The organism is Peribacillus tepidiphilus (assembly GCF_009466385.1).
In the GTDB taxonomy this organism is placed as follows: domain Bacteria; phylum Bacillota; class Bacilli; order Bacillales; family DSM-1321; genus Bacillus_BN; species Bacillus_BN tepidiphilus.
In genome coordinates this window covers 1-57,671 of sequence record NZ_WIAQ01000020.1, presented here as the reverse complement: position 1 = coordinate 57,671, position 57,671 = coordinate 1, and the positions used below count along the sequence as shown (strand labels likewise).

Here is a 57,671-nt window from a genome sequence, read left to right as displayed (position 1 = left end):
CTTCTGGTATGTGCAGTATTTCTTATTACTACGATCATCGCTTTCATCTATTTTGTTTATAAAATCAGCAACACTTTATCAACCGCAGGACTTATTGGTTTGATTTTTTTTCACACGATCCTATGGTCTATTATTGTGTTGACCATCACCTATTCGTTGCTTAAGCTATATAACAGTGTGATTGCAAGCTTGCCAGTGTAATGTATTTGGTACAGCTACAAAGGATAAAATCAAAAAGGCTGTTTCATTTTCCCGACATCCCGATAGCGGGTGATGGGAAAGTGAAACAGCCTTTTTATTGCATAATTTTTTTCCATATTTTCAAATGTGGGGCTTGAGAAGCAATCTTTTCTAGACTTTTAGGTTGATCTTTTCCAATCCAAACGCCCGTTGTATATGTTTCGTCCATGCCGACAAACCAGAGGTCTTTTACGTCATTGGTTGTCCCGGTTTTCCCCCCTATATAGGAAGTTTTATAGTAAGCTTTTCGTGCTGTTCCTTCTGTTACTACGCTGTGAAGCAATTCTTTCATTTTTGCGACTGTTGCGTCTTTCCAAACACGGACCTTTTTATCTTTCCACTCATATAAAATAGTGCCGTTACGATCGGTTACTTTACGTATGGCTCTAGCTGGTTGATAACTCCCATCCTGGAAAGAGGTATAGGCGCTTGTGAGCTCGAGTGGACTGATTCCATAGGAGAATCCCCCAACGGCTGCCGACAGCACATGGTCTTGCACTGTTACCATTGAGAATTGGAACGGTTTCAAGTAGCTAAAGCTATTTTTAATGCCCGTTGCTTGTAGGAGTCGAATAGCCGGCGTGTTATATGAATGAGCAAAGGCTCTTTTCAAGGTGACTTGGCCATAAACAGCACCACCATAGTTTTGTGGGCAATATCCCTTGTGGCAAAATGCCCCAGCGTTTACGCGATCATTCAAATCCGCACCTGTTCTGTCTAAATACGGTGCATAAACAAGTAAAGGCTTGATTGCGGAACCTGGCTGGCGAAAACTTTGAAAAGACCGATTAAAAGTATATTTTTTATAATGCTTTCCCCCAATCAAAGAGACAAGCTCGTGCGTATGATGTTGTATAACGACTGCAGCTCCTTGGACATTTGGATACGTTAGCTCATTTTCAATGGTTCTTTTGACTTTATCCTGCAAGGATTTATCAAGGGCCGTATGGATCGTAACACCTGATTGTAAGAGCTTTGTAACCTTTTCGTTTAACTTAGCCTCAGCTTTTGCACGACGGACAGCGTCCTTACTTTCTAATTCAGCTGTCATCCCTTCAGACTGGGCGACAAGTTCTTTTAATTCACTTTCAACATAGGTCACATAATCAGGATAGAGGTCGATTCGTTTTCTAATCTTAAGCTGAATTTTTTCATTTTTCAGTTGGTCGAATTCAGCCTTGGAAATTTTCTTTACCTCTAACAGCTGTTCAAGGATTCGAATTTGCCGTTCCTTTGTCTGATCAAAATGCTTTAATGGGTCATATAAGCTGGGATTGTTGGGAATAGAAGCGAGAAATGCCATCTCCGCTTTTGAAAGCTTTGAAACCGGCTTTTGAAAATAGTACCGGGAAGCAGCTTGAATGCCATACGCACCATTTTGAAAATAGATGGCATTTAAGTAGAGCTCCAGAATCTCTTCTTTTGATAATTGTCTTTCCAGCTGATAGGAATAGAGCAGCTCTGATAATTTTCGGTTATAGGTTTTTTCATGATTTAAGAACAGGTTTCTCGCTAGCTGCTGTGTAATGGTACTCCCGCCTTGCTCAATCGATTGATTTTGAGAGTTCACCAAAATAGCCCGGCTAATTGCAACTGCATCGATTCCAGAATGCTCAAAAAAATGTCGATCTTCTATTGTCACAAATACATCTTTTATAAATTGTGGAATCTGTTCATATTCCAAATATTCTCGATTTTGCTCTCTCTGAATCTCCGAAATGACAGTTCCGTCTGCCGCCGTTATATAGCTGTTTTGCGGCAATCGGATTTCCTTAAGGGCTAGATGTTGATCCAAGTATGTAAGCAGTGGTTGGAAACTACTCCATTCTTTAAAGGTCAAGATGATCAGAATCGAAAAAAGAGGGACGAGTAATAAAGTTAATAGATATCCAAAAAATGTACGCAACTGTCCATCTTCCATTCTATATAGAATTATTATTTTTACAGACAAGCTTTACACATAACAGGGGTGCAATGACACGTAAAAGGTCACTGACTACAAATTAATTCTTGCAACACCAGAGTTGAATTTTTTATTACTAACCCATCATAAAATAATTGAAAAAAGGAATAAAGAGCTTTAAAGAAAAATGCTACAATTTTCCGTTATGAAAGCACGAGGTGGGAGGTTCAAGGTATTCCTTTTTAACCTATGAAACGATATTGTTCATCTAAAATTAGAATAATTTATGGCCCAATTTTGTAAAATATGAAAATATCATTTCTAAATCTGTTATAATTCTTGATTAATAGTACATTCAGGAACGTTTTTCAAATTTTTAACAGAGTGCTGTAGTAAAATCTAACTAAAAAGGAGGAAAGAGTATGGAAAAGAATCAACCTTATGTATTCATTGATTTTGAATTCACGATGCCTGAAGGGAAAATGAAGCCAAATGGTTTCTTTCCCGAAATTATCGAGGTTGGTGCTATACTTGTAGTGAATAATGAAATTCAAAAACAATTCTCTACGTTCGTAAAGCCTAATAAATATCCGATTCTATCAGAGCGGTGCAAGAACTTCTTGAAAATTTCCCAGCAAAATATAGATGAAGGCATTTCCTTTGAAGATTTTGTTCTAGCTATTTCTGAGTTTGAAGGGGATAAGCCTAGCGTTGTTGTGACTTGGGGAAACATGGATATGAAAGTATTGAGACATAATTGTCAGCAAGCAAGAGTCGAATTCCCGTTTAAAGGTAAATTTGTCGACTTATCTATGGAATATAAGCGTTTCTTTGGAGACCAGAATCAAACAGGGCTTTGGAAAGCTGTTCAGGAATATGGAAAAGAAGGGGTAGGCCGTCATCACCGAGCTCTAGACGACGCTATGACTACCTATCATATTTTTAAATTAGTAGAAAAAGATAAACAATATTTAGAAAAACATCAACCAACAACAATCGGCGATCGTATTGACCTTTCAAAGGTATTAAGTAAAATGGCCTTTTAGAAGCCAAATCATCTACATATGATTTGGCTTTGGAAGGCTATAAACAAAAGCTTATTTAAAATAATCCCTCTCAAGCTCTTCAAGCATTTCTATGCTTTTTTGACTCCAAGGTGTGTCTTCTGACAGTAAAGTTTCTTTCATTTTTTGAACGGCTGCCTTTAAGGAAGCTTTGTAATCCGGCACCTCATCTTTATACTCTCTCACCATGTTTTTCGGTACATTTGTCTGCTCCCTGAAAGCTAAAGCCCTTCGTTGATGAAACATCGCTACATCTACTTGTTTAGGATTATGCAGATCACCTTGCATTGGATGTTTTTCAACTGCTAATACACGAATTAAATAACTATTTGGGCGTACATCTGTAATTTCTCCAATATACTTTCCGGTTTTATAGATTGCTGTTACGTAGTCGCCAATTTTAAAATGATCCTGACTCAATGAATTCCTCTCCTTTTTATATCATTATCTTCATCATATCAAACGAACCTGTATCGTTAAAAGAAGGACAAGCCTGCAAATTGAACGTGATTTTTAGTTGAAAATCAGGTAAAGTTTTGAAGTGGAGGTAGATAGTATGATGAGGAAATTCTTGTTTTTCCTTCTTCTTTTCATTATGGTATTGTTAACGGCTTGCGGTAAAAGTGAAACGAGTGCAGATAAAAAAGTAAAAGAGGACAAGCCGGTAGCAGAACATCAAGAAAAAAATGAAGGAGAGAAACAAATGAGCATGTATCCGCAGTTTACAGAAGTACAAGATGATGAAAAAGTGGTAATCATGGAAACAACAATGGGAAATATTAAAATTAAATTATTTCCTAAATATGCACCCAAAGCGGTTGAGAACTTTGTGACGCATGCGAAGAACGGATATTATGAGGGTGTCATTTTTCATCGTGTTATCAAAGACTTCATGATTCAAGGCGGAGATCCAGATGGAACAGGCATGGGAGGAGAAAGTATTTGGGGTAAACCTTTCGAAGATGAATTCTCCATGAAGCTCTTCAACTTTAGAGGGGCACTTTCCATGGCGAACGCCGGTCCCGGAACAAATGGTAGCCAGTTTTTTATCGTCCAAGCTAAAGAAATCGATCCTGGTTTAAAAGAGCAAATGGTTAAAGCCGGATATCCTGAAGAAGTAGTAGAATTATACGAGAAAAATGGTGGAACGCCTTGGCTCGATCATAAACATACCGTATTTGGCCAAGTGATCGAAGGTATGGACGTTGTAGATGCCATCGCAAACGTAAAAACCGGTGCGGGTGACAAGCCGGTAGAAGATGTAGTGATCAAAAAAATTGAGGTTGTTCAGTAAAATGAAGAGTCCCATTGGGGCTCTTATTTATTATCTCACTTCACTATCATAATAGTAGGAATTCCTATTCATCCTTGTTATAATGAGCGCAAAGGGATGAGAAAGGAAGTACAAAAAATATGCATGTATTTGATGCACTTTTAGGATTGTTTCTCTATTTTCCAGAGGATAAATCAGAATATATTCCTGCTGCCATAACGTCTGTAATTTTTCTAATCGGGGCTGCATTAACAATGCGCTTAATTATTCGTATTTCTAAAAAAGAGGCGGAAAAAGCAAAGGAACTGGAAACCAGGATTTTGAAAGACGGATTTAGAGACGAAAAGTAAGGAAGCTGAACCAGATAAACTGGTTGATAAACTGGTTCAGTTTTTTTATGGAATGTGCAAACTTTTTGGTTGTCTATTACTCAGTGAAAGCTCCTATCTTTCTAAAAAGTGTAAAAAGTAACCTTTAGCGGGGTTTATTACCGAAACCGGCGGGAATATTATGAAAACTCGCGGGATAATATAGATAACCGGCGGGATTATCACGTATACCCGCGGGATTATTGTATTGTGTGGCAGCATGATTTAGTAATCCTAGAGTATCCCGTAGAATTACTACAACATTTGCTATGAATTCGTGCCTATTCTATATAGCAATGCTGCATAATCTCCGCTTGTATTGGGCATCCTAAAGTCAAAATGTGTTTTAGGGAGGACTCAGCTTGAAAAAGGCCCTATTAGTAGCAATGGTACTCCTGTTAAGTGCCTGTACGGAACAAAATCCAACGAAACTGGACGTTAAAATATTCAATCCTAATGGAGATTCACTTGGTACAATCAAGCTTGCGGAGCAGGCAAAAGGCGTGGAGTTTGATATCGATTTAGAGGGATTGAAACCAGGAGAACATGCAATCCATATACATGAGAAGGGGAAATGTAAGGCTCCAGACTTTAAATCAGCAGGTAATCATTTTGACCCAGAAAAGAAAAAGCATGGTCTCTTGCATCCAGAGGGTTCACATGCAGGAGATCTGCCAAACCTGATCGTAAAGGAAGACGGCACGGTCAAGGTGAAAATTCTTGCTCCAAGTGTCACCATGCAGGAAGGGAAAAACTCCTTACTCTCAAAGAATGGCACTGCTATTATCATTCATGAGAAAAAGGACGATGGGATGACGCAGCCTGCAGGTAACTCTGGGAAGAGGATAGCGTGTGGGGAAATCAGTAAAAACAAAAAGAGAAACTAATGTAAAATCCCGACCATGTAAGGAAGTCGGGATTTCCTATTTAAAGCTAATACATTAAGCAGGCGCTTTCCGCTTTTCTAATTGTCTAGCTGCAAGCGCCAGCTCCTCGGGTAAAATAACCTTCCCCCTGCGAAGTCTCTGGGACTTCTTCGGGTGAAGAACATTTTCCCGTCGGGCTTCGACAGGATGTCGTGACGTCGACGTTCCTTAATACAGGCGCTTTCCGCTTTTCTTATAAGAATGCTTTTTTTAGTCTGTTTAGTCCGTCCATTAGGGTGGTTCTCGTACACCCTAGGTTCATGCGGACCCAGCCTTCTCCACCAGGGCCGTATTTTGGACCAGGTTCAAGGATGAGTTTTGCTTCTTTCAATAATTTGTCTTGAATCTCTTGGTTTGTAAGCCCTAGGTCCCTGCAATCGATCCAAAGTAAATAAGATGCTTCTGGTTTCATTGGCTTTAGCTGCGGAATTTCTTTTTGAATATACTCTATGGCAAGCTTTGTATTTATATGAATATATGAAACGGCTTCATTAAGCCATGCTTCCCCGTCCCGATAAGCAGCTTCCATTGCTTCTAAAGCAAATAAGTTCAAGCCGTGAAAACCTTGTTTTTGCTGATGGGCCGTGATTTTTGCTCGTAGCTCTCGATTTTCCGTGATCATAATAGATGCTTGGATCCCGGCAATATTGAACGTTTTACTTGGCGCCATGCAGGTAATAGTACGATTCGAAAAATCACCCAAGGTTGCAAGGGGAATATGCTGGTATCCTGGTAAAGCTAAGTCTGCATGAATTTCATCAGAGATCATCGTGACGTTATACTTTGTGCAAAGCTCTCCTATTTTCGTTAATTCTTCTTTCGTCCAAATGCGTCCACCTGGATTATGGGGGCTACAGAAAAGAAACAGCTTGACCCCGGACTTAAGCTTTTCCTCAAAGTCCTCGAAATCTAATTCATATCTACCATTTATCAGTTTCAGCTGGCTGTTCACAACTTCACGATCATTCGTTTTTATTACATGGAAAAAAGGGGTATAAACCGGAGACTGCAGTAAAATTTTATCCCCCGGATTTGAAAGAGCCTGAACACAGGTGGCAAGTGCAGAAACTACTCCTGAACTAAAAGTAATCCAAGATTTATGTATATTCCAATCATGTTTCTTTCTCATCCAATGAATAATGCTTTCATATAATGGATTGGAAGGACCTGTATAGCCGTAAACAGGATGAGCGGCTCTGTTCTTAAGCGCATCAATTATACATTGAGGTGAAGCAAAATCCATATCAGCCACCCACATCGGTAACGCATCCTTCACGCCAAATCTTTCTTCTGTAAAATCCCATTTTAGAGATCTAGTATTTTCCCGATTAATAGGTTGATCAAACAAATTTTCCAAATCCTCACCCCGCAAATTTTTTCTTTCTATGATACTATAAAAGGTGATATATTTCATTAAAATATTCAGAAAATAAGCTAGGCTTCATTATGTTTTTGATCAAAATCATGACGTTTAAAAAGAGGAAGGATAGGGAATTAAATATTGGTCTAAATAGGAGGATTTAAATGAATTATGTAAAAGTATCGGGTTATTTATTACTCGCAATACTTCCTTTGTCTTTGATCAGCTACTATTTTTCAGTCCATCATGAATCCGTATTCTTTTTGTATGAATGGTTGTTTTTTGCCTTGTTATTAGGTGCGTTGACCTTTTCAATTATTGGTGTCTTTAAAAATAGGGAGCAGAGATGGTCCTTGTACTCTATGGTTGCATTTATTGTTCAATTTTCGGTGCTATCTTTATTCTTAGGCCCATTGACCTTTTATCAAATGTTTTATTTTTATTATATTACAGCAACAATTGGAGCTTTCGTATATATTTGGTCATTTAGGAAAACAAAAAATTACCGCTTTTTACCGATCGTATTTTTCATTATCTCGGCAATGTTGACGCTCTATATTGTTATTTTGAATAACCTATGGGGGAAAGATTTAAGCTAGGGAGAGCATTCTGATATTGATATGCAAAAGAGCTAAAGCAGTTAACAGCTTGACTATAGCTCTTTTTCTTTAACTCTTTTGCCCGTAAATAAACTCCTTCATATAATCAGCGACTTCCTTTGGTTTTTCCTCAGACACAAGATGGCCTGCCTCCTTTAGAACGACAAGCTTAGAGTTTGGAAGGTCCTGATGAAGTTTTTTCCCAGTTCGGAGTGGAACAACGCGGTCATGCTCTCCCCAAATTAACAAGCATGGAGTTCGAATCTCCTTTAATGCCTTTTCTTCTAAATCTCCTTCGCGATCTCGAATCATTCTCGTTAATGCTCGGAAAATGTCATCCTCTAGAAAGGGTTGCAAGTAGCCAAACATCATTTCATCATCAATTAGAGTTTGGTTATAGACAACATTTTGTAAATTGCTTCTTACCCCTGACCTCGCTAGCCATAGCTTAACATACAGATGAAAATAAGGGATGAAGCTGGAGTAAATGAGTCTCTTTTTAGCCCGTTTCATGTAACTAGAGCTACAAAGAAGGATCCCTTTATGTACTCTTTCGGGAGCTTGTCTCATGATGTGAAGCGATATTTGACCTCCCATCGAGTGGCCTACCACAGAAAATTCATGAATGTGCTCTTCTTTCGTCAATTGTAGAACGGTTTGGGCTAAATTCTCATACGAATATTTATAATGGATTTCTTTTCCGCTTTTTCCGAAAGGAGGCAAATCCACTGAAAGAATATTAAATTCATGTATCAAAAAAGGAATCATCCTGCGGTAGCTGAAGGAAGAAGACAAAAACCCGTGGATTAGTACAAGCGTATGGGATGAAGACGGATTCGTATATAATTCATAATATACTTGGTTACCGTTTACGATTGTATGCTTTGCAACGGGCCGTGTCATAGTCAATCACTCCTTTTATGTCTCCTACTATTTATTCCTCGCAAAACTATATAGCTATTTTTTCCCCAAAAAGTAAAAATAATCGTAACCCAATAAAACAAAAGCATTTTTCAATAAAAGTTAATATTTGTTATAATAAATGAGATTTATTTCATTTTACCGAAAATAGTGATAATTGTTTCCGGTCTTTGAAGGTATTAATAATGTCCAGTTTTACAATTTGTGGGGGGATGTACATGTATTTGAACGACAAAGAAATTGAAATTTTAAAAATTATCGAAAACAATGGGAGAATCGACACGAAGGACTTGGCGAAAATGATTGGCCTTTCCCAAGAAGAATTGGAAGGGACCTTAAAAAAGCTAGAAGAAAGAAATATCATTGTTCGCTATATGACTATTATTAATTGGTCAAAGGTGGATGATCATGAAGGTGTTACGGCAATGATTGATGTAAAAGTGACTCCAAAAAGAGGCGTTGGGTTCGATGATATAGCAAAGCGAATTTATCAGTTCAAGGAAGTGCAATCCGTTTACTTGATGTCTGGGGCTTACGATCTTTCTGTCATCATTGAAGGAAAGTCGATGAACGAAGTGGCAAGATTTGTATCGGACAAACTGTCGACTTTGGATTCCGTACTCTCAACAACAACTCATTTTATCCTCAAGAAGTACAAACATGACGGAATTGTTTTCGAGCAAAATGATGAGGATAAACGAATTGTGGTGTCCCCATGATCAAAACGAGTTATCTTTCCAAAACCGTACAAGATTTAAAGCCTTCTGGAATACGACGCTTTTTTGACCTGGCTGCTAATATGGAAGGGGTTGTTTCGCTAGGTGTAGGTGAGCCGGATTTTGTCACGTCATGGGCAGTCCGCGAAGCGGCAATCTCGTCACTTGAAGAAGGTCACACTTCTTATACTGCGAATGCAGGCTTGATTGAACTCAGAAAAGAAATTGCAAAATATGTAACACGATCGTTCGGTGTAAGCTATAATCCTCAAAACGAAATCATTGTGACGGTTGGGGCAAGCCAAGCGATTGATATTGCCTTGAGGGCCATATTGAATCCGGGTGATGAAGTATTGGTCGTTGAACCAAGCTTCGTTTCATACGTTCCACTTGTGACGCTAGCCGGAGGAGTACCGGTTACAATCCAAACCAAAAAGGAAAATGATTTTAAGCTGACACCGACAGAGCTGGAAGCTGCTATCACACCAAATACAAAAGCTCTCTTAATTTGTTCCCCTAATAATCCGACTGGGACGCAGTTAAATCGCAAAGAGTTGGAACAGCTAGCAGAGGTAGTAAAAAAACATGATTTGCTGGTACTGTCAGACGAAATTTATGCCGAACTGGCATATGATGAAGAATTTACAAGCTTTGCAGCGATACAAGAAATGAGAGAAAGAACCATTTTGATCAACGGATTTTCAAAAGGTTTTGCCATGACGGGATGGCGGCTTGGGTTCCTTTGCGCTCCACTCGAGTTCAGCGAGGCTATGCTGAAGATTCACCAATACACGATGATGTGTGCTTCTACTATGGCTCAGCATGCAGCAATTGAGGCCTTAAAAAACGGAATGGATGACGTAGAAGAAATGCGTCGCAGTTATCGAGCTAGAAGGAATTATATTGTAAAATCATTTAATGAAATTGGGCTGGATTGTCATATTCCAGGTGGCGCATTTTATGCCTTTCCTTCCATAAAAAGCACAGGCTTAACCTCAGAGGAATTTGCTGAACGCTTATTGATGGAGGAAAAAGTAGCAGTAGTACCTGGTAATGTGTTTGGAGAAAGTGGAGAAGGACATATTCGTTGTTCCTATGCATCCTCTATCGAACAGCTGCAAGAGGCCATTAAAAGAATCACCCGCTTTCTTGAGAATTTAAAAGTACATTAATTCGTCCCCTTGACCGCCCTTATTCAAAAAAAAACGAGGCTACTCTAAAGAGATTACCTCGTCCAAAAAGGGGAATTCGGAAAACCGATGCCTTAAGAATTTGGGGGAGCCTAAGACATGATGTTTCCAATGTACTAATCTAATGGATTAGTATAGAAAGCCTTATGGTATCTATTCTTACCAAAAGGGATTGTTTTTATACAATTCTTTTGAAAAATTTTTAATACTTTAAAAAAGACTGCTCTGACGCAGTCTTTTTTTGGGGCTAGTTTGCTTTATATTTCATTTCATACAGCATTTGTAAAACACGAAGAAAATCGTCTTCTCTAAATTCCTTCGCTTTCTTTAAAATAAGTTTGGCTTTTTTTGTACCGATATCTTTCACAAGCTGTTCGATTTCATGGTCAATCGTTTGCATTTATAAAGGGGAAAATTTACATAAACTGTTAAGGAGAAATGGTATTTTTTGAATTGGTTTCTACATTGTGCTATAATATATAATTGCGTGAAAAAGTGACGAAATTACTTATTATTTAGGAGTGTTTACATGGCAGAAAAATATGAAGTTGGAACAATTGTAACAGGGAAAGTAACAGGCATTCAGCCTTATGGTGCGTTCGTTGCGTTGGATGAAAACGCTCAAGGCTTGGTACACATTTCTGAAATTACACACGGGTATGTAAAAGATGTAAGCGAACATTTGAAAGTGGGGGACGAGGTTAAAGTAAAAATTTTATCTGTGGATGAAGAAGCCGGTAAAATTGGATTATCCATTCGAGCGACTGAAGAGGCTCCTGATCGTCCGCAAACTCAAGTAAAAAAGCCAGCTCCGAAGAAACGTCAAGCTCAAGTTAAGCCGGTATCTGAGGGAAATGAAGGATTTAACACGTTAAAGGATAAATTACAAGAATGGATTGAACAATCTCAACGTGAAGGTTTAATTAAGAAATAAGATAAGGTCTTTCCTGTCATTGACGGGAAAGACCTTTTTCTTTAATCTCTTTCATTATGCTTCCTTCGCTGCTTCAATTTGAAGGGAGATTTTAATTTGGTCACCTACAAGCACGCCGCCTGTTTCTAGAGCTGCATTCCAGGTTAATCCATAATCACTACGGTTGATTTTTCCTTCAGCGCTGAAACCAACTTTTTCGTTACCCCATGGATCTTTTCCTTGACCTTCAAAAGTAACGAAGAAGGTTTCTGAGCGTGTAACGCCACGAATGGTTAAATCGCCAGTCACATTGTATTCATCGTCGCCTGTTTTTACAATATTCGTAGAATGGAAGGTTAAAGTTGGATAAGTTTCGGCATCAAAGAAATCAGCTGAACGAAGGTGAGCGTCTCGGTCGCTGTTGCGAGTATCGATGCTGGATACATCAACATTAAATTTGATATCTGCGGTCGTTAAGTCAGTAGGATCTGCTTCGATGGAGGCTTCAAATTTGTGGAATGTCCCTTTTACTTTTGCGATCATCATATGTTTTACTGAAAAATCAATGCTGCTATGTGCAGTGTCTACGGCCCATTTAGTTTTTGCCATGTTTCATTCCCCCTCAGGTTGTTTTAATTTAAGTATTTTAAAATAAATTATCTTTAATTAAAGATAATTTAACTTGAGATAATTATATACTGGAATAGATTGTATTGTCAACATACGAATGGTAAAAATTGAAATTTATTTTTTTGAAATGTTTATTAGAAAATGGGGATAAATAATAATGGTATAAAGGCAGAAAGACTGTCTTAAAACAAAGAGCCTGGCTCCCTCGTTCCTAAAATATTGAAAACAGGATCATTGTTTTGCACATATAGAATCTGAAGACGGGAGTCAGGCGCTTAAACAATTATTTTATGAGCTTAGTAGAAGTAAGCTTATGATTTTTGGATAGTGTATTTTCTCATTCGATATTGAAGATTTTGTCTGCTCATGCCAAGTGCGGCTGCGGCTTTGGTAATGTTGTAATCGTGGTGTTTGAGCACTTTACGCAAATAATATACTTCTGCTTCCTCCATATATTGCTCTAGTGGCTTGATGCTTTTTCCGCTCGTTATCATGAAATCGCTGCCATTGCTTTCGCTCGAAAAATCATCTTTGAACTGAGGTTTATTCCTAAATGAAATAGGCAAATGCGTATATGAGATCATATCTTCATAATCTATTAAATTCATCGAACCTTCAATAATATGCTCAAGTTCGCGGACATTGCCGGGCCAGTCATATTTCTTGAATTGGTTTAATACATCCTGTTCAATACCTTTAACGCTCATTCCAAAAATATGATTATACTTTTCTATGAAAAAGTGAACGAGCTCCTCAATATCTTCCTTTCGGTTTCTTAAGGGAGGGATGAAAAGAGACACGACACTTAAACGATAATATAAGTCTTTGCGTAATCGGCCCGCAGCGATGGCATCTATTGGATCCTCGTTAATCGTTGCAATAATTCTTACGTCCACCTCTATATCTTTCGTGTCACCAACCCTGCGAATTTTTTTCTCTTGAATAGCTCTCAATAATTTAGCTTGAAGAGCTGGATTTAAAGAATTGATTTCATCAAGCAGCAGCGTTCCACCTTCCGCAAGCTCAAACAAACCAGGTCTTTCGATCGCACCAGTGAAGGCACCTTTTTTCGTACCAAACAAAATTCCCTCAATGAGTGTGTCAGGTAAGGCAGCGCAGTTTTGCGAAATGAAAGGGGCGGAAGAACGCGGACTGCCGTTATGGATACTCTGGGCAAAAAGCTCTTTTCCTGTTCCGGTTTCTCCGATAATTAAAATGGATGAAACGGTTCTTGTCGCTCTCTTACTTGTTTCGATTACAGCTTTAATCTCCTCGCTGCTTCCGATGATGCTGTCAAACGTATACTTTGTGTCGCCTTTTTTATGGATATTCTGGCGGATTAGTTTCTCAAGCTTTGTCACATCCCTCGCAATCTCAATGGCCCCAATTGTTCGATCTTCATTGATGATGGGAAACGTATCATTAATGGTGGTAATTTCTTGCCCTTTATTGTTAAAATACGTTTGCTTCGAATTTTTAGTGGTTTTGCCTTTTTTTAAGGCTTGAAGAAGTGTGCTGTCTTCATTTTGGTGAAAAGTAAAGACATCCAAAATATTTTTATCCAACACATCTTCTACATTCATTCCTTCTATCTCAACCATTTTTTTATTATAAATGATGGTCTTTCCTTCTTTGTTAATGACGTGAATCCCTACGTCAATTTCATCTAAAATACGTTGATAGATGGAAAATAAGTGTTTATAATCTTCTGTGTGATTCATTAAGCTGCACCTCTTTTATAATAGGTTCATATTGATCGTATCATGAATTTTATTAGGTGCAAGTAATTTTTGCTTTTTTGCATCTGTAATCGCTTACAAACAGCAAAAATCATTTGCAGTAAATAAGGATGAAAAATGTAAACATATTGTCAAATCTAGTTTTGAAAAATTGGCACGATAGTTGCATTAATAAATGTGGGATTAAAATTCAATACAAGGGGGAGTACAAATGGTACAGGCATACAAGCATGAACCATTTACAAATTTTTCAGAAGAAAGCAACAAGAAAGCTTATTTAGAAGGTTTAAAACTAGTAGAATCCTATCTTGGCCAAGACTACGATCTTGTCATTGGCGGAGAGCGTATTTCTACTGAAGATAAAATTGTTTCGATTAACCCGGCAAACAAAGAGGAAGTAATTGGTCGCGTATCGAAAGCGAACCGTGAGCTTGCTGAAAAAGCGATGCAGGTTGCGGACGAAACGTTCAAAACGTGGAGAAAAGTGAAGCCGGAATCCCGTGCTGACATTTTGTTCCGTGCAGCTGCGATCATCCGCCGCCGCAAGCATGAGTTCTCTGCCCTTTTAACGAAGGAAGCAGGTAAGCCTTGGAACGAAGCGGATGCAGATACTGCAGAAGCAATTGATTTCTTAGAGTACTATGCTCGTCAAATGCTGAAGCTAAAAGATGGTGTTCCGGTAGAAAGCCGTCCTGGCGAGTACAACCAATATAACTACATTCCACTTGGAGTGGGTATTATCATCTCTCCTTGGAACTTCCCGTTTGCCATCATGGCGGGTACAACAGTAGCGGCTATCGTAACAGGAAACACGGTTCTATTAAAACCAGCTTCTACAACACCAATTATTGCCGCTAAATTTGTTGAAGTCATGGAGGAAGCAGGTCTTCCTGCCGGCGTTCTAAACTTCGTACCAGGCAGCGGGGCTGAGGTCGGAGATTATTTAGTCGATCACCCGCGTACTCGATTCATCTCCTTCACTGGATCTCGTGATGTAGGGATTCGCATTTACGAGCGCGCTGCAAAAGTTAACGAAGGCCAAATCTGGCTAAAACGAGTGATCGCAGAAATGGGCGGTAAAGATACCATCGTTGTGGACAGCGATGCAGATTTAGAATTAGCCGCTCAATCGATCGTGAAATCCGCGTTCGGCTTCTCTGGTCAAAAATGCTCTGCATGTTCTCGTGCGGTGATCGTAGAAGATGTGTACGATCAAGTGCTGGCTCGCGCAGTTGAATTAACGAAAGAATTAACAGTGGGCGATCCGACTGATCCAACTACCTTCATGGGTCCAGTAATCGACAACGCTGCCTTCAAGAAAATCATGGAGTACGTGGAAATCGGAAAGCAAGAAGGTAGATTGATGACAGGCGGAGAGGGAGACAACTCCAAAGGCTTCTTCATCCAGCCAACGATTATTGCCGATGTTGATCCAAAGGCTCGCATTATGCAGGAAGAAATCTTCGGACCAGTGGTCGCATTCGCAAAGGCAAAAGACTTCGATCATGCGATTGAAATTGCCAACAACACAGAATACGGCTTAACAGGCGCTGTTATTACAAACAACCGTGCACACATCGAAAAAGCACGTGAAGACTTCCATGTAGGTAACCTATACTTTAACAGAGGATGTACAGGAGCGATTGTTGGATATCAGCCATTCGGCGGCTTCAACATGTCCGGAACAGACTCAAAAGCAGGCGGCCCTGACTACCTCGTGCTTCACATGCAAGCAAAAACAACGTCTGAAATGTTTTAGTTACTGTGAAAAAAGGGCGGAGCTTCGCTAATTTTGTATAGCCATGTGTTGTCATTTATCTTATGTGATGAAGAATATAAATGTCTTAGCTCCGCTTAGACCACTATCATTAAGCTGGAGCCGTTGTTAAACAAGATTATTTTATCGTCAAAGGTGAGAGAAGAAACGTATATAGTATTATCCATAAATTGAAAGGGGATAGGCGAAGCTCATGAACAAGTCTCAAACAAAAACACAAGAGTTGATTACTCAAACAGAGAAGTACGGTGCAAACAATTATCATCCGCTTCCAATTGTCATTTCTGAGGCTGAAGGTGTGTGGGTGAAGGATCCGGAAGGCAACAAATACATGGATATGTTAAGTGCCTATTCTGCAGTTAACCAAGGTCATCGCCACCCTAAAATCATTAAAGCTTTGAAAGATCAAGCAGATCGTGTAACGTTAACTTCTCGTGCATTCCATAACGATCAGCTTGGCCCTTGGTATGAAAAAATCTGCAAGCTGACGAATAAAGAAATGGCCCTTCCGATGAATACGGGAGCTGAAGCAGTTGAAACGGCTATTAAAGCAGCTCGTCGCTGGGCTTACGATGTGAAAGGCGTACCTAATAATCAAGCAGAAATCATTGCATGTATCGGGAACTTCCACGGTCGAACTATGACTGCAGTGTCTCTTTCTTCTGAAGAAGAATATAAACGTGGTTTTGGACCAATGCTTCCTGGCATTAAATTAATTCCATACGGTGATATAGAAGCATTGAAAAACGCCATCACACCTAACACAGCCGCATTTTTAATTGAGCCGATTCAAGGCGAAGCTGGAATCGTTATTCCGAAAGAAGGCTTCATGAAGGCTGCTCTCGAGCTTTGTAAAGAACATAACGTATTGTTTATTGCTGACGAAATTCAGGCTGGTCTAGGTCGTTCTGGTAAAATGTTTGCTTGTGAGTGGGAAGATGTAGAGCCGGATATGTACATTTTAGGAAAAGCGCTAGGAGGCGGCGTATTCCCAATCTCCTGCGTAGTAGCTAACAAGGATGTCCTAGGTGTATTCAATCCGGGCTCTCACGGGTCAACTTTCGGCGGAAACCCAATGGCATGTGCAGTTTCAATAGCTGCGTTAGACGTGCTAGTTGAAGAAAAATTAGCAGAGCGTTCTTTAGAATTAGGTGAGTACTTTATTTCTAAATTAAAAGAAATCAACAATCCAATGATTAAAGAAGTGCGTGGACGCGGTTTATTTATTGGTGTTGAATTAAAAGAACCAGCTCGTAAATATTGTGAACAATTAAAAGATGAAGGATTGTTATGTAAGGAAACGCATGACACAGTTATTCGTTTCGCTCCTCCTTTAGTTATAACGAAGGAAGAGTTAGATTGGGCAATTGAACGTATTCAAAAAGTATTAGCATAATGCGATAAAAATGAGGTGCAACAATGGGAGCAACAGGGGTAACTGAAAATAAAACAGAACAAGTTCAAGAAGAATCTTTAAATCTTTTTACATCAACACAGGTTGTCATCAAGGATGCTTTAACAAAGCTTGGCTACAACGAAGAAATGTATGAGCTTTTAAAAGAGCCATTAAGGATGCTGACAGTACGTATGCCTGTCCGCATGGATGACGGAAGTGTAAAAGTCTTTACTGGCTATCGTGCTCAACATAACGATGCTGTTGGGCCAACAAAAGGGGGCGTACGTTTCCATCCTGAAGTAGATGAAGAGGAAGTAAAGGCTCTATCTATGTGGATGAGCTTAAAGTGTGGAATCGTCGATCTACCATACGGTGGAGGAAAAGGAGGAATCATATGTGATCCAAGAACGATGTCCATGGGTGAGCTAGAGCGACTTAGTCGTGCGTATGTCCGTGCCATTAGCCAGATTGTTGGGCCGACAAAAGACATCCCAGCACCGGACGTTTATACCAACTCACAAATCATGGCTTGGATGATGGATGAATACAGTCGCCTTCGTGAATACGATTCTCCTGGTTTTATTACAGGTAAACCTCTTGTGCTTGGAGGTTCCCAAGGTCGTGAAAAAGCAACAGCACAAGGTGTGACAATCTGTATTGAAGAAGCTGCCAAGAAAAAAGGCATCTCCATCGAAGGGGCAAGAGTCATTATACAAGGCTTTGGAAATGCTGGAAGTTTCTTGGCGAAATTCATGCACGATGCAGGAGCAAAAGTAATCGGTATTTCAGATGCGTACGGTGCACTTTACGATCCAAAGGGATTAGATATCGATTACCTGCTTGACCGTCGTGACAGCTTTGGAACAGTAACAACGCTGTTTGAAAATACAATTACAAACGCAGAGCTTCTTGAAATGGACTGTGATATTTTAGTTCCCGCTGCCATTTCAAATCAAATTACAAAGAAAAACGCACATCAAATTAAAGCATCTATTGTTGTAGAAGCTGCGAACGGACCGACAACATTGGAAGCTACAAAAATCTTGACAGAGCGTGGTATTCTTCTTGTTCCGGATGTACTAGCAAGCTCGGGTGGCGTAACCGTATCATACTTTGAATGGGTACAAAACAATCAAGGTTACTACTGGAGTGAAGAAGAAGTGAATGAAAAGCTTCGAAAAGTTCTTGTTCAAGCATTTAACAATGTTTATGAAGTTTCTCAATCCCGAAAAGTCAACATGCGTCTTGCCGCTTACATGGTAGGAGCACGAAAAATGGCCGAAGCTTCTAAATTCCGCGGCTGGGTATAAGGGTGAAAAAGCATGGATTCTTGGAGTCCGTGCTTTTTTTTCTGTTTTTGTGGGATTGTTGCTAAGGGACAGCTCTTACATCTTTTGAAGGGCTCTTTTCGCATAGATTGTTGTTTTTAGATTATAAAGTTTGCCCGTTGATTTCCGCTCCAGGCACTTGAATTTTGCTCCATTATTTTTGCTCCATTTTCTGTGTAATCAGACATTTCTATTAACCTCATGCATATATTGAAAAAGTGTGCAATTTTCAAAAAGGAGCTGAGTAAGCCTTAAGTCTTATTACTAAATAATACTGAGTGCTATATTCTTACATTGCTACTATAATTTACTATTAAGAAGTGCGAGAGTCATTTTTAATAAGCAAAGGAGAAATACTACTATGAAATCCATTATTCAGTTCAGTTTAAAAAATGCAGTAGCATTATTGCTGCTGACGCTATTAGTGATTGGAGGAGGAGTATTTGCTGTTAAGGACTTGAATATTGAAAAATACCCCAATATTAATATTCCATACATGACAGTAGTTGTTCCATATCCAGGTGCATCACCGGAGCAGTCAATCCGTGAAATAGGAGAGCCGCTTGAGCGAGAGCTTATGAAACTCGATGGAGTAGAAAATGTTTATACGGATGGTTTAGCAAACGTTGTGTATTCAACAATAGAATTCGATATGAGCGTAAATATGAAAGAAGTAGAAAATCAAGTTCGCTCTGCAGTAGAAAAAGTAAAACTTCCTCAGGAAGCGGAGGATTTTGACATTATTCAACAGGGCATTGAACCGGATCCTTCCATCTACACATTAGGAGTATACAGCGATCGAAAAAATGATGTTACACAATCTTTTGTCAAAAATGATTTGATTCCAGCTTTAGAAGCAATTGAAGGTGTAAACAAAGTAGAAGGAGATGGATTAACAGAGAAGCAGGTATTTATCCGTATTCTTCCTGAGAAATTATCAGAAAAAGGGCTTTCTATGGAAGATGTGAAAAACGCAGTCACAGCCCATTCTGTATCCATTCCAACAGGAGATGTAAATATCAGCGGGCAAGTGCTTCCGATTCGGGTTGGAGGAGAAATTCAATCCTTAGAGGAATTAAAAAACATTACGCTGTTTGCTCTAAATACCCCAGAGATGATTCAAAGAGGAGCTTCACCAGTACAAAAAGTGAAATTAAGTGATGTTTCAGAGATTGCCTATGAAGGCAAAACAAGTACGAATTTTACGAGAATTAATGGAAAAGAAGGTGTAAGAGTTAGAATCACAGCAGAAGCTGGGGCAAATGTAGTAGCAATCGCAGAAAACGTCGATAAAGCCTTAAAAGAAGTTTCCGTTCCTACGGGTGTAAAAATTGAAAAATTAAGCGATCAATCGAAGGAAATAAAAGAATCTGTATATGCGATGTTAAGAGAAGCCATGCTGGGTGCAGCGATGGCAGTTGTCGTCACATTATTATTCTTACGAAATGTAAGGTCTACTCTAATTGCGATCATATCGATACCGCTTTCGATCTTAGCTTCATTAACCGTATTAAATATGCTAGGCTATACGCTCAATATCATGACGCTTGCTGGAATTGCAGTAGCAGTAGGACGTGTAGTGGATGATTCAATCGTTGTTATTGAAAATGTGTTTCGAAGAGTGCGTGCATCGAAAGATCGAAATGAAAAGCTTGTAGAAGAATCGACAAGAGAAGTTGCATCAGCTATCACTTCTTCTACAATCACGACCGTCGCGGTGTTTTTACCGATGGCTTTCGTTCCAGGAATTGTAGGGAAGTTCTTTGCTCCATTAGCCTGGACCATAGTCATTTCTTTATTATTCTCATTGATTGTGGCTGTTACGATCGTACCGTTGCTTTCAAGAATGTTCCTTTTGAACATTAAACAAAAAGAGCATCGTGAAGGACTACTTCAAAAAATGTACAGAAGCACACTTCAAAAGGTTTTAAATCATCGAATCGTTACGTTGCTTGCTGCGATTTTCATATTAGCTGGAACAGTGGCTACGATTGCACCGAAATTAGGAACAACGTTTTTACCGCAAGAAAAGGTGCTCGACTATGATGTCAGCTTAACAATGGAAAAAGGAACCGCACCTAAGCTAACAAGTCAACTGGCAGAAAAAATTGAAAACAACCTGCTTGATCGGAAAGAAATTCAATCCATTAGCACAAGTGTAAATGGGGAATATGAAACGGCATTAATAAGTTTCAAGGTAAAAGAAACAACTGACAATGTAGAGGGTCTTATCGAAGAAATCCGCGAAGATTTTAAACAATTCAAGGAGGCTAAAGAAATAACTGTTACCGGTGTAGGTGCAATGGGAGGTGCCAGTTCTTCTCAGTATATCCTGGTAGTAGAAGGCTCTAGTCTTGAAGATATAAAAAACGCAAGTACTAAAATTTCTTCATCATTAAAAGAAATAAAAGGCATGGCAGATATTCGGACATCGATGGAGGGAGATGAGCCTGAAATTGCACTTGAAATGGATGAAGAGAAATTAAAAGAGCATAGCTTAATGCCTGCAATGGTAGGAAAAAGCTTAAGAGATGCCATTACCGGTGAAACGATCACTACCATTACGTTGGATGATGAAAAGAAAGATGTAACCTTAAGTGTGAAATTGGACGAATTAAAATCTCTCGATGATCTAGGTGAATTGCAGATAAAAAATATGTTAGGCCAGCCTGTTAAGCTAAAAGAAATTGGAGAACTAAAAAGAGTAAAAAACCAAATGGCGATCACTCACCTAAATGGTCATGAATATGCAATGGTTTTCGGTCAAATTACGGATTCAAAAACCGGTGAAGTGACGAAAAAAGCAGACGAAGCCATTGCTAAACTCGATTTACCCAAAGGGGTAACCTACTATAAAGAAGGTGCTTCTGCTGCTATGGAAGAAGGCTTTACAAATATGGCACTTGCGCTCGCTGTTAGTATCTTCCTTGTATATATCACAATGGTTATTGCTTTTGGTGAAGGAAAAGCTCCGTTTGTCATATTGTTTGCGATTCCTTTCTCAGTAATTGGTGCTCTTCTTGGATTGTTTGCTGTCAATGAGCCAATTGGTATGCCTGCAATGATTGGTCTTCTCATGCTAAATGGAATTGTTGTAACCAATGCGATCGTATTAATTGATCGAGTCAAGCAAAATGAGAAAAAAGGTTTGGAAGGAAAAGAAGCGATTATCGAAGCGGGTGTAGTTCGTCTTCGTCCCATACTAATGACGGCCATTGCAACTGTTGGTGCATTAATTCCAATGGCTATTTCGAGTCATGCAGGAATCGTTTCTTCTTCGCTTGCGGTAGTCGTAATTGGAGGACTTGCAACCTCAACATTGCTAACCTTAATCATTGTGCCTGTTTTATATAGCTTATTTCATCCTAAGAAAAAAGGAAAAGATGCATCTAATGAACTTCTTAAAGCCGTTTAAAAATGAAATGGGATTAACAGGCATATAAACACGATGAAAAAAAATAGAGGCTTCACTCAACAGTTTTAGGACTGTGAGGAAGCCTCTTGTTTATGATCGTGTAGGACTAGCTTCAGGATTTCTTGCCGTCTCTTCGTTAGGTTTGAATAGAAGACCAAGGTTTACAAGACCAGCAATTCCAACTAATCCGTAAATAATGCGAGCAATAGCACTGTCTTGTCCGCCGAAAATGGCAGCTACTAAATCGTATTGAAAAAAGCCAATAAGACCCCAGTTAATTGCTCCGATAATCGTAAGTACTAGTGCAGTACGCTGAATACCACTCATGAATGCTTCCTCCTTATTTAGATGGTTCTTTAATAGAGTGAATCAAATGTTGAATAATATGCATACATGAAAAGTTTTCGAGTCATTTTTTTTGAAAACTTATCCCTTGTTTGTGCATAATGAAAGATGGAGGTGTAAAACTTGCAAAATTTTGCTTATCGAAATCCTACAAAATTAATATTTGGTAAAGATCAAGTAAAAGAGTTAAGAAACGAAGTACCCCAATACGGAAAAAAAGTGCTTCTAGTCTATGGTGGCGGAAGCATCAAAAAAAATGGTTTATATGATAAGGTCATGGCAGAGTTGAATGAAATCGGGGCTGAAGTACACGAGCTTCCAGGCGTTGAGCCAAACCCTCGCATTTCAACTGTCAGAAAAGGGGTAGAAATTTGTAAAAACGAAGGAATTGAGTTCCTTCTTGCAGTAGGTGGCGGTAGCGTCATTGATTGTACGAAAGCCATTGCTGCGGGAGCAAAATACGATGGAGATGCTTGGGATATTGTAATCAAAAAGGCGGAAGTGAAAGATGCGCTTCCATTAGGTACGGTTCTTACCCTTGCAGCGACCGGCTCTGAAATGAACCCAGGGTCTGTTATTACAAATTGGGAAACGAAAGAAAAATACGGATGGGGAAGCCCGTATGTATACCCTAAATTCTCTATACTAGATCCAGTCAACACATTTACAGTGCCAAAGGATCAAACGATTTACGGTATTGTGGACATGATGTCACATGTGTTCGAACAATATTTCCACCAAACGACGAATACAGAGCTTCAGGATCGTATGTGTGAAGCGGTTTTAAAAACAGTTATTGAAACGGCGCCAAAGCTAATACATAACCTTGAAAATTATGAATACCGTGAAACGATTCTCTACTCAGGAACCATTGCTTTAAACGGTTATCTACAAATGGGAGTCCGCGGTGACTGGGCGACCCACAACATTGAGCACGCAGTATCTGCTGTTCATGACATTCCACATGCAGGCGGACTTGCGATCCTGTTCCCGAATTGGATGAGGCATACATTACATGAAAGAATCGATCGCTTTACACAATTAGCTGTACGTGTATGGGGTGTGAATCCAGAAGGAAAGTCAGATGAAGAGATCGCTCTCGAAGGAATAAATAAACTGCGAGAGTTCTGGACAAGTCTTGGTGCTCCAACTCGTTTAGCTGATTACAACATTGACGAAAGCACTCTTGAAATCATGGCAGATAAAGCGATGGCTAACGGTGAATTCGGCAACTTCAAAAAACTGAATCGAGATGATGTCGTAGCGATTTTGAAGGCATCTTTATAAAGCTATTTAATGAAGTATTCCTTTAAGTGCCTGGCTCCTTTTGTCGTTACTTACGATTTAGTAACGAGGGTGCCGGGCTCTTTTCGTTTGGACAGCTTATTTTGTAGGGATTTTTGGTGTTCTTTGTTATATATGACTCTGCATTTGAGTTTTCGCTTAAATCGTCTAGCTTTTCGCTTAAATAAAAGGAGTTTTTGCTTAAATCGTCTAGTTTTTCGCTTAAATGAATGTTGACTCCTTTTCTTTTGGAAATAACATTGTATGGTCTTACCTATAACCAGGCGCTTTCCGCTTTTCTTTGTCTAGCTCCAAGCGCCAGCTCATCGGGTAAAATAACCTTCCCCCTGCGAAGTCTTTAGGACTTCTTAGGGTGAAGAACATTGCTTTGACAGGACGTCGTGACGTCGACGTTTGCCATAGGACGTGGCAGGGGTTAGTCGACGATCCTCTATTCAGAGCTAACCAGGCGCTTTCCGCTTTTCCTACAATTGTTTTGAAAAAAGTCAAAATGGGTACGCTTACATAATAGGAGTATTCTTGATATTGTTATAACCTTTCGATAAAGTGTAAATGTAACCTAAAGATATGGAGGAACTCACAATGACACATGTACGTTTTGACTACACAAAAGCATTGTCTTTTTTTGGTGAGCATGAAATTACATACCTGCGTGACGCTGTGAAGGTTGCGCATCATTCTTTGCATGAAAAGACAGGAGCTGGCAATGATTTCTTAGGTTGGATTGAGCTTCCTACAAATTATGATAAAGAGGAATTCTCCCGCATTCAAAAAGCAGCTGAAAAAATTAAAAATGATTCTGACGTATTGCTTGTCATCGGAATTGGCGGTTCTTATCTGGGAGCGCGTGCGGCAATTGAAATGCTTCAGCATAGCTTTTATAACGCCTTATCAAAAGAACAACGCAAAACTCCGCAAGTACTTTTCGCAGGAAACAATATCTCTTCCACTTACATGAGAGATTTAATGGATCTTTTAGAAGGCAAAGACTTTTCAATCAACGTCATTTCAAAATCAGGTACAACAACTGAGCCTGCCATCGCATTCCGTATTTTCCGTAAACTGTTAGAAGAAAAGTACGGTGTAGAAGAAGCGCGCAAACGGATTTATGCTACTACTGATAAAGCTCGTGGTGCTTTAAAAACTCTAGCTGATGAAGAAGGCTATGAAACATTTGTGATTCCGGATGATGTGGGTGGACGCTATTCTGTATTGACGGCTGTTGGGCTTTTACCGATCGCTGTTAGCGGCGCAAACATTGAGGAAATGATGAAGGGTGCTCAAAAAGCTCAAGAGGATTTTAGCAAATCCGAGCTCGAAGAAAATGCAGCGTATCAATACGCAGCAGTTCGTAACATCCTTTATAACAAAGGTAAAACGATCGAAATGCTCATTAACTATGAGCCAGGTCTTCAATATTTTGCAGAATGGTGGAAGCAGCTTTTCGGTGAATCAGAAGGAAAGGATCAAAAAGGTATTTTCCCTGCTTCTGCTAACTTCTCAACCGATCTTCATTCTCTTGGACAATACGTACAGGAAGGTCGTAGAGATCTATTTGAAACCATTATCAAGGTTGAGAAGCCACGCCATGAATTGAAAATTGAAAAAGAAGCAAATGACCTAGATGGCTTAAACTACTTAGCTGGTGAAACGGTTGATTTTGTAAACAATAAAGCTTTTGAAGGTACATTGCTTGCTCATACAGACGGAGGAGTACCAAACTTAATCGTAAGTATTCCTGCAATGGATGAGTACACGTTCGGATATCTTGTTTACTTCTTTGAAAAAGCATGTGCCATGAGCGGCTATCTATTGGGTGTAAATCCATTTGATCAGCCAGGAGTAGAAGCATACAAAGTGAACATGTTTGCTCTACTTGGCAAGCCAGGCTTTGAAGAGAAGAAAGCAGAACTAGAAAAACGTCTACAATCTTAATATGAGTTTAGAAAACCCCGCTGTCAGCAGCGGGGTTTTTGATTAGTGAAATAGAGAGGACTTTTTGTTTTTGGCTTGAAAAAACCTTTATTGTTGCGAAATAGAAACGGCCGTTAATCGAAAAATATCGGTCGTCAGAACCAATATATCGGTCGTCAGTGATAAGATATCGGTCGTCAGAACCAATATATCGGTCGTCAGAACCAATATATCGGTCGTCAGAACCAATATATCGGTCGTCAGTGATAAGATATCGGTCGTCAGGCCAATATATCGGTCGTCGTAAATGGAACATCCGTTGTTAATCCGCAGTAGGGGGAGGTCAAATCCGTAGTCGCATATAGCTACAAAGCTACCCCGTTTCCAGGTTTATTTCCCGCCTTTTGGTTATGCTATAAAAAAAGGTGTTTAAGGAGTGGCAAATATGATTGAAATTCCTTCGCAAATCGAGGGGAAGACGTTCACATTATACGATTTGGAAAAAATGCTAAAGCCTGCAGGATATGACATCGGCGGGAACTGGGATTATGACCATGGCTACTTTGATTACAAAATCGATGACAAGAAAGGGTATCAATTTCTCCGCATTCCGTTTCGTGCTGTGGATGGTCAGTTAGATTCACGCGGTGTTACTGTTGAATTGGGAAGACCATTTCTTTTGTCGCACGAATATCAGCGTGGGCTTGATGACAACGCTTCGGCAGGGAGCTTCTCCGGATCCTTTAATCAATTTTCCGAGCCCCAAGACCCTGATGCGACATTCCCGGAAAAATATATCGATTTAGGAAAAGAATTAGTACGAGAGCTAGAAACGCATTTATTAAAGTAATTTAAATACAATACAAGCCGATCAATTGCACTTCTCTATTGAGAGGATTGATGATCGGCTTTTTCATTAATCGTTAATCTGTATGGGAATCATTCGAACTTTCCAAGCTGTCTACCATGACTTTACTTGCAATTTGATTGGTTTGAATAATTTGATCTGCCCCCGCTCTAATCGCATTATTCACTTGCTCCCTGGTCAGAATTTCAATTACGCAATATGTTTCCGGACTAAGGCCTTTTACGGCAAGCAGGGTTAAGATGGAGAACATATCAGTCTGAAACTCATCATTTTGTATATTTGCAGTGATGAGTACTTTAGAAGCTCCTAGAATATTAGCTTGAATTAAGACTTGATCATCGGTTGATTTTCCGTTCACAAAATGGAATTTTAATAAATGGTTGGGATGTTTCTCAAGAGTAGAATCAATTAAAACAATTTGCTGCTTCGGATTGTGTAATAGCAAATGTTCAATAATCTCCTTCGATCGTTCATTCCATCCTACAATGATGATATGTCCGTTCTTTTTGAAATGACTTTTTCCGGATAAAAAATTTTCCTCTGATGAAACGGCAGCAGCTGATAAAGAAACAAAATAGGACGTAACGAACCCTGCCCCCACTAGAATTAATAGCACACCTACTAGACGCCCCATAAATGTAACCGGCGAATAATCCCCATATCCAATGGTAGAAGTTGTGACAATGGCCCACCAAAAACCTTCAAAAAAGGTCGGGAAAGTTTGCGGCTCAACTAAGTGGATGAGAAGTCCAAAGCCGCAAAGCAGAATGGCAATTAGTATTAGTAATCGTGCTAAAGCTGGAACTCTAGAAAATAAATGATTATAAAGCCAAAACATGTACATTCCACCTTGGGTATCTTATAAATCGTGTTATTTTTAATAACTAGGACAAGAATACTTTTCATTATGGACAAAAATGGATGGGATTATAAGGGAAAATATTGTTTGAAATGAGTGATAAAGTGATTATGTAAGGTTTTGTTACATAATTTTAAAAAAATAAGTATATTTTTTTCTGAAAATTGGTTGTATTTAGCTAATTATTATAATATGATATTTAACATAACATATCATGTTATAAAATATAACATTAAGGTGGCGATTAAACGTGCAAATAGGTGATTCCGTATTTATGTTTTTGGCAACGTTACTTGTTTGGCTCATGACACCGGGGATTGCTCTCTTTTATGGAGGGATGGTAAAAAGTAAAAATGTCTTAAGTACCGCGATGCATAGTTATGTTCCAATGGCAATTGTATCAATTCTGTGGGTTCTCATCGGTTATTCCTTATCTTTTTCTACGGGGGGAAATGCCTTTCTAGGAAACTTAGATTGGTTTGCGTTAAAAGATGTGACATTCGAGCCCAATGAAGACTACAGTTCAACGATTCCGCACAGCTTATTTATGATGTTTCAGTTAACATTTGCTGTCTTAACCGTAGCAATCATTTCAGGAGCAGTAGCTGAACGAATGAATTTTTCCGCATTCATACTCTTTACGATCATTTGGTCTATTGTTGCTTATGCGCCTGTTGCGCATTGGGTTTGGGGAGTAGGTGGCTGGCTCCGAGAGTTAGGAGCTCTCGATTTTGCTGGTGGTAATGTCGTTCATATTTCATCAGGTGTAACCGGACTTGTGTTTGCAGTCATGCTTGGAAAACGAAAGGAAGCTAATCAAAGTACGCCTCATAATTTGCCATTAACGGTATTGGGTGCTTCGCTGATCTGGTTTGGCTGGTTTGGATTCAACGTGGGAAGCACCCTCACTTTAAATGAAGTCGCCATGACTGTCTTCGTTAATACAGCAGTTGCTGCAGCAGCAGGAATTGTCGGCTGGTTAGTAGTAGAGTGGTTGATTAATAGAAGACCCACGATGCTGGGGGCTATTTCAGGAGCAATCGCTGGACTAGTTGCAATAACCCCTGCCTGTGGATTTGTTACTCCATCCGCCTCTATTTTAATCGGTTTTGTTGGAGGAGCGCTTTGTTTCTGGGGGGTCTTCTACTTAAAGAAAAAACTTGGTTATGATGATGCGCTAGATGCATTCGGACTTCATGGTGTAGGAGGTACGTGGGGCGGCATTGCAACAGGATTATTCGCCACAACCTCAGTAAATGAAGCCGGAGCAAACGGATTGTTTTATGGAGATCCTAGCCTTTTATGGAAGCAGGTAGTCGCAATGGTGGCAACCTATATTTTCATAGCAGTTGTCACATTTGTCATAGTGAAGATTATTCATGTAGTGGTTCCAATTCGAGTGAATGAGGAAGAGGAAACAATGGGGCTCGACCTCACGCTTCATGGTGAAAAAGCTTATCATGAATCTAATTTGTAAAAGAGGGTGATGTCATGAGTGAAGTTCTGACAAAGATTGAGATTATTACCAGACCTAATAAATTTGAACAGCTTAAACAAGAATTAGCGAAAATAGGGGTAAGCGGAATAACAGTTTCCAACGTGCTTGGTTGTGGCTTGCAGAAAGGATTTGTTGAGCACTACCGTGGCGTAACAAAAGAAATAAACATGCACGAAAGAATTAAGGTCGAAACGGTTGTTTGTAAAGTACCTGTTCAAGCTGTGATTGATACGGCAAGGAAGGTTTTAAATACCGGCCAACCTGGAGACGGAAAAATCTTTATCTATGAGATGAAGAATGCCATTAAAATTCGTACAGGTGAAGAAGGCTGCGACGCTCTGCAAAATGATTCTTGAAGAATCATACGATAAAACGTTTTCAAGCCCTGTATGAGATAGTATTACTTCTACACAAAAAGGAGTCGTGAGGAAAATTGGGTAGGCTGGTGAATCTCATAATGGCAAAAAAACAAAAAATTGTCAATCTACTTATATTAGAAAAAATATTTGAGCCCTCTCAACGAACCTATTTAATGGATCAGCCATTGGCAGAATTAGAAAAAATGTTTCGATATAAAAAGAAAGAAGAGAGTTCAAATAAACATAGTTGATTCTTGAAAAAAATCTAATTATATAATAGATCATCCTTTTGAAATTATAGAACGAGGGTGTCCCCAAAGTAATTGCGGGATACCTTCTTTTTTTCCGTTTTTTGTCGAATGGCTGATAAAAATATTTTAAGGCCAAACGGTATATAATGAATATTTTGATTTTTTTATAAATTCAAAAATATTTATTGAAAAATCATGAACCTGGTGCTTTAATAAAATTACATTACTTATCAGATATGTGACAACTCAAAGAAAAGGTGGTGAATCTATGAATGTAAAAAGAATACCGACAAAGAAGATTTCGGAATCGGTTGCCGAGCAACTCGAAGAAATGATTTTGTCGGGCAGCTTGCAAGCGGGAGAAAAGCTACCTTCAGTTCGGGAGCTGTGCAATTTATTTGATGTAGGACGAACTGCTGTCAGGGATGCCATAACTACATTAAAAGGAAAGGGAGCAGTCTACGTAAAACAGGGAGAAGGCACCTTTATCTGCAAATTCGACAGCTCTAATTTGTTCTCTAAGCCTGTTTCTGTTCCTAATAGGAATGATCTGCACAAGCTTTTTCAGGTGAGAAAAATTTTAGAGCCTGGAATTGCAGAAATGGCTTCCTTAAATCGTACAGAGGAAGACTTGAAAAGAATGGAATTCAGCCTTTCACAATCTCTCCATGAAGGCTGGGAAGGTGATTATAGCTTTCACATGTCCATTGCCAAGGCCACGGGAAATGAAATTTTGATTGGGTTATTAGAATTGATCTCAACGACAACAAAGAAAGCTATGATGGAAGTACATCATTATATTCAACGAGAGAAGCAGGCAGCTTTAACTATTTTCAACCAACACGAAAAGATCTTTCAATCGATTCAATCTGAAAATGCTAATAAAGCTGGTCAATGCATGGTAGAACATCTCGATTATGTAGAAAAGCTATTACAGTCGCAAATGGCTAAAGAGAAAACTCATTAACTATTTTTTAGAATTAATAAGAAACCATGTTTCTTATTACGAAACAATAGGAGGTGCTTTGTTTGGTAGTATCTGATTTTATAACAGAATTAAAAACAAAACTTCCTGAAGTGAAAATAGAGGCAGGTTCTTTACATACCTCTCACCTAGGGAATAACGGTCAAGCTGTGGTTTTTCCGAAATCCGAACAAGAAATTGCCGAGGTTTTAAAATTTGCAAATCGTCATGGTAAAAAGGTTAATGTAATGGGAAACGGGACGAAAAGGGGCTTTGGAGGTTTAGTAGAGACCGCAGATCTTTTACTTTGTTTAGCGGAGTATAAAGGCATTGTCGAACATATAGTGGGAGATATGACTTTGACTGTCAAGGCAGGCACTCCATTCAAGGAATTACAGACTTATTTAGCTAAGTTCAATCAGCAAATTTCACTAGATCCAAGTAATCCGGAGCATGCAACGATTGGTGGAATTATTGCAGCTAATGACAGTGGTCCGAAGCGCTTAGGGTATGGAGCTGCACGCGATGTCGTAATCGGATTACGCATGGTTTATCCGGACGGAACCATCATCCGTTCTGGGGGAAAGGTTGTAAAAAATGTTGCCGGTTATGACATGAATAAGCTGTATATTGGTTCAATGGGAACATTGGGTGTTATATCGGAAATTACAGTAAAGCTTCGTCCGCTGCCTAAATATGAAAGCGTTATTGTTTTATCTTTTTTGGAAGGTGATTTAGAGGAAGCACGATCATTTGTTAGAAAGCTTTTGGATTCCATGATGGAACCAGTTGCTCTTGAGCTGATCAACCCGACATTATCTGAAAGATTAATAGGAGAGAGGCTATATTCCGTCGCAGTGAGCTTTGAAGACCTTGAGAGCTCCGTTTTATATCAACAAGAATTTGTAAAGAGCATTTTACCTCGAAATGCCAAAGTCAAAATTCTTCAACAAGACAAAGCAGAAAGCTTCTGGAATGAGTTTTATTCCATTTCACCAAATGGAGTAGGATCTGAAGAAAAGGAACAAATAGAAGCAGCTTTAAAAATAGGTGTCGTGAATATGGATGTATTTAGTGTTATTAGAGAGAGCCATCTATTAGAGGATTCACATAATATTTTAGTCGAATCGAATGGTGGGTTAGGACATGGTCTGTGTCAAATAAATCTTAAAGGTTCAAGCGACGATGTTTTATCTGCTATTGATCATGTAAGAAAGATTGCAGTTCGTTTAGGTGGATATGCAGTTGTAAAGCATTTGCCTTATGCTCTTCGCAAAGAAGTAAAAGTTTGGGGAGAAGAACCTGCTCATTTCTTTTTATTAGAAGGTATAAAAGCAAAAGTGGATCCAAACAGGATTTTAAATGATAAGCGATTCGTGGGAGGTATCTAAAATGAGTACAAGAGAACTCGATTTAAAAAATCCCCCTTCCTGTGTCGGCACCGGTGTAAGCAACTATCTTTGGAGCGATCCTCCAGATGAAAATAAATGGGCTGATTGTGTTCATTGCGGTATGTGTCTGGAATCTTGCCCAACCTATGAAATAACGGGTCAGGAACAGCATTCGCCAAGGGGACGTGTGCACCTTATTAAATCCGTCGCTGAAGGTAAGCTACAGGTGAATGAACAATTTATGGACCCTGTGTTTGCTTGTTTGGACTGCCGTGCTTGCACGACCGCTTGTCCTGCTGATGTGGATGTAGGCGGGTTGATTGAAGAGGCACGTGGTCAAATTCGCCAAGCTATACCACTAAAAGGCTGGAAAGGAACAGTAAGTACATTTTTCCTTAAAGGATTATTTCCTCATCCAAACAGGTTACATGCAATGGGAAGTCTATTAAAGTTTTATCAAAAAAGCGGTATGCAAAAAGCTGTCCGAAAGACAGGACTAATCAAGATTATGCCTGATCACTTGGTTGAACTGGAATCGATTATGCCTGAAGTGAAGCAACCTGTCAGAAAGAAGTATAAAGACGAAAAGGTAATAAAAGCAAAAGGCGAAACGAAACATGAAGTCGCATTTTTAACAGGCTGTGTGATGGATGTTATGTTTAGTGACATAAATGAGGCAACGATTAATGTGTTAACTCGCAATGGTAATGATGTGGTCATTCCACAAAACCAAACATGCTGTGGTGCCCTTCATGTTCATGCTGGCGACCGGGATATGGGAAGAAAGCTGGCTAAACAAAATATTGAAGCATTTAAGAATGCTGAGACAGTCATTGTAAATGCAGCTGGATGCGGGTGTATGTTGAAAGAATATCCTGAATTGTTCCGTGAAGATTCTGAGTGGCATGAAAAAGCGGTCGAGTTTTCTAAAAAGGTTGAAGATATTTCTAAATACTTGTATGACACAGGATACGAAAAACCAAAAGCGGAAATTAAGACGCGTATCACCTATCATGATGCTTGTCATTTGGCACATGGTCAAGGAATTCGCCAAGAGCCTAGAGACTTGTTATTAAATATTCCAGGAGTAGAAATGGTTCATATGCCAAATTCGGATCGTTGCTGCGGCAGTGCGGGTATTTATAATATTACGAATCCAGAGATGGCCAATGAGGTCTTAGAAAACAAAATGAAAGATGTTCCTGAAGATGTTGAAATGATTTCGATGGGAAATCCAGGCTGTATGCTGCAAATGGCTCTAGGTGTTCAAAAATACGGGAGAAACCAAAAGGTCGTCCACACCGTTCAATTGCTTGATTTAGCCTATCAAAAAGAAGATCAGTTAAAGGAGGGAAAGTGATGGGGGTAAAAGGCATCAAGACAAATGACGTGCACATTCAGAATTTGGCCGCCATTGTCGGTGGAGCCCGTTCCATTCTTTATCATAAGGAAGATTTAATAGCGTATGACTGTGATGGATTTACGATTCATAAGCATTTGCCAAAAGCGGTCGTTTTCCCGAAAGACACACAGGAAGTAGCTAAACTGGTTAGATACTGTCATGAACATAATCTTCCATTTTTAGCAAGAGGAGCCGGAACCGGATTAAGCGGAGGAGCTATTCCTTTAAATGGTGAGGTCATTATTAGCCTTGTTAGGATGAAACGTCTTTTAAGCGTGGACCTAGAGAACAGGCGGGCTGTCGTAGAGCCAGGGTTTGTTAATTTGAAGCTGACCAACTCCATTTCCGATAAGGGATATTATTATGCGCCGGATCCTTCCAGCCAATATTGCTGTACAATCGGTGGCAATGTTGCAGAAAATGCCGGTGGTGCGCACTGTCTTAAATATGGTGTTACAACGAATCATATTTTAGGTCTTGAAGTGGTTCTGCCAAACGGAGAAATTATTGAGATCGGCGGAAACGGAATCTTGGACACTCCAGGCTATGATTTGCTTGGTTTATTAACGGGTTCTGAAGGTACTTTAGGAATTGTGACTAAAATAACCGTACGAGTTTTGAAAAACCCTGAAGCGAAGCAGACGGTTCTCGCTTATTTTGATAAGGTTTCTGACGGAAGTCAGGCTGTATCAGATATTATTTCTGCGGGTATTGTACCAGCTGCACTGGAAATGATGGACAAAACGGCTATTGAAGGAGTAGAGGCAGCTGCTTTTCCAGTAGGGCATCCAAAAGATATTGAAGCTGTTTTACTTATTGAAGTAGATGGAATTTCTGCTGGCATAGATGAACAGATCGGACAAATTCTTCAAGTTTGCAAGAGTCATCATGTTCGTGAAGTAAAAGTGGCCCAAGATGAACAAGAAAGAGCTAGATGGTGGGCAAACCGGAAAACAGGGTTCGGGGCGATGGGGGCTATTTCACCTGATTATCTAGTACAAGACGGGGTGATCCCTCGAAGCAAGCTCCCAGAAGTATTGAGTAGAATCAATCAAATAAGTGAAGAGTACGGATTGAGGATCGCGAATATTTTTCATGCTGGAGATGGAAATCTTCACCCGCTAGTACTCTTTGATTCAAGAGTCCCAGGAGAAACAGAAAAAGCTTTAGAAGCAGGTAGCGCTTGCCTAAAGGCCTGTGCAGACGTAGGCGGCTCCATTACGGGAGAGCATGGGGTAGGAATAGAAAAGAGAGAAGAAATGCGTTTCGTTTTCAATGATGATGAAATCATTGCTCAAACAAATATCCGAGAAGTGTTTAACCCCAAAAATTTACTAAACGCAGGAAAGCTATTTCCAACGCCCGGACGCTGCGTAGAAATCAAACAAGAGTTAAAAGGAGACGCAGCCAGTTAAACCTCCAGCTTGGGCGGAAACATCTAGTACTTACCCATAAAAATACCGCCCTTTTTATTTTTAATTTTTTGAAAATTATTGAAATAAACCGATGTTTGTGCTACTATTTTTATAAATTATGAAACGGTGTTTTGTAATAACAAACAAAATATTCTTTCATCAAGGTGAGGAAATTTCAATAACCCGTTTCCTTTTATCATTTGTCTTCAAGGAGGATATAAAATGGAAAACTATGTTAAAGTTGGGGAGCTTCAAGTAGCTTCAGTGCTTTATGATTTCATCAATTCGGAAGTTCTTCCCGGAAGCGGTTTGCAAAGCGAACAATTTTGGGCTGACCTAGAGCTGTTAATCAAGGATTTGACGCCAAAGAATAAAGAATTACTAGCTCGCCGTGATGAACTCCAAAGTAAGTTGAACGCATTTTACAGAGAACACAAAAATGGATACGATTTCGAAGAATATAAGGCTTTTTTAAAGGAAATCGGTTATTTAGAGCCGGAAGTAGAAGATTTCAAGATTACGACGGATCAGGTAGATGACGAAATTGCTGTGCAGGCAGGTCCACAGCTTGTAGTACCAGTTAATAATGCCCGCTATGCAATTAATGCCGCAAACGCTCGCTGGGGTAGTTTATATGACGCATTATATGGAACAGATGCAATCAGTGAAGAGGGAGGCGCTGAAAAGAAAGGCGCTTACAATCCAGTGCGCGGTGAAAAAGTCATTGCCTTTGCAAAGGAATTTCTTGACGGGGCAGCACCATTAACAGCGGCTTCTCATAAAGATGCTGTTCAGTATACGGTGGAAGATGGAAAATTATCTGTAACTCTTAAAGATGGAAAGAAAGCGGAACTGAAGGATTCCTCTAAGTTTGCCGGATATCAAGGACAGCCTGAAAACCCATCGGCCATCTTGCTGAAAAACCATGACCTTCATTTCGAAATACAAATTGACCGCAGTCATCCAATCGGTCAAAGCGATGCAGCGGGAGTCAAGGATGTTGTGTTAGAATCAGCCCTCACGACCATTATGGATTGCGAAGATTCTGTGGCTGCTGTAGATGCAGAAGATAAGGTTCTTGTATATCGCAACTGGTTAGGTTTGATGAAGGGTGATTTGTCTGCGACCTTTGCAAAAGGCAACAAAACGATGACGCGAACGCTAAATCCTGATCGAACTTATACCGCTCCAAACGGAGAAGAATTTACTTTATCCGGACGTTCTCTAATGCTTGTCCGAAATGTTGGGCACTTGATGACAATCAGCGCCATCCTTGACCAAGACGGCCAGGAAGTTCAAGAAGGTATTCTAGATACAGTCATAACAAGCTTAATTGCAAAGCATACACTCATTGGTAATGCAAAATACCAAAATTCAAGGAAAGGATCTATCTATATCGTTAAACCGAAAATGCATGGATCCGAAGAAGTAGCTTTTGCCAATACACTGTTTAACCGAGTTGAAGACATGCTTGGTTTGGAAAGACATACACTAAAGATCGGTGTAATGGATGAAGAGCGTAGAACGACTTTGAACCTGAAAAACTGTATTAAGCAAGTAAAGGATCGAATCGTCTTTATCAATACTGGTTTCTTAGACCGTACCGGAGACGAAATGCATACATCGATGGAAGCTGGTCCAATGATCCGAAAGAACGATATGAAATCATCTGCATGGCTTCAAGGCTATGAAAAATCGAATGTTAAAACGGGTCTTGAGACTGGTTTCCAAGGAAGAGCTCAAATTGGAAAAGGCATGTGGGCAATGCCTGACATGATGAAGGATATGATTGAGCAAAAAATCGGTCACTTAAAAGCAGGTGCCAACACAGCGTGGGTTCCTTCCCCTACTGCAGCTACCTTGCACGCTTTACACCACCACCAAGTGAATGTAAAAGAGGTACAAAAAGAATTAGCTAATGAAACGAAAGACTTTAAAGATGATATTTTACAGATTCCAGTTGCTCAAAACCCAAACTGGTCGCCTGAAGAAATTCAGCAAGAGCTTGATAATAACGCACAAGGCATTCTTGGCTATGTAGTTCGTTGGGTAGAACAAGGTATTGGATGCTCTAAGGTTCCCGATATCAACAACGTAGGGCTTATGGAAGATCGTGCAACACTTCGCATCTCCAGTCAACACATGGCAAACTGGCTTCACCATGGGATTTGCACAAAAGAACAGGTCCTAAAGACTTTACAGCGCATGGCAAAAGTGGTTGATCAGCAAAATGCTGGGGACCCTGAATATCGTCCTATGTCTGATCATTATGAGGAATCTGTTGCTTTCCAAGCTGCTTGTGACTTGGTGTTTAAAGGCTACGACCAACCAAACGGATATACGGAGCCAATTCTGCATCGACGCCGTATAGAAGCAAAGGCAAAATTTGCCGTTAAGCAATAATCAAGAATATAATCAAAAAAAGGGCTGACGTAATTCGTGAGGGGCAATGAGGATTATCCCACAACTACTCCTGCGTGTGTGGGAAACCTTTCATCATGAGTCAGCCCGTCCATTTTTCTATAGATAGACAACAGGAGGAGAGTAGACATGAAGATTGTTCGATTTGCAGTAGGTCATGACATTTTCACAGGGGTTTTATCAGATAATGAAATAAGAGAAATTAAAGGGGATCTTTTTGGAGACTGGGAGTATACTGGTCAGCGTTTTTCAATGGATCATGTGAAGCTACTCGCACCGCTAAAGCCAAATCAAATCATTGGAATAGGGGCAAACTTCGTTTCAAAAGTAGAAGATTTACCTGAGAATTTGCCTGATATTCCAGTGTTTTTCTTTAAACCAACTTCTTCGGTGATTGGTCCCGATGAAGAGATTGTCATTCCTTTAGGTATTGAAGAAGTAAAATTCGAATCAGAGCTGGCAGTGATTATTGGGAAAGAAGCGAAACATGTAGCGGAATCAGATGTACTAGATTATGTTTTCGGATATACAATCGGAAATGATGTGACCGCTCCTCAGTTTTTCCACGAAAATGGACATTGGACAATTGGAAAGTCGTTTGACACCTTCACACCTTTAGGGCCAGTGATCGAAACAGAACTTGACCCATTCAAGGTCCGGGTAAAAGCCGAATTAAATGGAGAAGAAAAACAGAATAGCGGAATGGATTTAATGATTATTCCAATCCGAAAAATGATTTCCTATCTCTCTAATGTTATGACACTTAAGCCGGGTGACGTTATTTTGACTGGCAGCCCAGTAGGCGCAGAATTTGTAAAAGCAGGAGATATTATTGAGTGTAAAATTGATGAAATTGGTACTCTTCGAAACACGTTTGTAACGGCAAAAGAGACGATAAAGACTTCATAGGCTCTACAATAGCCCGGCAATGTCTATGTTATAATGAGAGTATTATGGTTCGCACCAGAGGTGAGCGAAATTATGGAAAGAGAAAATATGGTGAAGTCTGTAAGCCGGGCACTGGACATTATTAATTTAGTAAGCTTAAAAAAAGACGGTTTAGGTGTTACAGAGATTTCTAACCAAATGGATATAAATAAAAGTTCAGTATATCGGATCCTTTCAACACTTGTTAAATATGGATATATTGATCAGGATCAAGAAACTGGACGGTACAAGCTCGGATACCGTTTCTTAGAAATAAGCTCAAAGCTTTTGGAATCCATTGACTTAAGATCTGAAGCGAGACCTTATCTGCAGGAGCTTGAAAAAGAGACCAATGAGGTCATTCATCTTGTCGTTTACGATCAAGGAGAAGTTGTTTATATTGAAAAGCTGGAAGGCAACGAAACGCTTCGGATGCACTCAAAAGTCGGTAAAAGGGCACCTATGCACTGCACGTCAGTTGGAAAAGCCATTCTTGCCCATCTTCCTAAAAACGACGTGTTAGATATTCTTGAACGTAAAGGACTTCCATTACATACGGAACATACGATCACGGATGAAGAAGAATTTCTTCAAGAATTACATAAGATTAAGCAAAATGGCTATGCACTAGATTTAGAGGAAAATGAATACGGAATCAGGTGCATTGCAGTGCCGATTTTTGACCATTTAGGCAAAGTAGTCGCTGCAGTCAGTATTTCAGGTCCAACTATTCGAATGACCGATGAAAGAATTGAACAGCTAAAAAATAGTATGATTCCAATCGGACATAAAATATCTGCCAGATTGGGTTATAAAAAATAAAGCCGGGGTAAATCTCTGGCTTTATTTTTTGTTGGCTCTATAAACATCTAAAGCCTGATAAATTTAAAGCAATTGTATTAAGCCATAACAAAGGTAAAAATAACAACTATGGCTGGGCCCAGGGAACCGATCTAAAAAAATCAATCATTAGGATAAATACCCAAGAGTTTTTATTTCCGTTGACATATTCTTTATTGTATTAAGAAAAGAGGAGGAATTATTTTGCACACAGATATAGAATATTGGCCTAATGATGTTGACCCATATATTCAGCCTGAGAGTGATGAAAGAATTTTTGGGTTTGGAGGATTTAGACCCGGATTTGGGTTTGGAGGATTTAGACCTGGATTTGGATTTGGCAGACCATTTTTCGGCAGACCTTTCTTTGGAGGATTTGCAGGAGGACTATTAACAGGTGCATTGCTAAGCCCATTTTTTGGTGGTTATGGGTACGGATACCCTGGCTACGGATATCCTGGCTATGGATACCCTGGTTATGGATATGGTTATCCTCCTTATCCTTTTTATTAATTGGACTAAAAATAAATATATTAATGATGTACTGCTGTCCAAAAGGAAACTTTGGGCAGCATTTTTGCTTCAGCTCCTTGTTTGAGGGAACAGGTCAAGCCTGTTCCCTATTTTACTTGAGATTGTTTAGTTGAATTACTCGTTTTTCTTTCTTTTTTTGAGAAAAGAATAGATTCAATAACTAAAATCAAAATAAAAAGAAAGAGAACAAATAATTCAGCACCTTCCATTGCAAGGAATGGATATAAAGCATTTTGCAGAGCTGTGTTTAGATCAATCCCTATTAAAATGTCGATGCTTAGAGAAAATCCTATTAATAGTCCCATTATCAAAATAATAATGCCAATGATTTTCATTTATGATCACTCTCCAATAGATAGTTTTTTCCTTTTCAAAATCGTTATACGGAAAGAGAAGTGTCTTTAAGATTGTATATATTTGTATAAATAGTAAGTAAATCGAAGAAAATATCAAAAAAGCAAAGAAAGGTATTAATTGCTATGCCTTCATTTTTTAAAAGCAAAAAACAGAAGAAGAACCGTCCAAATCAAAAGGAAAATAGCCAAAATCAGTCTACTAACAGTATGCCTGAATCTCTCAATAGTTCTTTGTCGGCAAATCTTGAGGTCATAAAGCAAAAAACAGGGAATAGTGCAGACGTAGTGATTCGAACGTTGAGAATCGGTGAAAATTCTGAAATTAGGTCAGCCGTTGTTTATGTAGAGGGCATTGTTGACAGTCAATCCATCAACGATTTATTAATCGAATCAATGATGAATAAACGTGATTTACAAGTAAAAATGGGACAAGAAACTATAGAGGTCATTGCAGAAGAGGTAGTTGCTCTTGGTAGTGTAAAGACAGTAAGCGACTGGGATGAATTATTTTTGTCTTTAATGTCAGGTGAAACAATTATCTTAGTTGATGGGAATGAAAAAGTTCTAAGTGCCGGTACTAAAGGTGGGGATAAACGTTCGATTCAAGAACCAGGTACTCAGATGGCAGTCCGTGGCTCAAGAGAGAGTTTTACTGAATCGATTCGGACAAATACAGCCTTAGTTCGAAGGCGTGTAAAAAATCCAAACCTATGGCTTGAATCCATGAGCATCGGTAGGGTTTCGAAAACAGATGTTGCCATTATGTATATCAACGGAATTGCTAAAGAGGAAATTGTCGAGGAAGTACGTAAACGGTTAAAAAGGATTGACATCGATAGCATTCTTGAGTCGGGTTATATTGAACAACTGATTGAAGACCAGACACTGACAACATTTCCGACACTTTATCATACAGAAAGACCCGATATGGTTGCGGGTAATCTTCTTGAAGGAAGGATTGCGATTTTTGTAGACGGAACTCCATTTGTGCTGCTTGCGCCAGCAGTATTTATCCAGTTTTTCCAGTCTGTTGAAGATTATTATGCTCGGTTTGATATCGCAACAGCGATTCGTTTTTTACGAATTCTTATTTTTTTTATATCTCTTATAGGACCCGCTGTATATATTGCTGCTACAACATTTCATCAGGAGATGATTCCAACACAGCTGTTAATTGCTATTGCGGCGCAGAGAGAAGCGGTTCCTTTTCCAGCATTCATAGAAGCAATCATTATGGAAGTGTCTTTTGAAATTTTACGAGAAGCAGGGATCCGATTACCAAAAGCCGTAGGATCGGCTGTATCGATCGTCGGGGCTCTTGTGATTGGACAGGCAGCAGTACAGGCTGGAATTGTTTCGCCGGCCATGGTTATAGTCGTGGCCATCACAGCGATTGCCAGTTTTGCTACCCCTTCATTTGCAATTGCGATTTCTGCTCGTTTAATTAGGTTTTTGTTTATGATGATTGCAGCAACATTTGGTTTCTATGGAATCATTCTGGGGATTATTATGATGATTGTTCATTTATGCAGCCTACGTTCGTTCGGAGTTCCTTATATGTCTCCGCTTGCGCCGTTTATTCCTGCTAATGTAGGTGATACAGTCATTCGATTCCCATGGTGGGCTCTCAAAGAAAGACCAAGGTTAATGACTGCAGATAATAGTGTTCGTGAACAGAAAAACCAGAGGCCGCAGCCTCCTAATGCTCGTGAAATGATAAGTAGAAAAGGTGACCAGAATGATTCGTAAATGGATTTTTCCTTTCATTATACTAACAAGCATAGTGTTACTTTCAGGATGCTGGAGTAATAAGGAATTAACCGATCTTGCGTTTATCGGAGCTTTAGGAATTGATAAAAATGAAGAGGGCAGGTATGTCGGAACCTTTCAAATTGTCAATCCTGGAAGCGTGGCAGGGGGGATGCAAGGCGGAGGAGGTGGGGAGAGGCTACCTGTCACCGTTTATTCCGCTACTGGGAACAACATAGTTGAAGTAAGCAGACGTGCCTCAAGCAAGGCCTCACGAAGGTTATATTATGCCCATACTAACCTATTGGTCATCAGTGATGAACTAGCAAAAGAACAAGGTATCACTACTATATTTGATGCCTTAGATCGGGATCCTGAATTTCGGAATACGGCGACGGTTGTAATTGCCCATAATACGAAAGCAGCTGATATTGTTAAAACCATAACGCCAATCGATAAAATTTCGGCTAATAAAGTGATTAAGACGTTAAAATTTACGGAACAAAGATGGGGAGAACATATAAATGTCAATATTCATGAAGTAATAAAGTCTCTCGTATCTCCTGGAAAAGAACCCATTATCACAGGATTCCGTTTGGTAGGGGATTCAAAACAGGCAAACAAAAACGAGAATATTCAAGAAACCACCCCAAAAGCAACCCTTGAAGCCAGTGGTCTTGCCGTTTTTAAGGATGGAAAGTTGATTGACTGGTTACAAGGAGAAAACGCAAGAGGAACAGTATGGGGACTTAATAAAATTCAAACAACTGAGGTCAATATTAACTGGAAAGGAAAAAAAGAATCCATCGGCTATCAAGTAATCAGACAAAAAACGAAAGTCACTGCCAATATGTTAAAAGGGAAACCAAAAATTTTGATAAATATCCGTGTAGAAGGAGACGTCGGTGAGGTAACGGTTCCTGTGAATCTAACCGATCCGCTCGTTCTAATGAAGATCGAAAAGGAATTGGAAAAAGAAATCAAGAAAGAGATTCAAAATGCCGTTAAACGCGCTCAGAAAAATAAATCGGATATTTTTGGGTTTGGCGAAACGATACATATTTCCGATCCAAAAGCATGGAAAAAGCTAAAACATAATTGGAATGATGTGTATTTCCCTAAAATAGAAGTAGATGTAAAGGTAAACGCTTTTATACGACGCACCGGTTTAAGAAACAAACCGTACATTTCTGGAATGAATTAATCGATAATGAAAAGGACGTGACAAATCAGTGGAAAAGGCGAAAATTAACGCAACTCAGCTGTTTGTCCTGATATTGTTGTTTGAATTGGGCAGTGCTTTGTTAATTCCTCTTGCAATCGAGGCGAAACAGGATGCATGGATTGCTATTCTGCTTGGAATGGCAGGCGGATGTTTTTTATTTTTAGTCTATCATCGGCTTTATCAATATTATCCGGATCTTTTGCTAACAGAATATGTGCAAAAAATTATCGGGAAATTTTTAGGACGAGTATTTGCCTTTTTATATATTATTTATTTTTCTTATATTGCGGCTAGGGTGCTGCGGGATTTCGGAGAGATGATGGTAACCTATCTCTATCCAGAAACACCTATGTTTATCATTAATGCATTATTGTTCGTTGTTATTGTTTATTCTGTCCGGAAAGGAATTGAGGTTTTAGCAAGGACAGGAGAATTACTATTTGTTTTTATGTATTTGCTTGCATTTTCTGGACTCGTTCTTATTCTCCTTTCTGGTTTGATTGAAATAAATAACTTAAGACCAGTATTTGAAGAAGGAATTAGACCCATTTTGAAAGTTGTATTAACTCAGACCATATATTTTCCATTTGGGGAAGCCATTGTATTTACGATGGTTATGCCGTATTTGAATAACCCAAAAAAGGCGAAAATCACAGGTTTGTTAGCTTTAGGGCTAAGCGGAATTACCTTGGCGATTGCAATGGCTATTAACATCAGTGTTCTTGGTGTTAATCTCACTTCTCGCTCGCAATTTCCCTTGCTCAGTACAGTACAGACAATTAGGATCGCAGAGTTTTTAGAGCGGCTCGATGTCTATTTTATGCTTGCATTAATTATTGGGGGCTTTTTTAAAATCAGTATTTTTTTCTATGCAGTTGTGACTGGCACTGCAAATTTGTTTAACATCAAAGAACCTTCGCGGGTGGCTTATCCGATGGGGCTTGTCATTTTATTTTTATCGATCTCGATTGCAAGTAATTTTCCAGAACACCTAAAGGAAGGGTTAAAGATCATTCCGATTGTTTTACATCTTCCTTTTCAAGTAATGATTCCTCTTTTACTTCTCGTTATTGCTTTTTTTAAAAACCGCAAAAAACGAAGGTAATTAAATCAATGAAGAAGAGGCTGATTCACCACTTTTGATTTAACCGCTTGTTCTTCGCTGATCGGGTTCGAAAGTTCCGCTTACCCAAGCATGGATACGAACATAGCCGGGGAATTTTCTCCGGCTTTTTTTACTATTTAGATTACAAAATTCTTTGAAATCACTAATGCAAAATGGAGCAAAAGATTTAAAAAATCAAGTTGACATTGATAATCATTTTCATTTATAGTAAATATACATTATTGAAAATAATTCTCAACTAAATGAGGTGACTATATGAATGTCTTCATTGGATATGTTAGCATGTCTGGAAACACGGAGGATATTGCACAACTTTTACTTCATCAATTTCAGGGTTTCGGTTGTGATGTAGATATTGAAGAACTAGACATTTTCAAACTTTAACTTTGATTAAAAAAGAATATCAGTCCATGATTTCAGCGATCTATATCGATACAGATAGGAGGTTAATTATAACAAAAGGAACAGCTTTTTCCAGCAGAGGTTCAGTGGAAATACTGCTTCCTGATCAACCTGCTTGGATCGTAATGAATCAACCGATAACGGAAAGAGCCTTTTTAGATTTATTTACGTCAGAAAATCAATTGTTTACAACTTCAAGCAAAGACGAATATGGATATTCACGAATTTACCAGTTACATTTTGATCAAAAAAATTTAGTGCCAATTGAAACCGTTTCTGGACATAGTTTTAGATGAGCCGGACACAAAGATCAATTATTTATTGCTGGTTCAGACGAAAGCAAATGGATAGATTCCCTTAACAAAAAACCCGTCTATTTACATTAAAAAAGGAGTGGTCTTCATGAAAATTGCAGTTGTATATGCAAGTATGTCAGGCAATACAGAAGCCATTGCTGAGTTCATAACAAATGAGCTGATAGAAAATAACTTTGAAGTTGATTTAATCGACATGCTAAGTTTAAAATCCGCATCTGAGATCCTTGACTATAATATGGCGTTTATCGGTATGTATACATGGGGAGACGGAGATTATCCTGATGAGTGTTTAGATATAATAGAAGAATTAGAGGAATTAGAATTAAACCAGTTCCCATTTGCATTATTTGGTTCAGGCGATACATCCTATCCTGAATTTTGCGGAGCTCTTGATCACCTCCAAAAACTTCTGATAAAACAAGGTGGAATTATGACTACTGAACCATTAAGAATTCATTTAAATCCAAATAAAGAAGACCAAGTAAAAATCAATGAGTATGTTCAGCAAGCTATTCAATTTTTGAGTTTAGGATCCTGAGGCTGAAAATTTTCAATTATTAATGAAGTTGCCCTTTTCGGACATCCCCTTTCTACTTATTAATTCAAGCCCTAACTTTTAGGGGGATTACCTTCACCCTGCGAATCCAAGATTTAAAAAATAAAAAGAAAAGTTTTCTGAGAAAAAGCGTTTACAATATGTCAATCTTTAATAAATTTTAATATTAATCCCTACTTGACACATAGGGATTGTTGGGATAACATTAATAAAAAAATAATTTTCATTTTTAGTTACCTTAGTACTAAGCTGATCGGATAAACTGAAGGCTCATACTCTCCTGCGAGTATGAGCCTTTTTTTATATACAATATAAAGAAAGGTGGGAAATGATAAACGTATCTAACTGTTGTTATTCATGTTTTGAGTGTCTCTGGTTTAGTCAGATATTGATTGAGTAAGTAATAACTTTATTAGGAACAATATTTATGCTGATCAGAAAAACTGAAGGCTGCTTATCTTTTATTAAATGATGGCAGCCTTTTTTTATTTAAATCATTAATGAAAAGAGGAGATGGATAATGTTGAATACCAAACGTACAATTTTTACATTTTTTCTTACTTTAATGCTGTTAACAGTTGTGCTAGCTGGATGCAGCAGTAATCAAACGAATAGTGGAAATGAAGAAAAAAATAATGAAGCAGCGTCTAACAAAGATTCAGTTGAATTACTAAATGTTTCTTATGATCCAACTCGCGAGTTATATCAAGATTTTAATAAAGAGTTCAATAAATATTGGAAAGAGAAAACAGGTCAGACTGTCACCATTCAACAATCCCATGGAGGATCAGGGAAGCAAGGACGTGCGGTTATTGATGGTCTTGAAGCTGATGTAGTTACATTAGCTTTAGCCTATGATATTGATATGATTGCTAAAGACGGCGATTTACTTGAAAAAGATTGGCAAACACGATTGAATCATAACTCTACTCCTTACACTTCAACCATTGTGTTTCTTGTTAGAAAAGGAAATCCTAAAGGAATTAATGATTGGGACGACTTAATCAAAAAAGGTGTCTCGGTTATTACTCCTAACCCAAAAACATCTGGAGGTGCAAGGTGGAACTACTTAGCAGCTTGGACTTATGCAGATAAAAAATATAATAGCGACGAAAAGAAAATAAAAGAATTTGTAAGTCAATTATATAAAAATGTTGAAGTGTTAGATTCTGGAGCTCGAGGCTCTACTACCACTTTTGTTGAAAGAGGGATTGGGGATGTGTTAATTGCATGGGAGAACGAGGCATTCCTTACGTTGAACGAATTAGGAAAAGATGAATTTGAAATTGTCGTTCCTTCAATAAGTATACTTGCTGAACCACCTGTTGCTGTTGTTGATAAAGTTGTAGAGAAAAAAGGTACAAGGGAAGTAGCTGAAGCCTACCTTAAATATTTGTATACAGATAGAGGTCAAGAAATTGCTGCTAAACATTATTACCGTCCACGAAATGAAGAAATACAAAAAAAGTATAAAGATACATTCCCGGAAATTGATCTAGTAACAATAGATGAAAGATTTGGTGGATGGAACAAAGCTCAGGAAACCCACTTTAATGATGGTGGAACATTTGATCAAATTTATCAGCCTTAATAGAAGGTTATAGTGAAAGGTACATAGGAAAGTCTATGTATCTTCACCTTTTTTCTAATTTACTAAGCAATCATGTGTAGAGGTGTGTTCATGATCAACTTATCCATATCAAAAATTAAAAACCAAAGTATACTACCTGGATTTGGATTATCACTTGGGTTTACGATGTTATACATTAGTTTTCTTGTCATACTACCTTTATCAATGGTTTTTTTTCATACAGTTAGTATGGGATGGAAGGATTTTTGGGACACAATATCGGAACCTAGAGTCATAGCTTCTTATAAATTGAGTTTTGGAGCATCCTTTGCTGCAGCTTTTATTAACGTAATATTTGGCGTGTTAATAGCTTGGGTATTAGTACGTTATCATTTTCCAGGTAAGCGTATTGTAGACGGATTAGTTGACCTGCCTTTTGCATTACCAACTGCTGTAGCTGGGATTGCTTTAACATCTTTGTATACACCTAATGGATGGATTGGGCAATTTTTAGGTTTCAAGGTAGCGTTTACTCCTATAGGAATTATCATTGCTTTAACTTTCATTGGATTACCATTTGTTGTTCGTATGGTTCAACCTGTCTTACAAAATATAGATCAGGAAATGGAAGAGGCATCGGCTAGTCTAGGGGCAAGTCGCCTTCATACGTTTATAAAAGTTATTTTTCCAGAGTTACTTCCAGCTATTCTTACGGGTTTTGCTTTAGCATTTTCAAGAGCTTTAGGAGAATATGGCTCAGTAGTCTTTATTGCAGGAAATATGCCGATGCGCACAGAGATTACACCACTATTAATTATGACAGAACTGGAACAATATGATTATGCAGGGGCTACAGCCATCGCTACGGTTATGTTAATTTTCTCTTTTATTCTTTTATTTGTTATTAACTTATTACAGTGGTGGACAAATAAAAAATTTGTACACAATTAAGGAGGATATTCATGGCTGGACAAATTCCGATGCAACAACCGGGTATACTTGTTCAAGCATCTAGAAACACAACTGAACCACGGGTTGTTCGCTGGTTACTTATTTTCATTGTACTGGGATTTTTGAGTTTATTTCTTGTTTTGCCCCTTATTGCCATTTTTGTCAAGGCTTTTGACAAAGGAGTGAATGTTTATTTAGCTTCCATTAGCCATCCAGACGCACTGGCAGCTATTAAATTAACTTTATTAGTAGTTCTTATGACTGTTCCACTGAATGCAATTTTTGGTGTAGCTGCAGCATGGGCAATGACAAAGTTTGATTTTAAAGGGAAAAACGTATTAATCACCATTATTGATCTTCCTTTTGCTGTTTCTCCAGTAATTGCTGGATTAGTGTTTGTTCTGTTATTTGGTTCTCATGGATTATTTGGCCCATGGTTTTTTGAAAATGATATGAAAATCATTTTTGCTGTACCAGGAATTGTCCTCGCAACGATATTTGTAACATTACCATTTGTTGCACGTGAACTAATTCCATTAATGCAAGCACAAGGATCTGCAGAGGAGGAAGCGTCATTAACTTTAGGTGCGAGCGGCTGGAAAACATTTATTCTTGTTACACTCCCGAATATTAAGTGGGGTTTATTATATGGAATAATCCTGTGTAACGCTCGTGCGATTGGAGAATTTGGAGCTGTATCTGTAGTTTCTGGGCATATTCGGGGATTAACTAATACAATGCCTTTGCATATTGAAATTTTATACAATGAGTATCAGTTTTCAGCAGCTTTTGCGGTTGCCTCATTAATGTCAATCCTCGCAATCATTACTCTAATTGTAAAAAATTTTATTGAATGGAAAACAAGAAGTATTTAAAGATGCAAAATCACTCTTAAAAGGAGTTTTGTATAGTGAGTATAATAATAAAAAATATTTCAAAATCGTTCGGCTCATTTAAAGCACTTGATCATATTAATATGGATATTCAAACAGGTGAATTAGTCGCTCTTCTAGGACCATCAGGATCTGGGAAAACATCATTGCTTCGTATCATTGCTGGATTAGAAGCTCCAGATCAAGGAACTATTCTTTTTGATAATGAAGATATCACTCATATTCATACAAAAGAGAGAAAAGTGGGATTTGTTTTTCAGCATTATGCTTTATTTCGCCACATGAATGTTTTTGAGAATGTGGCTTACGGCCTAAAGGTTCGTCCTAAAAAGTTACGACCTTCAAAAAAGGAAATTGAAAAAAAAGTTTACAAATTACTTCAGTTAGTAAAGTTAGAAGCATTTTCAGATCGTTATCCCTCACAACTCTCTGGAGGTCAAAGACAGCGTGTCGCATTAGCTAGAGCATTAGCAGTTGAACCAAAAGTATTATTACTAGATGAACCATTTGGTGCTTTAGATGCTAAGGTAAGAAAAGATCTTAGACGTTGGCTAAGAAGGTTACATGATGATTTTCATATAACAAGCATATTTGTCACTCACGACCAAGAAGAAGCATTAGATGTCGCAGATCGAGTAGTAGTAATGAATGAAGGAAGGATTGAGCAAGTTGGAAGCCCTGAAGAGGTATATGATCATCCAAACAGTCCTTTTGTTTATGGCTTTTTAGGAAATGTGAATTTATTTCGAGGTCGCCTTCATAAAGGAAAGCTGCATCAAGGGAATTTTCAAATCGATGTTCCGGAATATATTGAGGCAGAAAACACAACAGCCGTTGGGTATGTTCGTCCTCATGAAATTAGTGTAGAGAGAAAAGAAAATAGTAGTGATGCAGTCTCAGCAATAATCAAGCATATACATGTGGTAGGTCCTATTGTTCACCTTGAATTACAAATAAATGATACATCAGAATTTCTTGAAGCTGAGCTAACAAAAGAGTTGTATCGAAACCTGCAGTTGAAAACAGGTGAACAAGTGTTTGTGAAACCAAAACAGCTAAAAGTTTTTGTGCCGGAAGACTTTTCAATATAGAATTTCCCATACTTGGTGTTAATATTCTTAATATTTTAGCTCTGATCCATCATATGTAGTAAATGAAGCTGTACAATGCAGTGATAAAAATATTCAAGAAAAATCATCTTTCTAAGAAGAACAGAGATAAACATCTATAAAAAAGAGAGAGACTAACTCAAAAGTGTCGTTAGTCAACGTCCTTTTGAGTTAGTCTCTTTTATTATTGGATAAGAAATACTATTAAGTTAGAAACAGTACAATCCTTTAGTTTCATTTTCTCTTCAGTCAATTAATCAGAGGACTGTATCATTTTGAGATTGTAAACAAAGCGCGACCTTCCTAGTTGAAGAATCGCTCTGTAAAATATTTTTCATTTTTATGGGATCAATAAAATTTTTCCGATACTTTTTCGACTTTCCAGCAATCTATGTGCTTCAGCACATCCTTTAAAGGAAAAGTGATTGGATCTGCCATTTTGATTTTTTCATCTATAATCCAGTCAAACAATTGTTTGGAATGTGAGATTCTTTCCTCACGGGAGGTCAGGACATTCCAAAGATCTCCTCCAGTTAGTGTTTTAGAAGTATCCATAAGCATTCGAGGATCTACTGGATCAGGGTCTCCACCTGCCATTCCATAAAACACTACTGTACCCCCGACTCTTGTAGCTTTAAAACTTTCTGCTAAAGTCGAACCGACTGACTCATAAACAACGTCCACACCTCGACCGTTTGTCACGTCTTTTACTTTTTCACACCACGGTTCTTCATATAAGAAAACATAGTCAGCTCCAACTGAATATGCTGCTTGCGCTTTTTCTTTGGAGGAGGTGAGACCAATGACTTGCCCACCAAGTAGTTTTACAATCTGAACAAGGATTTGACCAACCCCTCCAGCTGCTGCATGAATTAGAACAGAATCACCAGGTTTTATTTCATAGCTGTCCTTCGTTAAATAATGTGCTGTTAAGCCTTGAAGTAAAACAGAAGAGGCTGTTTCAAAGGAAATTTCATCTGGTAATGGAATGGCTTTTTCCATAGGAACAGCAACCAGCTCCGCATTGGCAAACGGAACATCCGCAAACGCAATGCGGTCTCCCACTTTTATGTTCGTAACATTTGCACCTACTTGTTCTACAATTCCAGCACCTTCATAGCCCAATATGTAAGGCGGTTTCCCAGCGAGATGATAATTCCCTTTCCTTCTATATACATCAGCGAAATTCAGTCCAATGGCATTCATTCTCACCAATATTTCATCATCATTTATAGAAGGATCAGCCATTTCTTTATAATGCAGGACTTCAGGTCCACCAAACGTATCAAAGACTAATGCTTTCAATTTTACTACCTCTTTCTCTACCATTTACATAAGCTTCATAGTAAAGAAATTCTGGGCTAAACACAAGTTTCTTAATCAGATATTTGTTAAATCAGTCATTTTCACCTTTTTTTCATTATTAACCTCGTGAAAAATTATTCAATTGAGGTATAATAAATTGTAGTGAATAAGTGCAGCATCTTCCATTCGTATTGTTAATCAGCAATATGAACGCGTAGCAAACACTAAAAGTTATTTTAAAAAAGTGTTGTAGAAAAATTTTTTCATATTCATCATTTTGTATAGATTCAAAGTTTGAAAGAGAGTGGAATATTATGGGCCGTAAATGGAACAATATTAAAGAAAAAAAAGCGTCAAAAGATGCAAATACGAGTCGTATATATGCAAAGTTTGGACGCGAAATTTATGTAGCAGCAAAGCAAGGTGAACCAGATCCAGAAATAAATCAGGCCTTAAGAGTCGTACTTGAGCGTGCAAAAACGTACAATGTACCGAAAACAATTATTGAACGAGCCATTGAAAAAGCAAAAGGCGGTTCAGATGAAAGCTACGATGAACTTCGTTATGAAGGCTTCGGACCAAATGGTTCAATGATCATTGTAGATGCATTGACAAATAACGTGAACCGTACTGCATCAGATGTGCGTGCTGCATTTGGTAAAAACGGTGGTAATATGGGAGTAAGTGGATCTGTATCCTATATGTTTGATGCTACGGCTGTCTTTGGTATAGAAGGTAAAACAGCAGATGAAGTACTGGAAATATTAATGGAAGCAGATGTAGATGTGCGTGACGTTTTAGAAGAAGATGAAGCTGTGATCGTTTATGCCGAGCCTGACCAGTTCCATGCAGTGCAAGAAGCATTCAAAAATGTTGGAATAACAGAATTTACAGTTGCAGAACTAACCATGCTTCCGCAAAATGAAATCACACTTCCAGAAGACGCACAAGCACAATTCGAAAAATTGATTGATGCATTAGAAGATCTAGACGATGTTCGCCAAGTATACCACAATGTAGATCTTGGTGAATAATATATGAAAGCAGACCTTTGTTATGTAACGGTCTGCTTATTTATTTGGTTCAATGAAGCTTGGTAGAAATTGGGGTTTATTTAGCTGGCTCAGAATTGAACGTAGCAATAGGTGTTGCTAAAGGGGGATGCGTTGTTGCATAATCTTTCATTATAATAAAGGGAAAAGAAGAAGCTCAAAGAATTTTTACAAATACTGTTGTAAGCAGATTGAAAGCTTGGAGAGCAAATAAATTAGCTATTGCAGTAGGTGAAGCTCCGGCTCATTTGATTGAACTTATACATATTTATGAGGAGGTTTAAAATGAAAGCATTCTATAAAGCACTCTGTTTACTTGTTATTGCGGGGCTACTTTCGTTAGGAGTAGCAGCATGTGGATCAAGTGATGCTAACAATGATCAGGAGACAAATTCAGCGGCTAGTAATAAAGTAGAAACAAATCCAGTTGGAATTAAACTTATTCCTGCTACTGTGACAAATGTGGTAGATGGTGATACCATTGACGTTGAAATAAATAATAAAGAAGAAAGGGTTCGTCTATTACTTATAGATACGCCAGAAACGAAACACCCTTCTAAACCTGTGCAACCATTTGGACCTGAAGCCTCTGAATACACAAAACGAACGTTATTAGGGAAGCAGGTAGGATTAGAACTAGATGTATCTGAACGCGATCGTTATGGCCGTTTATTGGCTTACGTTTGGTTAGATGACAAGATGCATAACGAAGTACTAATTGAAAAGGGATTAGCACGTGTCGCTATTTTCCAACCTAATGTAAAATATGTCGATCGTTTTAGAGAAAAGCAGCACCAAGCGCAAAAGAAAGGTGTTGGTATTTGGAGCATCGAGAACTATGTGCAGGAAAAAGGCTTTAACTCCAATACTCAACAAAAGCAATCTAATATAACGAATAAAGAACAAAATGATGAAGGAACACAAAATAAAAGTTGTGTTGGTAAGATTAAGGGAAATAAAAATTCGAAAATTTACCATATACCAAGTGGTGCACATTATGATGAAGTAGCAGATCATAATGTTGTGTGGTTCTGTACCGAAGATGAGGCACAAGCTGAAGGATACCGGAAATCCCAAAACTAAATTTATAAAAATGATTAACCCTTAGCATATTTGAGCTAAGGGTTTTATCGTTTAAAAAAAGTGGTGTTAGTATAGGTGGTGACAGTAACAGTGACAGTGGCGATGTCCTTCGTCAGTTACTGACCACTTAGTTGGTAGAGGGATTCTAGTTAATAAACTGTGTTAATTAAGATTAAACAAATTTAATAAAGTCTAAAGTATCAGGGCTTAAGCAGGGGTAAGAAATCTAGATTAATCTAATTAATCCTAACCTAATAAATTAAGTCTGTACACCCTTTCACTTTTATAAAGAAATAACGAGGTTATAATACAAGAAAAAACCCTTGTATATCAAGGGTTTCCGATATGGAGCATAGGGGGCTCGAACCCCTGACCTCTACGCTGCCAGCGTAGCGCTCTCCCAGCTGAGCTAATGCCCCGTCTTTATGTCACAACATAAATTTTATCTAAAAATTCGATCTTGTCAATGCCCTTTATAAATTTTCAATCTCCACTGATTCAATCCCTTCTATTCGAGAGATGGAATAATAGACATCCGTCGTCTTCCTGTGCTGGTCAACGGTAATTTTCAGCTGAACAAAATGAGAATGCTCCAGATCTTTAATTCGAACGTTCTTGATAGAAATGTTTTCGTTAGCTATTTTTGAAATGACTTCTGCGATATTTTCCTTCTCTGAAATCATGAGCTGAAGTAAAATAACCTTTTCTCTTAATTGCTTTGGACCAATAAGTCCCATAATCATTGGAACTAACTCAACAGAAATAATTAGTAACACAACTCCTGCGAAGGCTTCTAGGTAGAAGCCGGCTCCAACAGCAATACCAATACCGGCTGCTCCCCAAATCATCGCAGCGGTCGTCAGTCCTGAGATGCTGTCGTTTTCTCTGCGTAAAATGACTCCTGCCCCCAAAAAACCAATACCAGAAACAATTTGTGCAGCCAAACGAAGAGGGTCCATCGTAATATTGACATCATCACTTCCAGGGAAAATATAAGCTGATTCTATTGATACAATTGTCAATAAGCAGCTGACGATAGAAATAACCAAGCTTGTCTTTAATCCAACGGGTTTTCTTTTTATTTCTCTCTCAAGTCCTATTATTAGGCCAAGTACAGCTGAGATCCCAAGTTTTATTAGAATATGCATTTCTATATGAAAATCAATCATCCATTCCATCCTGCTCACCATCCCCATCTAATGCTGTTATCGATTTTAAAGTATGTGTCTATACTGAAACTTCACTGCGTAAAAATATTGTATATTTATATGGAGCTTTATTTCAAATAAATTCTCTGAAAATTAATGTAGCCACTCCAGACAAATGCTTGTAAAATGTATACAAACACAGGGAAAGTTAGGGGATAAAAAGATGCAGGAACCAAAAGTCAATCCTTACATAGCACTTGCTATAGGAGTCATATCCGTTTCAACTTCTGCTATATTAGTAAAGGTTTCAAGCGCACCATCCGGTATAATCGCTTTCTATAGAATATTATTTTCTGTATTGCTTATGCTTCCATTATTTTTAATCAAGTATAAACACGAAATAAAACTCGTAAAGAAACGCGATTGGTTACTTTCATTTGTATCGGGTGTATTTTTAGCTTTTCATTTTATTTTATGGTTTGAGTCTTTAAATTACACTTCCGTTGCTAGTTCGACAGTTCTTGTAACTATACAGCCTCTCTTCGCTTTTATCGGAGCGTATGTATTTTTTAAAGAAAGGTTTACCGGAAAGGCGATCTTTTGTGGAATACTTGCCATAACTGGAAGCATCATCATCAGTTGGGGAGATTTCAGAATTAGTGGTATGGCTTTATGGGGAGATATTCTTGCATTACTCGCCTGCGCATTGGTCACAGCTTACCTATTATTCGGTCAAAATGTAAGAAAAAGACTTTCTTTAGTGACCTATACATTCATTGTATATAGTATAAGTGCCATTACTTTGTTCTTTTATGTACTGATCGCTAACGAACCGTTAGTACCATATCCGTTAGAAGACTGGGTTTATTTTATATTACTTGCGGTATTTCCGACTTTGATGGGACATACGCTTTTTAATTGGTCTTTAAAATGGCTAAGCACTACGACAATATCTATGGCTATTCTTTTTGAGCCAGTTGGAGCGACCATTCTAGCGTATTATTTATTATCAGAGAATGTGATTTGGACTCAAATTGTTGGAGGCGTTATTGTCATTCTAGGAATAAGCTTGTTCTTAGCGGATGAAAGAAAGATTAAGATGAAAGCAGAGGTAGTTCAAGAAAAAACGAGTATGTAATAGGGGAGCAGGCAAACTGTATGTTGTGAGCCTGTTCCTTTTTTTATTAAATGAATGATGAAATCATCTCTAAACCAATCCATTCACTCTCTTTTCCTCTTTTGAAATTACCTTCAAATTCCATTTCTAATTTTAGATTAGATTAAACATCCTATGACTAATAGAAAATGGAAGGAGAAGAATCCACATGGATTTACGCCTGTACATTTTGTGGATATGGAAAATCTGGGATCCTATTTACTACTCTTTTACACGGTTGCAATACATTGAACCTGCTGGTAATAAAAAAACCGTATTTAGAGTACGTTTAACAAAATACAAAGGAAAAGAAGTGATCCTTTCAGATGGGACGAGGATTCGTAAAAATGATGTCTTATTAAAAATCCATTTACATAACGTTCGATTGCTGAGCGAAATTCTTAATGTAAAGCATGAGCTGAACAAGGGAAGATGTATTTACAAAATGGTATTATATTCAATGCCAGTCCTGGCGGATTATATTAAAAATCATCCAGAAGAGCAAAAAATAAAAGGGATAATTGGGATAACAATGATTAATAAAGGAGTACGACATTTAGGGTTTGAATGCTTTTTTCCTGAAAACATTTTTTATCTGTGGTTGAAAAAAGTTTCACAGCTGCCAACATTTTTTCTTTCAACTTCTACAATGAATGTGCAGAATTTTAAAAAACATAACCCAGTATACTTAATGATGTCTAAAGAGCATTTAATTAAAAAATATCAAACGGTTGTATAATGAACCTGCAAAAAAAAATAGATTTTTATTGAAATAAGACCACTCCATTAGGTGAAAAACCTTATTGGAGTGGTCTTATTTTTAATTAGAAACTTGAACAAATTGATTTGTTCTGTGATTAGCTAAAATATCTAGTATTAAATTAGATCCTTCTTGCTTTGATAACTGTTGATGATAGGTGTTTAACTTCTCTTTATAAAGGCTTTGATGTTGTTCAGAATCTAAAATGGTAAGGATTGAATCTTCAATATGCGTCATTGTATTCCAATGATTCAAATGAAATACAAGACCACTATTTTTTAAATATCGTAAATTGATTTCCTCTTGACCAGGTAATGCATGATAGACAAAAATTGGAATTCTTTTGGTTAGACATTCACTTATGGTTACTCCGCCGGGCTTTGTTATAATTGCATCAACATTATGATATATCTGATTCATTTCTTCTCTTGACGAAATATACGGCATTGGTTTAATCATTGGATTTTTCATCTCATTGATAAAACGGTATAGCTTTTTATTTTTCCCGCATAAAACCGTGTAGTGAATGTTGCCCCCTGGTTTTAGTTTTTTAATAAATGATTTAATTAATCCAGCTCCTTGATTTCCCCCAGAAATTAATAATGAATATGTATTTTCCTTTTTCGGTTTACTTGCTTCCTTTTTTAACTGTGGATGAATGGGAATGCCTGTTACAAGTATTCGATCCGATTCAACTCCCCGGCTAATTAAAAACTCTTTTAATTCTTGACTCGGTACAAAATGATAATCAATGGATTCGATCCCCCATATTTGATTAATAAAGTAATCTGTATAGACATTAATAACTGGAATACTTTGCTTTTTTCTGCCTTTTAACTGATTTAATACACAAGAAGGAAGTGCATGTGTACAAATAATTAAATCTGGTTTTTTTAACTCGATTAACTTTGTCATCCAATAGGAAAATAATCGTTCATACAAATGAAACTGTTTATGTTGTTTATTGTAATCAAAAACAGATTTATGATAAATCCAACTATACAAGCTTGGGAAAAGATGAATCCATCGCAGGTAAATTGCTGATACAATCCCTTCTATTTTTCCAAAGCCAAAGGATAATATATCAATTTTTTCACAGCTTAAAGTATGATCTATTTCTAGTAGTTCATCTATTAATCCATCAGCAACATGATGGTGACCAGAGGATATTTGTAAGAAAGGCATAAACAATACTCTCTTCATGAAAACACCTACCGAATTTTTTGATTATTTTATGTAATCACTAGTAATACATGCATTATTTGCTTTAAGGATTTGATCCTCAAACCGCATATCTAACAGTTGAATCATGGGAATTAAATGAGTATTTTTAGTTAATAAGGATGTTGAAAAAGTAAAACTTTTGAGCAGCCTTTTAAAACGAATTCCTATTTTGATCAGTTTGTGCTACATAGATGTTAATTAAGACTATTTATTTAAGTGGAAATATTTTTTGCTGCACATAATTTTTTTATAAAAACCTCTTGATAATGAAAATTATTCATGATATATTATCTTTCGTCGCTGATGATGAATAGATAAGAGTGATAAACACTTAAAAAATTATTTTAAAAAAGTTATTGACTCTTTAGGACATCGGTGATATATTGAGAAAGTCGCCTCTGAGCGACAGATACTAGAAATTGCACTTTGAAAACTAAACAAAACAATACGTCAACGTTAATTCTAGTTGCTTTTAAGCAACGTAAATTTATGAGCAAGTCAAACACTTTTTGGAGAGTTTGATCCTGGCTCAGGACGAACGCTGGCGGCGTGCCTAATACATGCAAGTCGAGCGGACTTCTTAAAAGCTTGCTTTTGAGAAGTTAGCGGCGGACGGGTGAGTAACACGTGGGCAACCT

Annotated in this window: 53 protein-coding genes, 1 tRNA gene, 1 rRNA gene and 2 pseudogenes (1 of these 57 running past the window's edge); 42 read left to right on the top strand and 15 right to left on the bottom strand. The window is 38.3% G+C overall.

Annotated features, from left to right (window positions below):
• On the top strand, positions 1 to 201 hold the 3' end of the coding sequence (locus GD441_RS11480) for a DUF5366 family protein (protein ID WP_153126576.1). Its footprint begins 357 nt before the window's first position; the window shows 201 of its 558 coding nt (coding positions 358-558); its start codon lies beyond the left edge, outside the window; its stop codon occupies positions 199 to 201.
• Between the two features lie 94 nt (positions 202 to 295).
• Here GD441_RS11480 and GD441_RS11475 read toward each other — a convergent pair whose 3' ends face one another.
• Complete coding sequence (locus tag GD441_RS11475; protein WP_153126575.1) at positions 296 to 2,146, bottom strand: transglycosylase domain-containing protein; 1,851 nt, start codon at positions 2,144 to 2,146, stop codon at positions 296 to 298.
• Positions 2,147 to 2,565: 419 nt separating this feature from the next.
• Between GD441_RS11475 and kapD the strand changes: the two genes are divergently transcribed.
• A complete protein-coding gene (gene kapD / locus GD441_RS11470) occupies positions 2,566 to 3,189 on the top strand; it encodes a 3'-5' exonuclease KapD (protein WP_153126574.1) in 624 nt (207 codons plus the stop codon).
• 51 nt (positions 3,190 to 3,240) lie between these two features.
• Here kapD and kapB read toward each other — a convergent pair whose 3' ends face one another.
• On the bottom strand, positions 3,241 to 3,627 hold the full coding sequence (gene kapB / locus GD441_RS11465; protein ID WP_153126573.1) for a kinase-associated lipoprotein KapB: 387 nt from the start codon (positions 3,625 to 3,627) through the stop codon (positions 3,241 to 3,243).
• Between the two features lie 139 nt (positions 3,628 to 3,766).
• Between kapB and GD441_RS11460 the strand changes: the two genes are divergently transcribed.
• From GD441_RS11460 to GD441_RS11450, 3 genes are all read left to right on the top strand, one after another.
• Positions 3,767 to 4,501 (top strand): peptidylprolyl isomerase, encoded by a 735-nt coding sequence (locus tag GD441_RS11460; RefSeq protein ID WP_153126613.1) that lies wholly within the window; start codon positions 3,767 to 3,769, stop codon positions 4,499 to 4,501.
• 119 nt (positions 4,502 to 4,620) lie between these two features.
• A complete protein-coding gene (locus GD441_RS11455) occupies positions 4,621 to 4,830 on the top strand; it encodes a hypothetical protein (RefSeq protein ID WP_153126572.1) in 210 nt (69 codons plus the stop codon).
• A 380-nt stretch (positions 4,831 to 5,210) separates the two neighbouring features.
• Positions 5,211 to 5,735 carry a superoxide dismutase family protein gene (locus GD441_RS11450; protein ID WP_191992167.1) on the top strand — a complete coding sequence of 175 codons (525 nt, stop codon included), beginning with the start codon at positions 5,211 to 5,213 and terminating at the stop codon, positions 5,733 to 5,735.
• A 232-nt stretch (positions 5,736 to 5,967) separates the two neighbouring features.
• Here the strand turns inward: GD441_RS11450 and GD441_RS11445 are convergent, their stop codons facing one another.
• Positions 5,968 to 7,131 carry a MalY/PatB family protein gene (locus GD441_RS11445; RefSeq protein ID WP_276567788.1) on the bottom strand — a complete coding sequence of 388 codons (1,164 nt, stop codon included), beginning with the start codon at positions 7,129 to 7,131 and terminating at the stop codon, positions 5,968 to 5,970.
• Between the two features lie 167 nt (positions 7,132 to 7,298).
• Between GD441_RS11445 and GD441_RS11440 the strand changes: the two genes are divergently transcribed.
• On the top strand, positions 7,299 to 7,733 hold the full coding sequence (locus GD441_RS11440; protein ID WP_153126570.1) for a hypothetical protein: 435 nt from the start codon (positions 7,299 to 7,301) through the stop codon (positions 7,731 to 7,733).
• Between the two features lie 69 nt (positions 7,734 to 7,802).
• Here the strand turns inward: GD441_RS11440 and GD441_RS11435 are convergent, their stop codons facing one another.
• Entirely contained in the window at positions 7,803 to 8,636 is an 834-nt protein-coding gene (locus GD441_RS11435) for an alpha/beta fold hydrolase (protein ID WP_153126569.1), read from the bottom strand.
• 236 nt (positions 8,637 to 8,872) lie between these two features.
• On the opposite strand from GD441_RS11435, the gene GD441_RS11430 reads away from it, so the two are divergent.
• Positions 8,873 to 9,373: an Lrp/AsnC family transcriptional regulator gene (locus GD441_RS11430; RefSeq protein ID WP_153126568.1), complete on the top strand. Its 501-nt coding sequence runs from the start codon at positions 8,873 to 8,875 to the stop codon at positions 9,371 to 9,373.
• A complete protein-coding gene (locus GD441_RS11425; protein ID WP_153126567.1) occupies positions 9,370 to 10,542 on the top strand; it encodes an aminotransferase in 1,173 nt (390 codons plus the stop codon). The genes GD441_RS11430 and GD441_RS11425 overlap by 4 nt, the downstream gene beginning before the upstream one ends.
• A gap of 265 nt (positions 10,543 to 10,807) precedes the next feature.
• On the opposite strand, the pseudogene GD441_RS17595 reads toward GD441_RS11425, so the two are convergent.
• Positions 10,808 to 10,954: pseudogene (locus GD441_RS17595) on the bottom strand (helix-turn-helix domain-containing protein); the annotation flags it as partial.
• Between the two features lie 135 nt (positions 10,955 to 11,089).
• On the opposite strand from GD441_RS17595, the gene yugI reads away from it, so the two are divergent.
• The gene (gene yugI / locus GD441_RS11415; RefSeq protein WP_153126566.1) at positions 11,090 to 11,494 is read left to right on the top strand and encodes a S1 domain-containing post-transcriptional regulator GSP13; all 405 of its coding nucleotides are present in this window, start codon (positions 11,090 to 11,092) and stop codon (positions 11,492 to 11,494) included.
• Positions 11,495 to 11,548: 54 nt separating this feature from the next.
• Here the strand turns inward: yugI and GD441_RS11410 are convergent, their stop codons facing one another.
• Together GD441_RS11410 and GD441_RS11405 are read right to left on the bottom strand one after the other, a co-directional pair.
• Positions 11,549 to 12,082, bottom strand: coding sequence for a YceI family protein (locus GD441_RS11410; RefSeq protein ID WP_153126565.1), 534 nt, complete (start codon positions 12,080 to 12,082; stop codon positions 11,549 to 11,551).
• Positions 12,083 to 12,414: 332 nt separating this feature from the next.
• Positions 12,415 to 13,824, bottom strand: coding sequence for a sigma-54 interaction domain-containing protein (locus tag GD441_RS11405; RefSeq protein ID WP_153126564.1), 1,410 nt, complete (start codon positions 13,822 to 13,824; stop codon positions 12,415 to 12,417).
• A 229-nt stretch (positions 13,825 to 14,053) separates the two neighbouring features.
• Here GD441_RS11405 and pruA point away from each other — a divergent pair, with 229 nt between their 5' ends.
• The 4 genes from pruA (at position 14,054) to GD441_RS11385 (ending at position 21,758) form a co-directional block, all read left to right on the top strand.
• Positions 14,054 to 15,601, top strand: coding sequence for an L-glutamate gamma-semialdehyde dehydrogenase (gene pruA, locus GD441_RS11400; protein WP_153126563.1), 1,548 nt, complete (start codon positions 14,054 to 14,056; stop codon positions 15,599 to 15,601).
• A gap of 211 nt (positions 15,602 to 15,812) precedes the next feature.
• The gene (locus GD441_RS11395; RefSeq protein ID WP_153126562.1) at positions 15,813 to 17,015 is read left to right on the top strand and encodes an ornithine--oxo-acid transaminase; all 1,203 of its coding nucleotides are present in this window, start codon (positions 15,813 to 15,815) and stop codon (positions 17,013 to 17,015) included.
• Positions 17,016 to 17,038: 23 nt separating this feature from the next.
• The gene (locus tag GD441_RS11390) at positions 17,039 to 18,325 is read left to right on the top strand and encodes a Glu/Leu/Phe/Val family dehydrogenase (RefSeq protein WP_153126561.1); all 1,287 of its coding nucleotides are present in this window, start codon (positions 17,039 to 17,041) and stop codon (positions 18,323 to 18,325) included.
• 379 nt (positions 18,326 to 18,704) lie between these two features.
• Entirely contained in the window at positions 18,705 to 21,758 is a 3,054-nt protein-coding gene (locus tag GD441_RS11385) for an efflux RND transporter permease subunit (RefSeq protein ID WP_153126560.1), read from the top strand.
• 90 nt (positions 21,759 to 21,848) lie between these two features.
• On the opposite strand, the gene GD441_RS11380 is transcribed toward GD441_RS11385, so the two are convergent.
• Positions 21,849 to 22,085: a DUF378 domain-containing protein gene (locus tag GD441_RS11380; RefSeq protein WP_153126559.1), complete on the bottom strand. Its 237-nt coding sequence runs from the start codon at positions 22,083 to 22,085 to the stop codon at positions 21,849 to 21,851.
• A 141-nt stretch (positions 22,086 to 22,226) separates the two neighbouring features.
• On the opposite strand from GD441_RS11380, the gene GD441_RS11375 reads away from it, so the two are divergent.
• Both GD441_RS11375 and GD441_RS11370 read left to right on the top strand, forming a co-directional pair.
• Complete coding sequence (locus tag GD441_RS11375; protein ID WP_153126558.1) at positions 22,227 to 23,390, top strand: iron-containing alcohol dehydrogenase; 1,164 nt, start codon at positions 22,227 to 22,229, stop codon at positions 23,388 to 23,390.
• 600 nt (positions 23,391 to 23,990) lie between these two features.
• Positions 23,991 to 25,343 (top strand): glucose-6-phosphate isomerase, encoded by a 1,353-nt coding sequence (locus tag GD441_RS11370; protein WP_153126557.1) that lies wholly within the window; start codon positions 23,991 to 23,993, stop codon positions 25,341 to 25,343.
• Positions 25,344 to 25,350: 7 nt separating this feature from the next.
• Here the strand turns inward: GD441_RS11370 and GD441_RS11365 are convergent, their stop codons facing one another.
• The gene (locus tag GD441_RS11365) at positions 25,351 to 25,638 is read right to left on the bottom strand and encodes a hypothetical protein (RefSeq protein ID WP_153126556.1); all 288 of its coding nucleotides are present in this window, start codon (positions 25,636 to 25,638) and stop codon (positions 25,351 to 25,353) included.
• A 129-nt stretch (positions 25,639 to 25,767) separates the two neighbouring features.
• Between GD441_RS11365 and GD441_RS11360 the strand changes: the two genes are divergently transcribed.
• Entirely contained in the window at positions 25,768 to 26,172 is a 405-nt protein-coding gene (locus tag GD441_RS11360) for a YugN-like family protein (protein ID WP_153126555.1), read from the top strand.
• A gap of 73 nt (positions 26,173 to 26,245) precedes the next feature.
• Here GD441_RS11360 and GD441_RS11355 read toward each other — a convergent pair whose 3' ends face one another.
• Positions 26,246 to 27,028 (bottom strand): potassium channel family protein, encoded by a 783-nt coding sequence (locus tag GD441_RS11355; protein ID WP_153126554.1) that lies wholly within the window; start codon positions 27,026 to 27,028, stop codon positions 26,246 to 26,248.
• Positions 27,029 to 27,299: 271 nt separating this feature from the next.
• Between GD441_RS11355 and GD441_RS11350 the strand changes: the two genes are divergently transcribed.
• From GD441_RS11350 to GD441_RS11300, 11 genes are all read left to right on the top strand, one after another.
• Entirely contained in the window at positions 27,300 to 28,526 is a 1,227-nt protein-coding gene (locus GD441_RS11350) for an ammonium transporter (RefSeq protein ID WP_153126553.1), read from the top strand.
• A gap of 14 nt (positions 28,527 to 28,540) precedes the next feature.
• On the top strand, positions 28,541 to 28,903 hold the full coding sequence (locus GD441_RS11345; RefSeq protein WP_153126552.1) for a P-II family nitrogen regulator: 363 nt from the start codon (positions 28,541 to 28,543) through the stop codon (positions 28,901 to 28,903).
• 101 nt (positions 28,904 to 29,004) lie between these two features.
• Positions 29,005 to 29,157 carry a hypothetical protein gene (locus GD441_RS11340; protein ID WP_153126551.1) on the top strand — a complete coding sequence of 51 codons (153 nt, stop codon included), beginning with the start codon at positions 29,005 to 29,007 and terminating at the stop codon, positions 29,155 to 29,157.
• Between the two features lie 268 nt (positions 29,158 to 29,425).
• The gene (locus GD441_RS11335) at positions 29,426 to 30,124 is read left to right on the top strand and encodes a FadR/GntR family transcriptional regulator (protein WP_153126550.1); all 699 of its coding nucleotides are present in this window, start codon (positions 29,426 to 29,428) and stop codon (positions 30,122 to 30,124) included.
• 62 nt (positions 30,125 to 30,186) lie between these two features.
• Entirely contained in the window at positions 30,187 to 31,512 is a 1,326-nt protein-coding gene (locus tag GD441_RS11330; RefSeq protein WP_153126549.1) for an FAD-binding oxidoreductase, read from the top strand.
• 1 nt (position 31,513) lies between these two features.
• The gene (locus GD441_RS11325) at positions 31,514 to 32,872 is read left to right on the top strand and encodes a (Fe-S)-binding protein (RefSeq protein ID WP_153126548.1); all 1,359 of its coding nucleotides are present in this window, start codon (positions 31,514 to 31,516) and stop codon (positions 32,870 to 32,872) included.
• The gene (locus tag GD441_RS11320; protein ID WP_153126547.1) at positions 32,872 to 34,329 is read left to right on the top strand and encodes an FAD-linked oxidase C-terminal domain-containing protein; all 1,458 of its coding nucleotides are present in this window, start codon (positions 32,872 to 32,874) and stop codon (positions 34,327 to 34,329) included. The genes GD441_RS11325 and GD441_RS11320 overlap by 1 nt, the downstream gene beginning before the upstream one ends.
• Before the next feature lie 222 nt (positions 34,330 to 34,551).
• On the top strand, positions 34,552 to 36,732 hold the full coding sequence (locus GD441_RS11315) for a malate synthase G (protein ID WP_153126546.1): 2,181 nt from the start codon (positions 34,552 to 34,554) through the stop codon (positions 36,730 to 36,732).
• Between the two features lie 147 nt (positions 36,733 to 36,879).
• A complete protein-coding gene (locus GD441_RS11310; RefSeq protein ID WP_153126545.1) occupies positions 36,880 to 37,659 on the top strand; it encodes a fumarylacetoacetate hydrolase family protein in 780 nt (259 codons plus the stop codon).
• Positions 37,660 to 37,731: 72 nt separating this feature from the next.
• On the top strand, positions 37,732 to 38,499 hold the full coding sequence (locus GD441_RS11305) for an IclR family transcriptional regulator (RefSeq protein WP_153126544.1): 768 nt from the start codon (positions 37,732 to 37,734) through the stop codon (positions 38,497 to 38,499).
• Positions 38,500 to 38,721: 222 nt separating this feature from the next.
• A complete protein-coding gene (locus GD441_RS11300; protein WP_191992166.1) occupies positions 38,722 to 39,030 on the top strand; it encodes a hypothetical protein in 309 nt (102 codons plus the stop codon).
• Between the two features lie 107 nt (positions 39,031 to 39,137).
• Here GD441_RS11300 and GD441_RS11295 read toward each other — a convergent pair whose 3' ends face one another.
• Positions 39,138 to 39,386 carry a YczF family membrane protein gene (locus GD441_RS11295; RefSeq protein WP_153126543.1) on the bottom strand — a complete coding sequence of 83 codons (249 nt, stop codon included), beginning with the start codon at positions 39,384 to 39,386 and terminating at the stop codon, positions 39,138 to 39,140.
• Positions 39,387 to 39,530: 144 nt separating this feature from the next.
• On the opposite strand from GD441_RS11295, the gene GD441_RS11290 reads away from it, so the two are divergent.
• The 10 genes from GD441_RS11290 to GD441_RS11250 all read left to right on the top strand — a co-directional run bounded on the left by GD441_RS11290 (position 39,531) and on the right by GD441_RS11250 (position 49,287).
• Positions 39,531 to 41,156, top strand: coding sequence for a spore germination protein (locus GD441_RS11290; protein WP_153126542.1), 1,626 nt, complete (start codon positions 39,531 to 39,533; stop codon positions 41,154 to 41,156).
• Positions 41,146 to 42,360: a Ger(x)C family spore germination protein gene (locus GD441_RS11285; RefSeq protein ID WP_153126541.1), complete on the top strand. Its 1,215-nt coding sequence runs from the start codon at positions 41,146 to 41,148 to the stop codon at positions 42,358 to 42,360. Before GD441_RS11290 ends, GD441_RS11285 begins: the two co-directional genes overlap by 11 nt.
• Before the next feature lie 28 nt (positions 42,361 to 42,388).
• Positions 42,389 to 43,486 (top strand): GerAB/ArcD/ProY family transporter, encoded by a 1,098-nt coding sequence (locus GD441_RS11280; protein ID WP_153126540.1) that lies wholly within the window; start codon positions 42,389 to 42,391, stop codon positions 43,484 to 43,486.
• 276 nt (positions 43,487 to 43,762) lie between these two features.
• On the top strand, positions 43,763 to 43,891 hold the full coding sequence (locus GD441_RS17460) for an NADPH-dependent FMN reductase family protein (protein ID WP_263862442.1): 129 nt from the start codon (positions 43,763 to 43,765) through the stop codon (positions 43,889 to 43,891).
• Positions 43,892 to 43,917: 26 nt separating this feature from the next.
• On the top strand, positions 43,918 to 44,205 hold the full coding sequence (locus GD441_RS11275; RefSeq protein ID WP_153126539.1) for a hypothetical protein: 288 nt from the start codon (positions 43,918 to 43,920) through the stop codon (positions 44,203 to 44,205).
• A 106-nt stretch (positions 44,206 to 44,311) separates the two neighbouring features.
• Complete coding sequence (locus GD441_RS11270) at positions 44,312 to 44,764, top strand: flavodoxin domain-containing protein (RefSeq protein WP_153126538.1); 453 nt, start codon at positions 44,312 to 44,314, stop codon at positions 44,762 to 44,764.
• A 538-nt stretch (positions 44,765 to 45,302) separates the two neighbouring features.
• A complete protein-coding gene (locus tag GD441_RS11265) occupies positions 45,303 to 46,373 on the top strand; it encodes a sulfate ABC transporter substrate-binding protein (RefSeq protein ID WP_153126537.1) in 1,071 nt (356 codons plus the stop codon).
• A 90-nt stretch (positions 46,374 to 46,463) separates the two neighbouring features.
• A complete protein-coding gene (gene cysT / locus GD441_RS11260) occupies positions 46,464 to 47,303 on the top strand; it encodes a sulfate ABC transporter permease subunit CysT (RefSeq protein ID WP_153126536.1) in 840 nt (279 codons plus the stop codon).
• A gap of 11 nt (positions 47,304 to 47,314) precedes the next feature.
• Positions 47,315 to 48,178, top strand: coding sequence for a sulfate ABC transporter permease subunit CysW (gene cysW, locus GD441_RS11255; protein WP_153126535.1), 864 nt, complete (start codon positions 47,315 to 47,317; stop codon positions 48,176 to 48,178).
• 35 nt (positions 48,179 to 48,213) lie between these two features.
• The gene (locus GD441_RS11250; protein WP_153126534.1) at positions 48,214 to 49,287 is read left to right on the top strand and encodes a sulfate/molybdate ABC transporter ATP-binding protein; all 1,074 of its coding nucleotides are present in this window, start codon (positions 48,214 to 48,216) and stop codon (positions 49,285 to 49,287) included.
• A 358-nt stretch (positions 49,288 to 49,645) separates the two neighbouring features.
• Here GD441_RS11250 and GD441_RS11245 read toward each other — a convergent pair.
• A pseudogene (locus GD441_RS11245) lies at positions 49,646 to 50,610 on the bottom strand (quinone oxidoreductase family protein).
• Positions 50,611 to 50,924: 314 nt separating this feature from the next.
• On the opposite strand from GD441_RS11245, the gene GD441_RS11240 reads away from it, so the two are divergent.
• Complete coding sequence (locus tag GD441_RS11240) at positions 50,925 to 51,644, top strand: YebC/PmpR family DNA-binding transcriptional regulator (protein ID WP_153126533.1); 720 nt, start codon at positions 50,925 to 50,927, stop codon at positions 51,642 to 51,644.
• 303 nt (positions 51,645 to 51,947) lie between these two features.
• On the top strand, positions 51,948 to 52,745 hold the full coding sequence (locus GD441_RS11235) for a thermonuclease family protein (protein ID WP_225434208.1): 798 nt from the start codon (positions 51,948 to 51,950) through the stop codon (positions 52,743 to 52,745).
• 346 nt (positions 52,746 to 53,091) lie between these two features.
• Here the strand turns inward: GD441_RS11235 and GD441_RS11230 are convergent.
• Both GD441_RS11230 and GD441_RS11225 read right to left on the bottom strand, forming a co-directional pair.
• A tRNA-Ala gene (locus tag GD441_RS11230) sits at positions 53,092 to 53,164 on the bottom strand.
• A 54-nt stretch (positions 53,165 to 53,218) separates the two neighbouring features.
• Complete coding sequence (locus GD441_RS11225; protein ID WP_153126532.1) at positions 53,219 to 53,923, bottom strand: MgtC/SapB family protein; 705 nt, start codon at positions 53,921 to 53,923, stop codon at positions 53,219 to 53,221.
• 193 nt (positions 53,924 to 54,116) lie between these two features.
• On the opposite strand from GD441_RS11225, the gene GD441_RS11220 reads away from it, so the two are divergent.
• Entirely contained in the window at positions 54,117 to 55,031 is a 915-nt protein-coding gene (locus GD441_RS11220) for a DMT family transporter (RefSeq protein WP_153126531.1), read from the top strand.
• 187 nt (positions 55,032 to 55,218) lie between these two features.
• Positions 55,219 to 55,788, top strand: a complete 570-nt coding sequence (locus GD441_RS11215) for a YkoP family protein (protein WP_153126530.1) — start codon at positions 55,219 to 55,221, stop codon at positions 55,786 to 55,788.
• 81 nt (positions 55,789 to 55,869) lie between these two features.
• On the opposite strand, the gene GD441_RS11210 is transcribed toward GD441_RS11215, so the two are convergent.
• Positions 55,870 to 57,012: an MGDG synthase family glycosyltransferase gene (locus GD441_RS11210; RefSeq protein WP_153126529.1), complete on the bottom strand. Its 1,143-nt coding sequence runs from the start codon at positions 57,010 to 57,012 to the stop codon at positions 55,870 to 55,872.
• Positions 57,013 to 57,539: 527 nt separating this feature from the next.
• Between GD441_RS11210 and GD441_RS11205 the strand changes: the two genes are divergently transcribed.
• Positions 57,540 to 57,671: ribosomal RNA gene (locus tag GD441_RS11205) — 16S ribosomal RNA — on the top strand; the annotation flags it as partial.

Coding starts and splice junctions, on each gene's coding strand:
- GD441_RS11265 (WP_153126537.1), top strand. CDS start 45,303: ATGTTGAATACCAAACGTACAATTTTTACATTTTTTCTTACTTTAATG.
- GD441_RS11380 (WP_153126559.1), bottom strand. CDS start 22,085: ATGAGTGGTATTCAGCGTACTGCACTAGTACTTACGATTATCGGAGCA.
- GD441_RS11355 (WP_153126554.1), bottom strand. CDS start 27,028: ATGTTTTGGCTTTATAATCATTTATTTTCTAGAGTTCCAGCTTTAGCA.
- cysT (WP_153126536.1), top strand. CDS start 46,464: ATGATCAACTTATCCATATCAAAAATTAAAAACCAAAGTATACTACCT.
- GD441_RS11305 (WP_153126544.1), top strand. CDS start 37,732: ATGGAAAGAGAAAATATGGTGAAGTCTGTAAGCCGGGCACTGGACATT.
- GD441_RS11435 (WP_153126569.1), bottom strand. CDS start 8,636: ATGACACGGCCCGTTGCAAAGCATACAATCGTAAACGGTAACCAAGTA.
- GD441_RS11405 (WP_153126564.1), bottom strand. CDS start 13,824: ATGAATCACACAGAAGATTATAAACACTTATTTTCCATCTATCAACGT.
- GD441_RS11345 (WP_153126552.1), top strand. CDS start 28,541: ATGAGTGAAGTTCTGACAAAGATTGAGATTATTACCAGACCTAATAAA.
- GD441_RS11275 (WP_153126539.1), top strand. CDS start 43,918: ATGATTTCAGCGATCTATATCGATACAGATAGGAGGTTAATTATAACA.
- GD441_RS11460 (WP_153126613.1), top strand. CDS start 3,767: ATGAGGAAATTCTTGTTTTTCCTTCTTCTTTTCATTATGGTATTGTTA.
- GD441_RS11335 (WP_153126550.1), top strand. CDS start 29,426: ATGAATGTAAAAAGAATACCGACAAAGAAGATTTCGGAATCGGTTGCC.
- GD441_RS11235 (WP_225434208.1), top strand. CDS start 51,948: ATGAAAGCATTCTATAAAGCACTCTGTTTACTTGTTATTGCGGGGCTA.
- GD441_RS11210 (WP_153126529.1), bottom strand. CDS start 57,012: ATGAAGAGAGTATTGTTTATGCCTTTCTTACAAATATCCTCTGGTCAC.
- GD441_RS11410 (WP_153126565.1), bottom strand. CDS start 12,082: ATGGCAAAAACTAAATGGGCCGTAGACACTGCACATAGCAGCATTGAT.
- kapD (WP_153126574.1), top strand. CDS start 2,566: ATGGAAAAGAATCAACCTTATGTATTCATTGATTTTGAATTCACGATG.
- GD441_RS11270 (WP_153126538.1), top strand. CDS start 44,312: ATGAAAATTGCAGTTGTATATGCAAGTATGTCAGGCAATACAGAAGCC.
- GD441_RS11440 (WP_153126570.1), top strand. CDS start 7,299: ATGAATTATGTAAAAGTATCGGGTTATTTATTACTCGCAATACTTCCT.
- GD441_RS11385 (WP_153126560.1), top strand. CDS start 18,705: ATGAAATCCATTATTCAGTTCAGTTTAAAAAATGCAGTAGCATTATTG.
- GD441_RS11215 (WP_153126530.1), top strand. CDS start 55,219: ATGGATTTACGCCTGTACATTTTGTGGATATGGAAAATCTGGGATCCT.
- GD441_RS11365 (WP_153126556.1), bottom strand. CDS start 25,638: ATGTTCCATTTACGACGACCGATATATTGGCCTGACGACCGATATCTT.
- GD441_RS11290 (WP_153126542.1), top strand. CDS start 39,531: ATGCCTTCATTTTTTAAAAGCAAAAAACAGAAGAAGAACCGTCCAAAT.
- GD441_RS11310 (WP_153126545.1), top strand. CDS start 36,880: ATGAAGATTGTTCGATTTGCAGTAGGTCATGACATTTTCACAGGGGTT.
- GD441_RS11285 (WP_153126541.1), top strand. CDS start 41,146: ATGATTCGTAAATGGATTTTTCCTTTCATTATACTAACAAGCATAGTG.
- GD441_RS11425 (WP_153126567.1), top strand. CDS start 9,370: ATGATCAAAACGAGTTATCTTTCCAAAACCGTACAAGATTTAAAGCCT.
- GD441_RS17460 (WP_263862442.1), top strand. CDS start 43,763: ATGAATGTCTTCATTGGATATGTTAGCATGTCTGGAAACACGGAGGAT.
- GD441_RS11395 (WP_153126562.1), top strand. CDS start 15,813: ATGAACAAGTCTCAAACAAAAACACAAGAGTTGATTACTCAAACAGAG.
- GD441_RS11225 (WP_153126532.1), bottom strand. CDS start 53,923: ATGGAATGGATGATTGATTTTCATATAGAAATGCATATTCTAATAAAA.
- pruA (WP_153126563.1), top strand. CDS start 14,054: ATGGTACAGGCATACAAGCATGAACCATTTACAAATTTTTCAGAAGAA.
- GD441_RS11360 (WP_153126555.1), top strand. CDS start 25,768: ATGATTGAAATTCCTTCGCAAATCGAGGGGAAGACGTTCACATTATAC.
- GD441_RS11320 (WP_153126547.1), top strand. CDS start 32,872: ATGGGGGTAAAAGGCATCAAGACAAATGACGTGCACATTCAGAATTTG.
- GD441_RS11220 (WP_153126531.1), top strand. CDS start 54,117: ATGCAGGAACCAAAAGTCAATCCTTACATAGCACTTGCTATAGGAGTC.
- yugI (WP_153126566.1), top strand. CDS start 11,090: ATGGCAGAAAAATATGAAGTTGGAACAATTGTAACAGGGAAAGTAACA.
- GD441_RS11430 (WP_153126568.1), top strand. CDS start 8,873: ATGTATTTGAACGACAAAGAAATTGAAATTTTAAAAATTATCGAAAAC.
- GD441_RS11240 (WP_153126533.1), top strand. CDS start 50,925: ATGGGCCGTAAATGGAACAATATTAAAGAAAAAAAAGCGTCAAAAGAT.
- GD441_RS11370 (WP_153126557.1), top strand. CDS start 23,991: ATGACACATGTACGTTTTGACTACACAAAAGCATTGTCTTTTTTTGGT.
- GD441_RS11455 (WP_153126572.1), top strand. CDS start 4,621: ATGCATGTATTTGATGCACTTTTAGGATTGTTTCTCTATTTTCCAGAG.
- GD441_RS11390 (WP_153126561.1), top strand. CDS start 17,039: ATGGGAGCAACAGGGGTAACTGAAAATAAAACAGAACAAGTTCAAGAA.
- cysW (WP_153126535.1), top strand. CDS start 47,315: ATGGCTGGACAAATTCCGATGCAACAACCGGGTATACTTGTTCAAGCA.
- GD441_RS11315 (WP_153126546.1), top strand. CDS start 34,552: ATGGAAAACTATGTTAAAGTTGGGGAGCTTCAAGTAGCTTCAGTGCTT.
- GD441_RS11340 (WP_153126551.1), top strand. CDS start 29,005: ATGGCAAAAAAACAAAAAATTGTCAATCTACTTATATTAGAAAAAATA.
- GD441_RS11295 (WP_153126543.1), bottom strand. CDS start 39,386: ATGAAAATCATTGGCATTATTATTTTGATAATGGGACTATTAATAGGA.
- GD441_RS11325 (WP_153126548.1), top strand. CDS start 31,514: ATGAGTACAAGAGAACTCGATTTAAAAAATCCCCCTTCCTGTGTCGGC.